General features: G+C 71.1%; 56 protein-coding genes (2 of these 56 only partly in view). 38 read left to right on the top strand and 18 right to left on the bottom strand.

Going from position 1 to position 55,338, the window contains the following annotated elements; translation table 11 throughout:
* The 5 genes from ACYQ1L_RS11390 to ACYQ1L_RS11370 all read left to right on the top strand — a co-directional run.
* Positions 1–121, top strand: partial view of a D-alanine--D-alanine ligase family protein gene (locus tag ACYQ1L_RS11390; protein WP_460004247.1) — the 3' portion only. 962 nt of this gene lie to the left of the window's left edge; the window shows 121 of its 1,083 coding nt (coding positions 963–1,083); the start codon falls outside the window, past its left edge; it ends in the stop codon at positions 119–121.
* A gap of 70 nt (positions 122–191) precedes the next feature.
* Positions 192–1,664 (top strand): helix-turn-helix transcriptional regulator, encoded by a 1,473-nt coding sequence (locus ACYQ1L_RS11385; protein ID WP_460004246.1) that lies wholly within the window; start codon positions 192–194, stop codon positions 1,662–1,664.
* 121 nt (positions 1,665–1,785) lie between these two features.
* Positions 1,786–2,394: a hypothetical protein gene (locus ACYQ1L_RS11380; protein WP_460004245.1), complete on the top strand. Its 609-nt coding sequence runs from the start codon at positions 1,786–1,788 to the stop codon at positions 2,392–2,394.
* Positions 2,291–3,733 carry a multicopper oxidase family protein gene (locus tag ACYQ1L_RS11375; RefSeq protein WP_460004244.1) on the top strand — a complete coding sequence of 481 codons (1,443 nt, stop codon included), beginning with the start codon at positions 2,291–2,293 and terminating at the stop codon, positions 3,731–3,733. The genes ACYQ1L_RS11380 and ACYQ1L_RS11375 overlap by 104 nt, the downstream gene beginning before the upstream one ends.
* A gap of 34 nt (positions 3,734–3,767) precedes the next feature.
* On the top strand, positions 3,768–4,331 hold the full coding sequence (locus ACYQ1L_RS11370) for a hypothetical protein (protein ID WP_460004243.1): 564 nt from the start codon (positions 3,768–3,770) through the stop codon (positions 4,329–4,331).
* On the opposite strand, the gene ACYQ1L_RS11365 is transcribed toward ACYQ1L_RS11370, so the two are convergent.
* Complete coding sequence (locus ACYQ1L_RS11365) at positions 4,332–4,856, bottom strand: DUF3515 family protein (RefSeq protein WP_460004242.1); 525 nt, start codon at positions 4,854–4,856, stop codon at positions 4,332–4,334. It lies immediately after the preceding gene.
* Positions 4,857–4,879: 23 nt separating this feature from the next.
* Here ACYQ1L_RS11365 and thiL point away from each other — a divergent pair, with 23 nt between their 5' ends.
* Positions 4,880–5,914, top strand: coding sequence for a thiamine-phosphate kinase (thiL, locus tag ACYQ1L_RS11360; protein ID WP_460004241.1), 1,035 nt, complete (start codon positions 4,880–4,882; stop codon positions 5,912–5,914).
* 38 nt (positions 5,915–5,952) lie between these two features.
* On the opposite strand, the gene rsmD is transcribed toward thiL, so the two are convergent.
* Entirely contained in the window at positions 5,953–6,543 is a 591-nt protein-coding gene (gene rsmD, locus ACYQ1L_RS11355; RefSeq protein ID WP_460004240.1) for a 16S rRNA (guanine(966)-N(2))-methyltransferase RsmD, read from the bottom strand.
* A 94-nt stretch (positions 6,544–6,637) separates the two neighbouring features.
* On the opposite strand from rsmD, the gene ACYQ1L_RS11350 reads away from it, so the two are divergent.
* The 8 genes from ACYQ1L_RS11350 to ACYQ1L_RS11315 all read left to right on the top strand — a co-directional run bounded on the left by ACYQ1L_RS11350 (position 6,638) and on the right by ACYQ1L_RS11315 (position 13,504).
* Entirely contained in the window at positions 6,638–7,408 is a 771-nt protein-coding gene (locus ACYQ1L_RS11350; protein WP_460005808.1) for an alpha/beta fold hydrolase, read from the top strand.
* Positions 7,409–7,472: 64 nt separating this feature from the next.
* Positions 7,473–9,650, top strand: coding sequence for an ATP-dependent DNA helicase RecG (locus ACYQ1L_RS11345; RefSeq protein WP_460004239.1), 2,178 nt, complete (start codon positions 7,473–7,475; stop codon positions 9,648–9,650).
* A gap of 75 nt (positions 9,651–9,725) precedes the next feature.
* Positions 9,726–10,223 (top strand): pantetheine-phosphate adenylyltransferase, encoded by a 498-nt coding sequence (gene coaD, locus ACYQ1L_RS11340; protein WP_460004238.1) that lies wholly within the window; start codon positions 9,726–9,728, stop codon positions 10,221–10,223.
* Between the two features lie 186 nt (positions 10,224–10,409).
* Entirely contained in the window at positions 10,410–10,877 is a 468-nt protein-coding gene (locus ACYQ1L_RS11335) for a YceD family protein (protein WP_460005807.1), read from the top strand.
* A gap of 32 nt (positions 10,878–10,909) precedes the next feature.
* On the top strand, positions 10,910–11,119 hold the full coding sequence (gene rpmF, locus ACYQ1L_RS11330) for a 50S ribosomal protein L32 (RefSeq protein ID WP_013586329.1): 210 nt from the start codon (positions 10,910–10,912) through the stop codon (positions 11,117–11,119).
* Between the two features lie 14 nt (positions 11,120–11,133).
* Positions 11,134–11,850 (top strand): ribonuclease III, encoded by a 717-nt coding sequence (gene rnc / locus ACYQ1L_RS11325; RefSeq protein ID WP_460004237.1) that lies wholly within the window; start codon positions 11,134–11,136, stop codon positions 11,848–11,850.
* Positions 11,843–12,748 (top strand): bifunctional DNA-formamidopyrimidine glycosylase/DNA-(apurinic or apyrimidinic site) lyase, encoded by a 906-nt coding sequence (gene mutM, locus ACYQ1L_RS11320; protein WP_460004236.1) that lies wholly within the window; start codon positions 11,843–11,845, stop codon positions 12,746–12,748. Before rnc ends, mutM begins: the two co-directional genes overlap by 8 nt.
* A 90-nt stretch (positions 12,749–12,838) precedes the next feature.
* Positions 12,839–13,504, top strand: a complete 666-nt coding sequence (locus ACYQ1L_RS11315) for a ScbR family autoregulator-binding transcription factor (protein WP_460004235.1) — start codon at positions 12,839–12,841, stop codon at positions 13,502–13,504.
* 62 nt (positions 13,505–13,566) lie between these two features.
* On the opposite strand, the gene ACYQ1L_RS11310 is transcribed toward ACYQ1L_RS11315, so the two are convergent.
* From ACYQ1L_RS11310 to ACYQ1L_RS11290, 5 genes are all read right to left on the bottom strand, one after another.
* A complete protein-coding gene (locus ACYQ1L_RS11310) occupies positions 13,567–14,883 on the bottom strand; it encodes a permease (protein WP_460004234.1) in 1,317 nt (438 codons plus the stop codon).
* Positions 14,880–15,575: an ABC transporter ATP-binding protein gene (locus ACYQ1L_RS11305; RefSeq protein ID WP_460004233.1), complete on the bottom strand. Its 696-nt coding sequence runs from the start codon at positions 15,573–15,575 to the stop codon at positions 14,880–14,882. Before ACYQ1L_RS11305 ends, ACYQ1L_RS11310 begins: the two co-directional genes overlap by 4 nt.
* A 107-nt stretch (positions 15,576–15,682) precedes the next feature.
* Complete coding sequence (locus ACYQ1L_RS11300) at positions 15,683–16,792, bottom strand: GNAT family N-acetyltransferase (RefSeq protein ID WP_460004232.1); 1,110 nt, start codon at positions 16,790–16,792, stop codon at positions 15,683–15,685.
* On the bottom strand, positions 16,792–17,070 hold the full coding sequence (locus ACYQ1L_RS11295; RefSeq protein WP_460004231.1) for a hypothetical protein: 279 nt from the start codon (positions 17,068–17,070) through the stop codon (positions 16,792–16,794). The genes ACYQ1L_RS11300 and ACYQ1L_RS11295 overlap by 1 nt, the downstream gene beginning before the upstream one ends.
* Positions 17,071–17,510: 440 nt before the next feature.
* Positions 17,511–17,972 (bottom strand): phage tail protein, encoded by a 462-nt coding sequence (locus ACYQ1L_RS11290; RefSeq protein WP_460004230.1) that lies wholly within the window; start codon positions 17,970–17,972, stop codon positions 17,511–17,513.
* 306 nt (positions 17,973–18,278) lie between these two features.
* Between ACYQ1L_RS11290 and smc the strand changes: the two genes are divergently transcribed.
* The 3 genes from smc to ACYQ1L_RS11275 all read left to right on the top strand — a co-directional run bounded on the left by smc (position 18,279) and on the right by ACYQ1L_RS11275 (position 23,367).
* Positions 18,279–21,863: a chromosome segregation protein SMC gene (gene smc / locus ACYQ1L_RS11285; protein WP_460005806.1), complete on the top strand. Its 3,585-nt coding sequence runs from the start codon at positions 18,279–18,281 to the stop codon at positions 21,861–21,863.
* 59 nt (positions 21,864–21,922) lie between these two features.
* Positions 21,923–22,798 carry a signal recognition particle-docking protein FtsY gene (ftsY, locus tag ACYQ1L_RS11280; protein WP_460004229.1) on the top strand — a complete coding sequence of 292 codons (876 nt, stop codon included), beginning with the start codon at positions 21,923–21,925 and terminating at the stop codon, positions 22,796–22,798.
* 68 nt (positions 22,799–22,866) lie between these two features.
* Complete coding sequence (locus ACYQ1L_RS11275) at positions 22,867–23,367, top strand: DUF2004 domain-containing protein (protein ID WP_159575977.1); 501 nt, start codon at positions 22,867–22,869, stop codon at positions 23,365–23,367.
* A gap of 75 nt (positions 23,368–23,442) precedes the next feature.
* Here the strand turns inward: ACYQ1L_RS11275 and lipA are convergent, their stop codons facing one another.
* Together lipA and lipB are read right to left on the bottom strand one after the other, a co-directional pair.
* Positions 23,443–24,432, bottom strand: coding sequence for a lipoyl synthase (gene lipA / locus ACYQ1L_RS11270; protein ID WP_460004228.1), 990 nt, complete (start codon positions 24,430–24,432; stop codon positions 23,443–23,445).
* On the bottom strand, positions 24,429–25,070 hold the full coding sequence (lipB, locus tag ACYQ1L_RS11265) for a lipoyl(octanoyl) transferase LipB (protein ID WP_460004227.1): 642 nt from the start codon (positions 25,068–25,070) through the stop codon (positions 24,429–24,431). The genes lipA and lipB overlap by 4 nt, the downstream gene beginning before the upstream one ends.
* Positions 25,071–25,155: 85 nt before the next feature.
* On the opposite strand from lipB, the gene ACYQ1L_RS11260 reads away from it, so the two are divergent.
* From ACYQ1L_RS11260 to ACYQ1L_RS11245, 4 genes are all read left to right on the top strand, one after another.
* Positions 25,156–25,743, top strand: a complete 588-nt coding sequence (locus ACYQ1L_RS11260; protein WP_460004226.1) for a TetR/AcrR family transcriptional regulator — start codon at positions 25,156–25,158, stop codon at positions 25,741–25,743.
* A 49-nt stretch (positions 25,744–25,792) separates the two neighbouring features.
* Entirely contained in the window at positions 25,793–27,340 is a 1,548-nt protein-coding gene (gene ffh / locus ACYQ1L_RS11255; RefSeq protein ID WP_460004225.1) for a signal recognition particle protein, read from the top strand.
* Between the two features lie 109 nt (positions 27,341–27,449).
* Positions 27,450–28,344 (top strand): IS5 family transposase gene (locus ACYQ1L_RS11250; protein WP_460003859.1). Its coding sequence is split into 2 segments (ribosomal slippage): positions 27,450–27,806 and positions 27,808–28,344, totalling 894 coding nucleotides; the frame shifts between segments, so codons are not numbered across the junction.
* An 85-nt stretch (positions 28,345–28,429) separates the two neighbouring features.
* Complete coding sequence (locus ACYQ1L_RS11245) at positions 28,430–30,550, top strand: endo-beta-N-acetylglucosaminidase (protein ID WP_460004224.1); 2,121 nt, start codon at positions 28,430–28,432, stop codon at positions 30,548–30,550.
* A 70-nt stretch (positions 30,551–30,620) separates the two neighbouring features.
* Here ACYQ1L_RS11245 and glpK read toward each other — a convergent pair whose 3' ends face one another.
* The 3 genes from glpK to ACYQ1L_RS11230 all read right to left on the bottom strand — a co-directional run bounded on the left by glpK (position 30,621) and on the right by ACYQ1L_RS11230 (position 34,717).
* Positions 30,621–32,135 (bottom strand): glycerol kinase GlpK, encoded by a 1,515-nt coding sequence (gene glpK / locus ACYQ1L_RS11240; RefSeq protein WP_460004223.1) that lies wholly within the window; start codon positions 32,133–32,135, stop codon positions 30,621–30,623.
* A gap of 30 nt (positions 32,136–32,165) precedes the next feature.
* Positions 32,166–32,921: an MIP/aquaporin family protein gene (locus ACYQ1L_RS11235; RefSeq protein ID WP_460004222.1), complete on the bottom strand. Its 756-nt coding sequence runs from the start codon at positions 32,919–32,921 to the stop codon at positions 32,166–32,168.
* 86 nt (positions 32,922–33,007) lie between these two features.
* Positions 33,008–34,717, bottom strand: a complete 1,710-nt coding sequence (locus ACYQ1L_RS11230) for a glycerol-3-phosphate dehydrogenase/oxidase (protein WP_460004221.1) — start codon at positions 34,715–34,717, stop codon at positions 33,008–33,010.
* 108 nt (positions 34,718–34,825) lie between these two features.
* On the opposite strand from ACYQ1L_RS11230, the gene ACYQ1L_RS11225 reads away from it, so the two are divergent.
* Positions 34,826–35,788, top strand: coding sequence for a sugar-binding transcriptional regulator (locus ACYQ1L_RS11225; protein WP_460004220.1), 963 nt, complete (start codon positions 34,826–34,828; stop codon positions 35,786–35,788).
* 40 nt (positions 35,789–35,828) lie between these two features.
* On the opposite strand, the gene ACYQ1L_RS11220 is transcribed toward ACYQ1L_RS11225, so the two are convergent.
* On the bottom strand, positions 35,829–36,968 hold the full coding sequence (locus tag ACYQ1L_RS11220) for a glutamate--cysteine ligase (protein WP_460004219.1): 1,140 nt from the start codon (positions 36,966–36,968) through the stop codon (positions 35,829–35,831).
* A 92-nt stretch (positions 36,969–37,060) separates the two neighbouring features.
* Here ACYQ1L_RS11220 and ACYQ1L_RS11215 point away from each other — a divergent pair, with 92 nt between their 5' ends.
* The 12 genes from ACYQ1L_RS11215 to ACYQ1L_RS11160 all read left to right on the top strand — a co-directional run bounded on the left by ACYQ1L_RS11215 (position 37,061) and on the right by ACYQ1L_RS11160 (position 49,172).
* Positions 37,061–37,723, top strand: a complete 663-nt coding sequence (locus tag ACYQ1L_RS11215) for a GntR family transcriptional regulator (RefSeq protein WP_460004218.1) — start codon at positions 37,061–37,063, stop codon at positions 37,721–37,723.
* A 91-nt stretch (positions 37,724–37,814) separates the two neighbouring features.
* Positions 37,815–39,005, top strand: coding sequence for a branched-chain amino acid ABC transporter substrate-binding protein (locus ACYQ1L_RS11210; protein ID WP_460004217.1), 1,191 nt, complete (start codon positions 37,815–37,817; stop codon positions 39,003–39,005).
* Positions 39,006–39,077: 72 nt separating this feature from the next.
* A complete protein-coding gene (locus ACYQ1L_RS11205) occupies positions 39,078–39,965 on the top strand; it encodes a branched-chain amino acid ABC transporter permease (protein WP_460005805.1) in 888 nt (295 codons plus the stop codon).
* Between the two features lies 1 nt (position 39,966).
* Positions 39,967–41,154, top strand: coding sequence for a branched-chain amino acid ABC transporter permease (locus ACYQ1L_RS11200; protein ID WP_460004216.1), 1,188 nt, complete (start codon positions 39,967–39,969; stop codon positions 41,152–41,154).
* A complete protein-coding gene (locus ACYQ1L_RS11195; protein WP_460004215.1) occupies positions 41,151–42,071 on the top strand; it encodes an ABC transporter ATP-binding protein in 921 nt (306 codons plus the stop codon). The genes ACYQ1L_RS11200 and ACYQ1L_RS11195 overlap by 4 nt, the downstream gene beginning before the upstream one ends.
* Positions 42,068–42,778, top strand: coding sequence for an ABC transporter ATP-binding protein (locus ACYQ1L_RS11190; RefSeq protein WP_460004214.1), 711 nt, complete (start codon positions 42,068–42,070; stop codon positions 42,776–42,778). Before ACYQ1L_RS11195 ends, ACYQ1L_RS11190 begins: the two co-directional genes overlap by 4 nt.
* 2 nt (positions 42,779–42,780) lie before the next feature.
* On the top strand, positions 42,781–43,986 hold the full coding sequence (locus tag ACYQ1L_RS11185; RefSeq protein WP_460004213.1) for an NAD(P)/FAD-dependent oxidoreductase: 1,206 nt from the start codon (positions 42,781–42,783) through the stop codon (positions 43,984–43,986).
* Entirely contained in the window at positions 43,983–44,228 is a 246-nt protein-coding gene (locus ACYQ1L_RS11180) for a (2Fe-2S)-binding protein (RefSeq protein ID WP_460004212.1), read from the top strand. The genes ACYQ1L_RS11185 and ACYQ1L_RS11180 overlap by 4 nt, the downstream gene beginning before the upstream one ends.
* A complete protein-coding gene (locus ACYQ1L_RS11175; RefSeq protein ID WP_460004211.1) occupies positions 44,225–45,583 on the top strand; it encodes an FAD-dependent oxidoreductase in 1,359 nt (452 codons plus the stop codon). The genes ACYQ1L_RS11180 and ACYQ1L_RS11175 overlap by 4 nt, the downstream gene beginning before the upstream one ends.
* Positions 45,584–45,751: 168 nt before the next feature.
* Positions 45,752–46,684 carry a dihydrodipicolinate synthase family protein gene (locus ACYQ1L_RS11170; RefSeq protein WP_460004210.1) on the top strand — a complete coding sequence of 311 codons (933 nt, stop codon included), beginning with the start codon at positions 45,752–45,754 and terminating at the stop codon, positions 46,682–46,684.
* Positions 46,684–47,685: a proline racemase family protein gene (locus ACYQ1L_RS11165; RefSeq protein WP_460004209.1), complete on the top strand. Its 1,002-nt coding sequence runs from the start codon at positions 46,684–46,686 to the stop codon at positions 47,683–47,685. The genes ACYQ1L_RS11170 and ACYQ1L_RS11165 overlap by 1 nt, the downstream gene beginning before the upstream one ends.
* An 8-nt stretch (positions 47,686–47,693) precedes the next feature.
* The gene (locus ACYQ1L_RS11160; RefSeq protein WP_460004208.1) at positions 47,694–49,172 is read left to right on the top strand and encodes an aldehyde dehydrogenase (NADP(+)); all 1,479 of its coding nucleotides are present in this window, start codon (positions 47,694–47,696) and stop codon (positions 49,170–49,172) included.
* A gap of 71 nt (positions 49,173–49,243) precedes the next feature.
* Here ACYQ1L_RS11160 and ACYQ1L_RS11155 read toward each other — a convergent pair whose 3' ends face one another.
* From ACYQ1L_RS11155 to ACYQ1L_RS11145, 3 genes are read right to left on the bottom strand one after another with little or no spacing between them, the layout of a single operon-like run.
* The gene (locus ACYQ1L_RS11155; RefSeq protein ID WP_460004207.1) at positions 49,244–50,428 is read right to left on the bottom strand and encodes a metal-dependent hydrolase family protein; all 1,185 of its coding nucleotides are present in this window, start codon (positions 50,426–50,428) and stop codon (positions 49,244–49,246) included.
* 39 nt (positions 50,429–50,467) lie between these two features.
* Positions 50,468–51,451 carry a proline racemase family protein gene (locus ACYQ1L_RS11150; RefSeq protein ID WP_460004206.1) on the bottom strand — a complete coding sequence of 328 codons (984 nt, stop codon included), beginning with the start codon at positions 51,449–51,451 and terminating at the stop codon, positions 50,468–50,470.
* 29 nt (positions 51,452–51,480) lie between these two features.
* Positions 51,481–52,410 (bottom strand): ornithine cyclodeaminase family protein, encoded by a 930-nt coding sequence (locus tag ACYQ1L_RS11145; RefSeq protein WP_460004205.1) that lies wholly within the window; start codon positions 52,408–52,410, stop codon positions 51,481–51,483.
* 243 nt (positions 52,411–52,653) lie between these two features.
* Here ACYQ1L_RS11145 and rpsP point away from each other — a divergent pair, with 243 nt between their 5' ends.
* The 4 genes from rpsP to trmD are packed head-to-tail and all read left to right on the top strand — an operon-like array spanning position 52,654 to position 54,621.
* Entirely contained in the window at positions 52,654–53,088 is a 435-nt protein-coding gene (gene rpsP, locus ACYQ1L_RS11140) for a 30S ribosomal protein S16 (RefSeq protein WP_460004204.1), read from the top strand.
* A 6-nt stretch (positions 53,089–53,094) separates the two neighbouring features.
* Positions 53,095–53,325, top strand: a complete 231-nt coding sequence (locus ACYQ1L_RS11135) for an RNA-binding protein (protein ID WP_460004203.1) — start codon at positions 53,095–53,097, stop codon at positions 53,323–53,325.
* Between the two features lie 2 nt (positions 53,326–53,327).
* Positions 53,328–53,933 carry a ribosome maturation factor RimM gene (rimM, locus tag ACYQ1L_RS11130; RefSeq protein ID WP_460004202.1) on the top strand — a complete coding sequence of 202 codons (606 nt, stop codon included), beginning with the start codon at positions 53,328–53,330 and terminating at the stop codon, positions 53,931–53,933.
* Positions 53,923–54,621 carry a tRNA (guanosine(37)-N1)-methyltransferase TrmD gene (gene trmD, locus ACYQ1L_RS11125; RefSeq protein ID WP_460004201.1) on the top strand — a complete coding sequence of 233 codons (699 nt, stop codon included), beginning with the start codon at positions 53,923–53,925 and terminating at the stop codon, positions 54,619–54,621. Before rimM ends, trmD begins: the two co-directional genes overlap by 11 nt.
* A 69-nt stretch (positions 54,622–54,690) precedes the next feature.
* Here trmD and ACYQ1L_RS11120 read toward each other — a convergent pair whose 3' ends face one another.
* Both ACYQ1L_RS11120 and map read right to left on the bottom strand, forming a co-directional pair.
* Positions 54,691–55,218 carry a DUF4190 domain-containing protein gene (locus ACYQ1L_RS11120; protein WP_460004200.1) on the bottom strand — a complete coding sequence of 176 codons (528 nt, stop codon included), beginning with the start codon at positions 55,216–55,218 and terminating at the stop codon, positions 54,691–54,693.
* Between the two features lie 82 nt (positions 55,219–55,300).
* Positions 55,301–55,338, bottom strand: partial view of a type I methionyl aminopeptidase gene (gene map, locus ACYQ1L_RS11115; protein WP_460004199.1) — the final stretch only. Its footprint extends 745 nt past the window's final position; the window shows 38 of its 783 coding nt (coding positions 746–783); its start codon lies beyond the right edge, outside the window; it ends in the stop codon at positions 55,301–55,303.

Raw genomic sequence — 55,338 nt, 5'->3', positions numbered from 1 at the left:
CGAGCTCAACACGATGCCCGGTTTCACCCCGATCTCGATGTTCCCGAAGTGCTGGATCGCCTCGGGACTGAGCTATCGCGACCTCATCACCGAGCTCGTCGAAGCCGGTCTGCGCCGCTGACGCTAGGCTATGGCTCAGGTCCGGTGTGCGTGTTTCCACGCAGGCCGGGGACCCCGACCGGGAGCAGACCGTGGGAGTCGCAGCAGCGGAAGACGGATCCACCGTCCGCGTGCTCGCGGAGGCGGCACGCGATGCCCTGCAGCGCGCCCGGTCCGAGGAGCAGAACGGATCCCTCGAGCGTGCGGCCGTGGCGCGCCGGGAGGCCGCTGCGCGAGCACGGGAGCTGGGGGACGCGGAGCTGCTCGCCGCCGCCGCCACGGCACTCGTGGACCCGTCGATCTGGGCCCACCCGGGCGAGGAGCAGTCGCTGTGCCTCGAATCCCTGAGCATGCTCGGGCCGGATCCTGTCCCGGGTGAGCCCCCCGAGCGCGCCGAGTGGCGGACGGCCGTGCGCACGCGGCTGGACGGTCTCTCCACGGGCTGGCATGTCCGGCCGCGCGCGGTCGCCGCGATCGACGAGGACGAGGCACGGCGCCGCTTCTCCGCATTGCAGACGCGGTACCGGCAGAACGTCGGCGCCGACGGCCTCGGCGTCCGTCTCGTGCTGGCCGAGGACTGCATCGACCTCGGCCACGCCTCCGGCCTGGACTGGATCCTCGCCTGGGGCTGGCACTGGCGCCTGGACGATCTGCTGCATCTCGGGCTGCGGGTGGAGGTGAACCAGGCGGTCACCGAGCTCACGGCCATCATCGGGCGGCTGCGTTCGCCCCTCTGGGACTGGCGGCTGCTGCTCATCCAGACGTGCATGGCGCTGCTCGAGGACCGGATCGCGGACGCCCGTGCGCTGCGGGAGCGGGCTGCTGAAGCGGCTGAGCGCGCCGCCACCGGCGACGGCCCTTCGGCCGACCTCGTGCTCCGCTACCACCTGGCGGCCCGGACCGGCGAGGGCATCGAGGAGATCGAGCGCGAGGTGCGGGAGTGGATCGCCGGCGCGCCGTACTTCGCCCACGCCTGGTGGGCGAAGGTGCTCCTCGAGGCCGGTCGCACGGACGAGGCGGTGTCGGTGTGGCGGTCGCTGCGCGGCCATCTCGCCGACCAGCCGCGCGACGTGGGCGAGTGGCTGCTCGCGCCGGTGGGTCTCGTCGAGGTGGTGGTCGCCGCCCAGGACGCCGAGGGGGCGCGCACACTCCGGGACGGTCTGCTCCCCGCTGCGCACCTGCACGTGGCCGGCCCCGCCACGACGCCCTATGGGGGACCCGTCGCGCTGGCCCTGGCCCGGCTCGAGGCCTTCCTCGGCGACGCCGCCGAGAGCCGCGATCACGCGCAGGACGCGCTGGTGCGCGCCGAGTCCATGGGAGCGCCGTGGTACGCGGCGGCGGCGCGTACCCTGCTGGCGCCGTTCGCAGCGGCACTGGCGCCGCTGTCGCCGCGGGAGACGGAGATCGCCCGCTTCATCGCGGACGCCCGGACCAACCGCGAGATCGCGACGACCCTGTTCCTCTCCGAGCGCACCGTGGAGCAGCACGTCCGCAGCATCCTGCACAAGCTCGGGGCGCCGAACCGGGCCGCGATCGTCGGCTGGGTGCTGCGCGCGGGACGCTGATCCCACGGGCGCGTACGTCTGCTCGGCATTGCGTGTTTTCCCCGATGCCGTCGGGGTCGTGCGAGGCGCACTCTGATCTCAGTGCGGCGCACCCGCGCCGCCGGGGGAAAGGAGCGCAGCCATGCGCATGGTGTATCGGGTCCTCGCGTGGCTGGTCGCCGCGGGCGTCGTCGTGCAGGCCGCCGCGATCGCTTTCGCGAAGGTCGGCGAGGACCATATGGTCGACACCGGGGGAGTGATCGACAAGGCCTTCGTGGAGAGCTCCATGAACGGGACGACGACGTACGTCGGTCTCGCGGGCGAGGCGGTGCATGCGATGAACGGCATGATGGTGCTGCCGGCGCTCGCGCTGCTGCTGCTCATCGCGTCGCTCTTCGTGCGAGGCGGAGGGCCGAAGCTGTGGGCGCTGCTGGTGGTGGGGCTCGTGGCGCTGCAGATCGTGCTCGCGTTCACCATGTTCGACATGCCCTACCTGGGGATCCTGCACGGCATGAATGCGCTGGCCATCCTGCTCGTCGCGATCGCGGCGGCGCTGCGGGCGCGGCGGCGCCCACCGCGGCAGGCGACCGCGCCGGACGCGGCGCAGGCCGCGACGGCGGGGGCGCCGGCGGGAAACGAGCATCAGGATGCCGTCCAGGCGCAGCGTGCTGCGCGGCATGGTCGTCGGGGCCGCATCGGCTGCGGTCACCGGGACGGGTGCGCTGCTGTGGAGCCGCACCCTGCTCGGTGAGCACTCGGTCCGCGCGGCGGGCGCCCATGCCATGCCCGGCATGGGCGACGACGGGGTGAGCGTCGTGAAGCTCACCGCAGATCCGCGGCGCGCGGCGGACGTGCGCGTGCGGCTCGTCGCCCGCCGAGGGCGGATCCCCATCCCGGGCGGGCGCGCGGTGGACGGCTACACGCTGAACGGCACGTCGCCGGGCCCGGTACTGGCGGTGCGGCAGGGCCAGCTCGTCGAGGTCGAGCTCGTGAACGACGACGTCGCGGACGGCGCCACGCTGCACTGGCACGGGATGGAGGTGCCCTGCGCGGCGGACGGCGTCGCCGGGATCACCCAGAACGCCGTGCGGCCGGGCGAGCGCTGCACGTACCGCTTCGTCGCAGACCACGCCGGCACGTACTGGTACCACTCGCACCAGGTCTCGCACGAGCAGGTCGTCGGCGGCCTGCTCGGCGCGGTCGTGATCGCACCGGGAGCGGCTCCGCAGCCGGCGACAGGCACGGTCGCGCTGCTGCACCTGTACGACGGACAGCACACCCTGAACGGCAGGGCCGAGGATCTCCGGGTGCGAGCGTCGACCGGTGACGCCGTGCGGGTGCGCGTCATCAACACCGACAATGGATCCGCGTCGGTGTGGTCGGCCGCGCCGTTCCGGGTGGTCGCGGTCGATGGTCGGGATGTCCACGAGCCCGGCGAGGTGACGGGGCGCATGCTCGTGGTGCCGGCAGGAGGGCGCGCGGATCTGGAACTGACGGTGCCGGGCACCGGCGCGGTGCGCCTGCACACCGGGGGCGCCCGAAGCATCGTCCTGGGGGATCCGGCGTCCGCCCCCGCCCCCGCGCCACAACCCGCCGAAACCCTGGACCTGCTCGGGTACGGCCGACCGGCGCCGCTCGGGTTCGATCCGCAGAGCGCCAACCGGACGTGCGACTACGTCATCGGCCGCAGCGTGGGCTTCATCGACGGGCGGCCCGGGTGGTTCTGGACGATCAACGGACGGATGTACCCGGACGTGCCGGTGTTCGACGTGATGGAGGGAGACGTCGTGCGGATGCGGATCCGCAACGACAGCTCGGAGGTGCATCCCATGCACCTGCACGGGCACCATGTCGTGGTGCTGTCCCGGAACGGACGCGCGGCGACCGGGGCGCCGTGGTGGGCGGACTCGATCGGCGTCCAGCCGGGTGAGTCGTACGAGATCGCCTTCCTCGCGGACAACCCCGGGATCTGGGCGGATCATTGCCACAACCTGCCGCACGCGGTCGACGGGCTGATCGCCCATGTCGCCTACGCCGGCGTCACGACACCGTTCCGGATGGACGGCTCGTCGGGGAACCGACCCGACTGACCGCAGGGTTCAGCGAAACGGAGAGGACGGGGACATGAACAGGACACCTCACGCGACGGCGGCCATCGCGGCCGGCGCCGTCGCAGGCCTCGCCTGGGCGACGTCGATGCGCGGGATGATGGCGCAGTTCGCCGGCGACACCTCCACCTTCCACTGGTTCGCCACCTTCGGCTTCATCCTGGTCCCGGGAACCGTGATGGGTGCGCTGTTCGGCTGGGCGTTCGCTCGCCGCGCGGCGGGCGAGCGCCGCGGAGCGGCGCTGCTCGCACTGACACCGTTCGTGATGGCGGCGGACCCGTCGACGATCCCGCTGCTGGGCGCGTTCGTCGGGGCAGGGTTCCTCTTCTCGGCCCGCAGCCGAGGTTGGGTGCGGCTCCTGGCGGGCATCCCCTCGCTGATCTTCCTGATCGCGGTGCCGATCGGTGCGGCGTTCTTCACGGACATCACCGATCCCCACGGCGCGTGGCTGGTGCTCCAGCTCGGCTCGCTGATCCTGGTGCCCGCGATCGCCGAGATCGCGTTGCAGCGGCCGCGGCATGAGGCCCCGGGCGAACCCGAGCGGGCGTCCGCGTATCGCCCGACGGCGACCGGCGCCTGATCAGCCGGCCGGACTCGGCGGGGGAGTCGGATCCGCGCCGGGGCGTTCGGTGCACGCGTGCGTCGCGGGGATCGTGGCGATCGCCGCGGCCAGGCTCTTGTTGCCGATGACGTCGTTGGCGCTCACGCCCTTGTCCGGCTCATCTGGCTTGCTGTTGATGAACAGCTGGACGGCGGGCTTGCGCCCGTACGTGGTGAGCGTCAGGTACGGGCTCTTCGAGTCGTCGACGAGCCAGTCGATGCCCTGCAGCGAGATGCACTGCAGCCGGCTGGTCGGCTCCGCCTCGGGCAGACCGCAGGTGAGCAGCACCACCGACGGATCTCCCCAGGCGGCGGTCGCCTGGGCGTCGGTCCAGCGGCGGTCGTGCCCGTCGATCGACGGCACGTTCTTCAGGCGCACGGTGACGTCGGCGCACTTCGGGTCGTTCGCGTCGTCGGCGGGATCGAGATGCACCGTGGAGCTGCAGCCCGCCAGCAGTCCCGCCGCGAGCACGAGGGCGGAGACGACGGCGAGACGACGGGGCATCCCTCCAGGCTACCGTTGAGACCATGGTGGACCTTTCAGCTCCGGGATCCGAGCCGACCGCGCAGGGACTCGGATCCGACGATCCGATGATCGGCGAGGTGAGCGAGGGCCGGGTGCTGCGGACGATCCTCGCGCGCACCCCCGCGGGCCGGGACGCGTTGCTGGGCCCCGGCGATGACGCGGCGGTGGTCGCGGCCCCGTCGGGATCGGTCGTCGCCACCACCGACACGCTGGTCGAGGGACCGGACTTCCGCGCGGCGTGGTCGAACGGCTACGACCTGGGCTGGAAGGCCGCGGCGGTCAACCTCGCCGACATCGCGGCGATGGGCGCCCGTCCCACGGCGCTGCTCGTCGCTCTCGCCGTGCCGAAGGACCGCCGGTTGTCGTTCGTCGCTTCGCTGGCCGACGGATTCCGCGACGCGTGCGCGGCCCTGGCACCCGGCTGTGCGGTCGTCGGCGGCGACCTGACCGTTTCGGCGACGCTCATGATCGCGGTCACCGCCCTCGGCGACCTGGAGGGCCGTGCCGCCGTGACACGCGGCGGAGCGCGGATCGGCGACGACGTCGCGATCGCCGGCGAGATGGGGCACGCCGCGCACGGGCTGTCCGTCCTGTTCGGCCGCTTCCATCCCGAAGGCACGGCCGTCCCCGTCGACCCGGCGGCGCTCGGCGAGGGGGAGGCCGACGCGATCGCCGCCCAGCTGCGCCCCGTGCCGCCGATCGGACTGGGGCCGGTCGCGGCCGTCGCCGGCGCCACCGCGATGATGGACGTGTCCGACGGCCTCGCCCTGGACGCCGGACGCATGGCGGAGGCCTCACACGTCACGATCGCGCTCGAGCAGACCGCCCTCGGCGAGCACCCTCGCAGGGCCCTGGCAGGTGGAGAGGACCACGCCCTCCTGGCGACGTTCCCCGCCGGCGTGCTGCCGCCGGGCTTCCGCCTCATCGGATCCGTCGTGCCTGCCGTGGACGGCGCTCCGGTCCTGTACGACGGCGAGCCGGTCGGTCCGCTCGGCTGGGACCCCTACCGCGACGCGGGGGCGGACGCCGCCGGCTGAGGGGCGCAGGCCACCGCGGCGCCGGGCTGCGTTCGTGCTCAGCGCGGGGCCGGCTCCGCCCACCACAGCGCCGTGTCGCCGTAGGCCCGGTCGCGGATCAGCGCGAGCCCGGCCGCGTCGAGGTCCGGCGCGCTCGCGCGGCGCGCGCGCTCGATGACCACGACGGCATCCGAGGACAGCAGCGGCGCCAGCGCCACAAGATCGGCGGTCATCTCCGCATCCGAGAGGTCGTACGGCGGGTCGGTGAACACGAGGTCGAAGGGGCCGGACGCCCGGCCGAGGTAGGTCAGCACGGCGCTCTCGACGACGATCGCCTCGCGGTCGGGCGCGTCCGGGACGGGCGCCGCGCGCAGCGCCTTCCGCACCGCGGCGGCGTTGCGGCGGATGACCGCGGCGGCCGGGCGTCCGCGCTCGACGAGCACGGCGCTCCGCGCGCCCCGGCTCAGCGCCTCGAGCCCGAGCGCTCCGGACCCCGCGTACAGGTCGAGCACGCGCGAGCCCTCGACCGCGTCCATCGACTCGAGCGCGCCGAACAACGACTCGCGCACCCGGTCGCTCGTGGGACGCGTGCCCTGACCGGGGACATCCAGGCGGGTGCCGCCGGCCGAGCCTGCGATGATTCTCGTCACCCGTTCACCCTATGCGCCGCGACTCATTCGCCGTGCGCGCGCGAAAGAGGAGCAGGATGGAACCGTGCCCGAGAGTCTCGCCGATCTGACCCGTATGCCGCAGCCGCAGTTCATCGATGCGGGGGAGGGCGTCGCCCTCGCCACCTACGTGTGGGGGCACCTCGACGGCCCCGTCGTGCTGCTCGTGCACGGCTTCGCCTCCAGCACGCGCGACAACTGGGTGCTCACCGGATGGATCCGGATGCTGCAGCAGGCCGGCTACGGCGTGCTCGGCGTCGACCAGCGCGGGCACGGGGCGAGCGAGAAGCCGCACGAGGCGAGCGGCTACAACGTGCGCACCCTGGCCACCGACGTCGAGCAGGTGCTCGACACCTACCTCGTCGACGACGCCTTCTACGTGGGCTACTCGCTCGGTGCGCGGGTGGGCTGGCAGGTGCTCCAGGACCTGGGCGACCGGATCCCGCGGGCGGTGCTCGGTGGGGTCCCGGACGGGATCCCGCTCGGCCGGCTCGACCTGGACCAGGTGCGCCGCTTCGTCGATGACGGCACGCCCGTCACAGACGCTGTCACCCAGAACTACATCGCCCTCACCGAGCGGGTGCCCGGCAACGACCCGCGGGCGCTGATCGCGCTCGCGCAGGGCATGCGGGAGTCCGGGTCGATGGATCCGGATCCCGCGAGCGCCCCGTCGCAGCCGGTGCTGTTCGCGACCGGGTCCGAGGACGCCGTGATCGCCGGCTCCGTGCGCCTCGCAGAGGCCACGCCGCAGGGACGGTTCTTCGAGATCCCCGGCCGGCACCATTTCAACGCCCCGGGGGCGAAGGCGTTCCGCGAGGCGGCGCTGGCGTTCCTCCAGGAGGCCTGACTCGCCCTCTGCACAGGCGTGCCGGCCGCGGAACGGTGTCCTCGCCCCGCCTTAGACTCTCAGCATGCCGCTCCGCCTCGACTCGCCGCTCGCCGTGGCGGTCGGCGACGGCAATGCGAAGACGCTGCAGAAGGCGTTCGGAATGACCACGGTCGCCGATCTGCTCACGCACTACCCGCGCCGGTACGCCAACCGCGGCGAGCTCACCCCGATCCTCGACCTCCCGAAGGGGGAGACGGTCACGATCGTCGCCGAGGTGATGAAGGTCGACGTGCGCGACATGAAGAACCGCCGCGGCGCGATGATGACCGTCGACATCGGCGACGGCGTCGGCCGGATGGTGCTGACGTTCTTCGCCAAGTACCGCGGCCAGCTGGAGTGGCGGGAGAAGGAGCTGCGGGTCGGACGGCGCGGCGTCTTCACCGGCAAAGTGGGCGACTACCGCGGCGTCACCCAGTTCGCGCACCCCCAGTACGAGATGTTCGACGACGAGCTGCGCGCGCGCACCCAGGCCGACGTCCTCGTCTCCACGCCGCTGCCGATCTACCCGGCCACCGCGGCGCTCACGACCTGGCAGATCGAGAAGATGGTCGGCACGGTGCTCGACGGCCTCGGACCCGTCCCGGACCCCGTGCCGGAGGACGTCCGCCGCAGCGAGGGGCTGCTCGACGCCCGCACGGCCCTGGAGCGGATCCACCGGCCCAGCAACAAGGACGAGATCCCGCCCGCCATCCGCACCCTGCGTATGCACGAGGCGCTGACCCTGCAGACCGCGCTCATGCAGCAGCGCTACCTCGTGCGCATGCTCGACGCGACGGCGCGCCCGGCGAAGCCCGGCGGCCTGCTCGAGCGCTTCGACGCGGCGCTGCCGTTCGAGCTCACCCCCGATCAGCGCACCGTGGGGGAGACGATCGCGGCGGATCTCGTCGGCGGTGCGCCCATGAACCGGCTGGTGCAGGGCGAGGTCGGATCCGGCAAGACGCTCGTGGCGCTGCGTGCGATGCTGCAGGTCGCGGAGTCGGGCGGGCAGGCGGCGCTCATCGCGCCGACCGAGGTGCTCGCCGCTCAGCACCTGCGATCCATCACGAAGATGCTCGGCCCGCAGCTCGCCCCGCTGGTGATGCCGACTCTCCTCACCGGCCAGATGTCGGCGCCGGAGCGGCGCAAGGCCGCTCTTCGCGTCGCCGCAGGACAGGCGCTCATCGTGGTGGGCACGCACGCGCTGCTCAGCGACAAGACGACCTTCGCCGACCTCGGGCTCGTCGTCGTCGACGAGCAGCACCGTTTCGGCGTGGAGCAGCGCGAGGCGCTGCGGGCCAAAGGCACCAGCCCGCACGCGCTCGTGCTCACCGCGACGCCGATCCCGCGCACCGTGGCGATGACCGTGTTCGGCGACCTGGACACCTCGGTGATCCGCACGATGCCGAGCGGACGCGCCGGCATCGAGACGTACGTCGCCCCGCTCTCCGATCACCCCGGCTGGTTCGCGCGGGTCTGGGAGCGCGCCGCAGAGGAGATCGAGAAGGGGCGCCAGGTGTTCGCCGTGTGCGCGGCGATCGACACCGAGAGCGGTGCGGAGGAGGCGGATCAGGAGCACTTCGCCGACGAGGAGGAGGAGAGCCGGGGCCCGCGCTGGGGCGTGGTGCAGCTGCTCGCCGCCCTCGCCACGCACCCGAAACTCGGCACGATGCGCGTCGCGGGACTGCACGGGCGCATGGCCGCGGACGAGAAGGACGCCATCATGCAATCCTTCGCGCGCGGTGAGATCGACCTGCTCGTCGCGACGACGGTGATCGAGGTCGGCGTCGACGTGCCGAACGCGTCCACCATGATCGTGCTCGAGGCCGACCGCTTCGGCGTGTCCCAGCTGCACCAGCTGCGCGGCCGCATCGGCCGCGGCGGCGTGCCCGGGCTGTGCCTGCTGGTCACCGAGGCCGAGCAGGGCACGCCCGCGCGGGACCGGGTCGACGCCGTCGCCGCGACCCTCGACGGCTTCGTGCTGGCCGAGGTCGACCTCGACCTGCGCGGCGAGGGCGACGTGCTGGGCGCCCGGCAGTCGGGCGCGAAGTCGTCCCTGAAGCTGCTGCGCGTCATCAAGGACGCGGATCTCATCGCGCAGGCCCGGTCGATCGCCGAGGAGATCATCGAGGCCGACCCGGCGCTGGAGCGGCACGAGGGCCTCCGCGAGGCCATGGCGCAGCGGCTGAGCATCGAGGACCGCGCGGCGCTGGCAAAGAACTGAGCGCTGCCGGCCCCGGAGCCCGTCGCAGGGACGCACTCGGCTCGCACAGGGATCGGCGCCGTTAGGCTTGGGGGTATGAGCGCTCGGATCGCCGTCGTCCCCGGTTCCTTCGACCCGCCGACCCTCGGCCACCTCGACGTCATCCGCCGCGCCGCGGCGCTGTACGACGAGCTGCACGTGCTCGTGGTGCACAACCCTGACAAGCAGGCCATGCTGCCGGTGGCTCAGCGTCTCGCGCTGCTCGAGGAGTCGATCGCCGAGGCGGGCGTGGCAGGATCCGTCATCGTCGGATCCTGGAGCATGGGCCTCCTCGTCGACTATGCCCGCGACGTGAACGCCGGCGTGCTGGTCAAGGGCATCCGCTCGCAGGTGGACGTGGCGTACGAGTCGCCGATGGCCATCGTGAACCGGCACCTGGCGGACATCGAGACCGTGTTCCTGCTGCCGGATCCGGCGCACGCGCTCGTCTCCAGCTCCCTCGTCCGTCAGGTCGCGGCGCTCGGCGGCGATGTGTCGCCGTTCGTCCCGCCCGCCGTGGCCCGTTTCCTGGACACCGGCGCTCGCGGGATCTGACTCCGGTCCCTGAGCCCGTCGAAGGGCCCGAGCCCGGTTCCCGAGCATCTCGAAGGGGCCGGCCCCGCTGACGGATGCCCCGCCCGGCCCTCTACGGCGTCCTCCCGGTAGACTGGATCCGTGAAGACTCGACGCAATGGACCGTTCGTGCTGCCCGTGCGCGACATCGTTCGGCGACCCGGCGAGATGCGCGAGCACCATCTCACGATCCCGCTGACCGAGCGCTGGGGCGAGGGCCTCGTCGCGGTCGAGGAGGGCGAGGAGCTCGACATCGACGTGCGCCTGGAGTCCGTGCACGAGGGCATCCTCGTCACCGGCGAGGTGGATTCCACGTACCGCGGAGAGTGCGGACGATGCCTGAATCCGATCGACGCGCCTGTCGAAGTCGAGTTTCAGGAGCTTTTCGCGTACCCTGGAGAGGAAGCGAACGACTTCGAGGTTCAAGACGACCACGTGGATCTTGAAACTCTGGTCAGGGACGCGGTCGTACTGTCGCTCCCGTTTCAGCCGGTGTGTCAGCCGGATTGCCCTGGTCTCGACCCCGAGACCGGCGAGCGGCTGACCGGAAGCGCCGGGAAAGAGCAGGTCGCGCCCGTCGATTCTCGATGGGCTGCGCTGCAGCAGATCCAAGACCACGGAAACGCAGCGGAATAGCTGCGCGCCCAGAACACAGAAGGTAAGCAACCATGGCCGGTAACCCCCCGAAGCGCAAGGTCTCCCGTTCCAACACCCGCTCGCGTCGCGCGCAGTGGAAGGCCGAGGCCCCCGCCCTCGTCAAGACCATCGAGAACGGCAAGGTCGTGTACAGCCGTCCGCACCAGGCGAAGGTCGTCACCGACTCGCAGGGCACCGAGCTGTTCCTCGAGTACAAGGGCCGCAAGGTCGCCGACGTCTGATCGATCCGTCGATCATGGCAGAAGTCCCCACGCCGGCCGCTGGCGGGTTCAGGGAACGGACGCACCCACTTTCTGAGCAGCTCGGAGTCGACATCGACCCCGAGCTGCTTCAGCGTGCGCTCACACATCGCTCGTACGCGTACGAGAACGGCGGCATCCCGCACAACGAGCGCCTCGAGTTCCTCGGCGACTCCGTGCTCGGTCAGGCCGTGACCGTCATGCTGTACACGACGCACCCGGATCTCGACGAGGGGTCGCTGGCGAAGCGCCGTGCGAGCGTGGTGTCCACCGTGGCCCTCGCCGAGGTCGCCCGCGGCATCGGCCTGGGCGCGCACATCCTCCTCGGCAACGGCGAGGAGCGCACGGGCGGACGCGACAAGGACTCGATCCTCGCCGACACCATGGAGGCCGTCTTCGGCGCCACCTATCTGTCGGCGGGTCCCGAGGCGGCCACGTCGCTCGTGCTGCGTCTCATCGAGCCGCTCCTCGCCGACCCCGAGCGGTACGGCGCCGCCATGGATCCCAAGACGGCCCTGCAGGAGCTCTCCGCCCGCCACGGGCTCAGCGCGCCGGTCTACCTGGTCGCGTCGACCGGTCCCGACCACGACCGGCGCTTCACCGCGACGGTGACCGTGGGCGAGGTCGCCACGACCGGCACCGGCACGAGCAAGAAGACCGCCGAGATGGCCGCCGCGCTGGCGGCCTGGCACGCACTCAGCGACCGTGCCTGAGCTTCCCGAGGTCGAGGTCGTCCGCGCCGGCCTCGCTCCGGCGATGACCGGGGCGCGCATCGTTGCGGTCGACGTGCACGACGAGCGCGCCCTCACCCGGCACGCCGCGGGCGCCGCCGACTTCGTGGCGCGCCTCCAAGGATCCGCGGTGACGACGGTGGCGCGCCGAGGGAAGTTCCTGTGGATGCCGCTCGCCGCGGCCGGGGGCGATGCGCAGACCGCGATCGTCGGGCACCTCGGCATGTCCGGTCAGCTGCTGCTGCGCCGGCCGGACGCCGAGCCGGAGCGGCACGAGCGGATCCGGATCTTCATCGAGCATCCCGACCACGGCGAGCTGGCCGTGGTGTTCGCGGACCAGCGCACCTTCGGTTCGCTCGCCGTGGACGGGCTGGTGCCGACGGCCGACGGACGGGCGGCGGGCTGGGGGAGCAGCCAGCCCTTCCTCCCGTCGCAGGTCGCGCACATCGCGCGGGACCCCATGGATGACGCCTTCCAGGGCGGGCGCTTCCGCGACGCGCTGCGCACCCGGTCGAGCGCGATCAAGCGGGTGCTGCTGGATCAGACGCTCATCAGCGGCGTCGGCAACATCTATGCCGACGAGTCGCTGTGGGCCGCCCGGATCCACCCCGAGACGCCCGCGTCGGCGCTGTCGACCGTGGCGGTGAACCGCCTCCTCGCGGAGGTGCGCGCCGTGCTGGCGAAGGCCCTCGCAGAAGGCGGCACCAGCTTCGACGCGCAGTACGTCAACGTGAACGGCGAGGCCGGGTACTTCGCGCACTCGCTGAACGCGTACGGCCGCACCGGGCTGCCGTGCCCGCGCTGCGGGGGACCCATCGTGCGGGTCTCGTTCATGAACCGGTCCAGCCACTACTGTCCGAGGTGCCAGCGCAGGCGCTGAGGCGTGCGCCCGTGGTTCCAAGGCAGGCGACCCCGTCCGTCAACGTAGGCTGGGGGAAGCACGGGCAGACGAGCCGCGAAGGAGAGCGCCATGGTCGCACAGGTGCCGTTGGCTGCGGAGCACGGTCGTCCCGTGGTGCAGGCGCGGGCCATCGCCAAGCGCGAGCAGCTCCTCCGCGGAGCCGCTGCGCTGTTCGACGAGGTCGGCTATGCCGCCGCGAGCCTCTCGACCATCGAGCGCCGCTCCGGGGTGTCCCGAGGTGCGATGTACTTCCAGTTCGCGACGAAGCGGGAGATCGCCGACGCGGTCATCGCCGAGCAGCACCGCGCCTCGAGCGGCCTCGTGGAGGCGGCGCTCGGCACCGGGGCCGGGCCGCTCGAGCGCCTCGTCATGATGTGCCACGGTCTCGCCGGTCAGCTCGTGGACGACCCGCTCGTGCGCGGCGGGATCCGGCTCACGATGGAGCTCGCCTTCGAGGACGGTCCGACCGACCCCTACGCAGGGTGGATCGCGGTCATGACCGCCCTCATCACCCGGGCTCAGCAGGCGGGCGCTGTCCTGCCGGACGTTGCTGCGGAGGATGCCGCGCGCGTCCTGGTCGCGTCGTTCACCGGCACCCAGCTGGTCTCGCACGTCCTCGCGAAGCGCGCGGATCTGTCGCACCGCGTCGACGATCTGCTGCGGATCTTCCTGCGCGGGATCATGACGCCGGCGGGGCGCGACGACCTGGAGCGCACGCTCGCCGCGCGCATCTGAGCCGTCACGCGAACTCGCGCCGCCGCCGGAGGCGTCGACCCGCGGCCTCACTCCGCGACCGCTCAGCCGGCGAACGCTCGCAGCAGCAGCGGACGCGTCAGGCGCGTCGCGAGCCAGACGAGGGCGATGCCGGCTCCCAGCACGGCGGCGATCGTCACGAGCGACAGCGGTGCGGTGAGCAGGGTGATGCCGAGCAGCGGCAGGATGAGCACCGCGGCGCAGAGCGCGGAACCGAGCGACACGATCAGCAGAGGCGACATGACGGCGAGGCGGCGGGCGGAATCCACGGTGCCGGCCGGCACCCCGAGCCAGTGCAGACTCCGGTGCAGCGGCCGCTGGTCGAGGATCTCGGATGCCTGCGTGACGGCGACCGAGCACGCCACCATGAGGAACGAGCCCACCAGGGTGATGAGGAGCCCTGTGCGCCTGTCGGTCAGCAGCGCCAGGTCCTGCGCACCTGGGTCGCTCGCCGACAGCACATCCATCAGGGCGACGCCGGTGCCCGCGAACACCGCCATGAAGCTCGACATCGCCACACCGCTCACCTGGCGCCATGCGCCCTTCGGGTCGTCCTGCACGATGCGCGCCGCGAGCAGTCGGCTGGGGGTCTTCGCACGGCGCAGCTGCAGACCCGCGCCGAGCCTCAGAACCCACGGCCCCACAAGGTTCAGCACCAGCAGGCCTGCGCCGAAGATCGCGACGAGGCCCGTCGTCAGCGCGATCGCCCCGCCGATGCCCGGCACGACCCGCCCCGCGACGAAGCCCAGTGCGATGGTCGCGACCGCGATGACCGCGCGCAGCCAGTGCGGCGCCGGCGGGGTCGTCCGGGTGCGCACCCCGAGCGGCGAGATCACCACACGTCGCAGCCCCACCACGGCGCTGACCGCGGCGAGCAGCACCGTCGCCACGGCGATCCCTGCGATCGCGGCGGGCGGGAGCAGCACAGTGGACCCGAGCGGCGCGCCACGGAACGGGATGAGCCCGATGAGCGGGGCGACGCCGAGGTGGATCACGACGCCGCCGGCGACCCCTGCCGCGGCGATCAGCGTGGACTCGACGACCGCGACCGTTCCCACCCCGGACGCGGTGACGCCCAGCAGCCGCAGCGTGGAGAGCCGTTCGTCCCGCCGGCGCGCGGAGAGCCGCGCTGCGGCGCCGCCGAGCGCGGCCAGCGGCAGCACGAGCAGGACGAGGGCGACGGCGGCGAGGACCTGGTAGATCCCGGCGTACTCGTCGGTCCAGCGCCAGAACGCCTGCGCACCGCCGACCACCGTCAGCACGAGTGCCGAGACGACGGCGAACGCGATGGCCGGTATCACCACGACGCCGGCGGAGGCGCGGGTCGGACGCAGCAGCAGCCGCAGGGTGGCGGCGTTCACGCGGCCACCCCCGCGCCCTGCACCCGACCGTCGCGCACGGCGATCGTCCGGGAGCAGCGGGCGGCCACCTGCGGGTCGTGCGTCACGACGACGAGCGTGCGCCCCTGCCCGGTGGTCGACCAGAGCAGCGCATCCATGACCTCGGAAGACGTGGTGGAATCGAGTGCGCCGGTGGGCTCGTCCGCGAAGACGACGCCGGCACCGGTGATCTGGGCGCGGGCGATCGCCACGCGCTGCGCCTGTCCGCCGGAGAGCTCTCCGATGCGGCGGTCCTCCATGCCCTGCAGGCCGAGAGCGGCCAGCCATCCGGCGGCGCGCTGGGTCGCCTCCGCACGGGAGACGCCCGTGATCATCGCCGCGAGGGCCACGTTCTCGATCGCGGTGAGCTCGGGGATCAGCAGCCCCTGCTGGAACACGAACCCGAACGACTCCCGGCGCAACCGCGAGCGCGCGCCCTCGCCCAGCACGCTCACCTCGACGGGCGTGCCGACGGCCGGTGTGAAGATCACCCGGCCCGCATCGGGTCGGGTGATCCCCGCCAGCACATGCAGCAGCGTCGTCTTCCCGGATCCGGACGCGCCCATGATCGCGACCGACTCGCCGGGGGCGACCTCCAGGTCGATGCCGGCGAGGGCGCGGGTGGATCCGAACGACTTGACGAGACCGTGAGCGTGCAGGACGGGTGAGTTCATGCCTCCAGCCTGCGCGCCTCGAGACCCGGCATCATCGGCCGCGGGAGTGAGGATCCGGACGCGCCGTCATCCTCCGGGATGATTCGCAGAGCCAGGGGCACGACGACTCAGGAGCTCAGCACCTTCTTCCACGCCCCGCCATAGGCGATCGGTGCGAAGCCGATCTCCTCGTTGATCGACAGCATCGGACGGTTCTCCTCGGCGTTGTAGGTCACGACGCGGGCCGATCGCGGGAACCGCTCGTGCCAGGCGAGCAGGCCCGCCGTCTTCACGAGCAGCCCGAGCCGGTGACCGCGGTGCGCGGCGAGCACGAAGGTGTCGTTCTGATGCGTGACGCTGTCGAGCGAGCCCTTGAGCGAGAGCTCGTTGTAGGCGCACAGCTCACCGGTCGCGATGTGCTCGGCCGCGGTCACCTGGACCGTGCTGCCCATGGCGAGCCAGCGGGTGTCGTGCTCGCGCACCCGGTCGGCGTCCCAGGTCTCCTCGGGGGAGCCCATGCCCGCATCGGGCACATCGGTGGACATGCGCGCCTTCATCCAGGCGTAGCCTTCGAGCCGTTCGTCCGGCGTCGGCAGCAGCCACTGCACCACGCGGTACCCGGATGCGGCCGCTGCGGCCTGTGCACGCAGTTCCTGCAGGCGCGCCTCGTCGCCCCAGCGGTACTCGCTGACCCGGTCGACCTGCTCCAGCGTCCACCCCTGCGCGAGCAGGAAGCGTGCGGTGTGGTCGTGAGGAACCGTCCCGAAGCCGGTGGGCGGGCTCAGTCTCGCGTCGTCGGAGGGCAGGTGCTCCGTCCACACCTGCAGGGTGCGCACGCCCTCGGAGCGCGCCAGGTTCTCGAGATGAGCGGCGACCGCGGTCGCCAGCCCTCTGCCCTGCCAGGCCCGCACGACGCTGATCGCGCTGACGGCGGTGGTCCCGCCGCTGTCGTGCAGCACGTTCAGCAGCGCCACGCCGACCGTCTCGTCTGCCGCGGTGATCCGCCATTGGCGGCGATGGGTGTGCTCATCGGACGTGAGGAGCGGCAGCAGCTCGTCCGGCGTGAAGTCGTCGTCGGCGCGGCCGGACGCCTCGGCCAGGCAGCGGTTGCGGGTCTCGGCGTAGTCGCGGAACGCCCCCGGCGCCCCCGCGTCCGCCCGTGCGGGGAGCACGAGCGGACGCAGGGCGGCGCCGGAGGGCAGGGGGATGACCCGGTCCTGGGCGGGTGCCTGGATCATCAGAGCACCTGCCGCATCGCGGTCTGGGCGAGGCGGTTCGCCTCGTACTCCTCGAGCACGCGGAGGCGGTCGGCGTCGTGCCGAGCCTGCTGGGCCGGGGTGCGCGTGAGCGGGCGCGTCCGCACGATCAGGTGCAGGGCGACGCGCAGCGCCACGCGCTGGGCCAGCGACAGGTTGCGGAGCTCCTCCTCGCGGGGGAGCTGGATGGACAGGTCGCGCTCGGAGGGAACGCGGTGCGTCGACTCGGTGGGAGGCGAAGCGTGCAATGCGGTGTTCACGGTGATTCGCTTTCGTTGGTCGTGCCGGAAAGGCGGTTTCGCTCCACGACGCGGTCGCCCGGTAGGGCGCCGTGGCATGTCACGGGTGGGGGAGACGGATCCGGGACGGGATGTCCGGGACCGGGCAGGCGATCGACGATCGTCGCGGGAGCGCGGATCGGATCGCGGACGCCGAAGCGTCAGGCCGGCCTCAGGCCGGGGCGAGGGAGAGTGCGCCCGCTATGCGGCGAGACGCGCGCAGACGCCGACGGAAGTCGCCGGAGACGCATCGATCCCACGGAATGGGGTGAATGCAATGCGGTTGGTCATCATCTCGGCAACCTCCTTTCTCGGCTCGGAGTTGTCACGCTAGCCCAGGCTCATAGGAAGCGTCAAGCCGACACTCAGAAATCCCTGGACCCCGGGCGTTTCGCGGACACCGCGCGCGGCGGTGCGAGCTCTCAGTACTCGCTCTTGATCACGAAGTAGGACCCGCGGATCTCGCCGGCGAGCTTCGAGCGCTGCCGTGCGAACTTGAACGCCGACAATTCCTCGGGGACATCCATGCCCTGGGAGAGCTTGAAGCCGACGGCGCGCTTGCCGCCCTCTGCCAGCGTGTACATGACGTTGATCGAGAGACCCGACTCGTAGAACACGTAGGTCATGCGGATCCCGTCGACCTCGAAGTCGCTGAGCTCGAGGGGCCTGCCGGAGATCGTGATCCCGCGCTCCTCGCGGAGGATCCGGGTCACCCGCTCCAGGGCCGACGGGTTCTCCTGGGCCGTGTCGACGGTGAACACGTGGTCGTACTTGTTCCGGAAGTAGCGCGCCTCGTTCGCCCGCAGGCCTGCGAGGGCATCGGCGACGGGGGAGGACTCGAGGCCGGTGGTCTCAACGTTCACGAAGTCGACGACGTACGACATGTTGTCCTCCTCTGGTGGATGCGGAGCATCTCAGAGCGTAATGGCGGGCCCTCGCCTCGAGGGTGCGGATTCAAACCAAGCCGTATAGCTTGGTCATGCACGACGGAGGGCGACCACCCTGCGTTCCGCGGACCCGCGACGGCGTCCGGAGCGCAGGGTGGCACCGTCGGCGCACCGCTCGGATCTCGGCGCGTCGCGGACGTCGTTCCCAGGAAAACCCAGGGCTTCGCGCGTTTCCGGACGTCCTGCGGGCGGGAGGGACGATAGCGTAGATGCCGTGATCCTCGTCGACCCTCGCGCGTGCCCATGCACCTGAAGAGCCTGACCCTCAAGGGGTTCAAGTCCTTCGCGCAGCCGACGACGTTCGCCTTCGAGCCCGGAGTCACCTGCATCGTCGGCCCGAACGGATCCGGAAAGTCCAATGTCGTCGACGCGCTCGCCTGGGTCATGGGCGAGCAGGGCGCGAAGACCCTTCGCGGCGGGAAGATGGAGGACGTCATCTTCGCGGGCACCTCGACGCGCGGACCGCTCGGGCGCGCGGAGGTGCAGCTCACGATCGACAACAGCGACGGCGCGCTGCCCATCGAGTACGCCGAGGTCACGATCAGCCGCACGCTGTTCCGCAACGGCTCGAGCGAATACGCGATCAATGGCGAGAGCTGCCGCCTGCTCGACGTCCAGGAGCTGCTGAGCGACTCCGGACTCGGGCGGGAGATGCACGTCATCGTGGGGCAGGGGCGCCTGGACACGGTGCTGCAGGCCTCTCCCGAGGACCGGCGCGGGTTCATCGAGGAGGCCGCGGGCATCCTCAAGCATCGGCGGCGCAAGGAGAAGACCCTGCGCAAGCTCGACGCGATGGAGACGAACCTCACCCGCCTCAGCGATCTGGCGGGGGAGATCAGGCGTCAGCTGAAGCCGCTGGGCCGGCAGGCGGAGATCGCGCGCGAGGCGCAGACGATCGCCGCCGTGGTGCGCGACGCGAAGGCCCGGATCTTCGCGGACGACGTGGTCACGCTGCGCGCGGCGCTGGCGGATCACACCCGCAACGAGCATGAACGGCACGCCGAGCGCGTGGTGCTGAGCGAGCAGGGCGACCGCATCCGCGCCGAGATCACGCGCCTCGAGGCGCTGCAGAACTCGGCGGCCGTCGATGAGGCGCGCCGCGTCGCGTTCGGGCTCGAGCAGGTGCAGGAGCGGATGCGCGGCCTGTTCACGCTCGCCAACCAGCGGCTCGCCCTCCTCGGATCCGAGGACGAGGACGCCGCGGTCACCGCGGTCACCGTCACGCAGGCGACCATCGACGAGGCCAAGGCCGAGGTGGAGGAGATCTCCTCGGGCATCGGGCGGGCCCAGGATGCCGCGCACGAGGCGACGCGCGAGGTCGCGAACGCCCGGGCCGAGCTCGACGCCCTCGACGTCGACATCGCGGAGCAGAGCGCCCTGGTCTCCGCCCACGACATGCGGCTGACCACCCTGCGCGGGCAGTCCGAGGCCGCTGCGTCCGCCCTGGCCGCGGTGCGCGGCGCCGTGCTGCGCCAGGAGAACGCCCTCGAGGCCGCGCACCAGCGCCGCCGCGAGGCTGCCGAGGCACGTGAGCGCATCGAGGAGGGCGAGGCGCCCGAGGGCACCGCGGCGGAGCACGCCGAGGCGTACGAGCGGGCGCAGGCCCGCGCCGTCGCGGCGGAAACGGCCCTCGGTGAGCTGCGCGAGCGACTGCACGCTGCGGAGCGCGAGGCGGAGGCGCTGACCGCCCGCGCCGCGGCGCTCGGCAGCGCCATCGCCGTGACCGGCGGGGCGGCGGAGATCGTCGCGGCGGGTCGGCCCGGGGTGCTCGGGCTCGTGGGCGACGCGGTGCAGGTCACCCCGGGCTACGAGGCGGCGATCGCCGCCGTGCTCGGCCCCCTCGCCGAAGGCGTCCTCGTCGAGGACGCGGCGGCCGCCTTCGCCCTCGCGGCCGACGACGCCACCGCCGGCGCGTACGACATCGTGATCGCGGAGGGCGCCGCATCGGCCGTGGCCGACGCACGCATCCCTGGCGCGACGCCGGCGACCGACGTGGTGACGGCACCCCCGGGGATCCTCGGCGTCCTGTCCCACGTGGTGATCGTGGAGGACCTGACCGCGGCCCGCTCCGCGCACGCCGCCGCCGTCGCCGCGGCCGGGGTGCCGCTCACCGTCGTCACGCGCGCGGGCGAGGTGCTCACGGCCCACACCCTGCACACCGGCTCGGGCGGGGAGCGTTCGAGGCTGGAACTCATCGCCGAGCGCGACGCCGCCGTCGACCGGCTCAGCGAGGTGCGCGTGGTCGTCGACTCTCTGCGCGAGGCCCGAGAGGACGCGACGGAGGCCTTGGAGACCGTGCGCAGGGCGTCCCGGGACGCCCTGCGCACGCTGCGCGAGCACGACGCCGCGCTGGCCGCGCACACCGAGCAGGTCAACCGCGTCACCGTGCAGCACGAGTCGGCGGTGGCCGAATGCGAGCGCCTGGAGTCGGGGCTCGCCCAGGCGCAGTCCGCCGTCGCGGACGCCGAGACCAACGCGGACGCCGCCAAGCAGGCCCTGGCCGAGGCGGAGGCCGCCCCGCGCCCCGTGCTCGACGCGTCTGCGCGCGATGGTCTGCTCGAGGCCCTGGAGGCGGCGCGCGAGGCCGAGGTCGAGGCGCGCCTGGGCGTGGAGACCATGCGCGAGCGCGTGCGCGCGGCTCAGGCGCGGGTCGCCTCGCTGGAGCGCCAGCGCGAGCGCGAGAAGGAGGCCGCGGCGGAGGCGGCCCGGCGTGCCGTCATCCGGCGGGCGCAGCGCGAGACGGCGTCCGGCGTCGCTGCGGAGCTGCCGCGCATCCTGGATTCGCTCGACCGCTCGGTCGCGGAGGCGCGTCTGGCGCTGGCCGCGGCGGAGTCGGCGCGGTCCGCGCAGAACGAGGAGCTGAGCGCGCTGCGCCGTCAGGACGCGTCGATCCGCGAGCGCCTCGCCGGACTCACCGAGAGCGTGCACGGTCTCGAGCTGCAGATCCACGAGAAGAAGCTCCACCTGACGAGCCTGCTCGAGCGCGTGCAGTCCGAACTCGCGCTCGACGAGGACATCCTCATCGCCGAGTACGGACCCGACCAGCTGGTGCCGCGCGATGTCGTGTCGCTGACGGCCGAGCCGGCGAACCTCGTGGAGGCCGCCGATGAGGCCGGATCCGATGAGGATCCGACGCCGACGGGGATCCCCTACGATCGCCGGATCCAGCAGCGCCGGCTGCAGGAGGCCGAACGCAAGCTGGCTCAGCTGGGCCGGGTGAACCCGCTCGCGCTCGAGGAGTTCGCAGCGCTGGAGCAGCGGCATGCGTTCCTCACCGAGCAGCTCGCCGACCTCACCAAGACGCGGCAGGATCTGCTGACGATCATCGCCGAGCTGGATGAGCGGATGCAGACGATCTTCGCGTCGGCGTTCGAGGACACCCGGCAGGCCTTCGGAGAGGTGTTCCCGCTGCTGTTCCCGGGAGGTGCGGGCAGCATCTCGCTCACGAACCCGGACGACCTGCTGAACACCGGCATCGAGGTCGCGGTGCGCCCGGTCGGCAAGAAGATCGAGCGGCTCTCCCTGCTCTCGGGCGGCGAGCGCTCGCTCGCGGCCGTCGCGTTGCTCGTGGCGATCTTCAAGGCGCGCCCCAGCCCGTTCTACATCCTGGACGAGGTCGAGGCGGCCCTCGACGACGCGAACCTGGGACGCCTGCTCACGGTGTTCGAGCAGCTCAGCGCGAGCTCGCAGCTGCTCGTGATCACGCACCAGAAGCGCACCATGGAGATCGCCGACGCGCTCTACGGCGTCTCGATGCGCCAGGACGGCGTCTCCGCGGTCGTCGGCCAGCGTGTCGGCGACCGCGCCGCCGCCGCAGCTGCGGTCTGAGCCTGCCGCCCTCGGCGAACACGCCGGAAGCGCACGGCGTGGCCACGTAGGCTGGTGCCATGGCGGATAAGTCCTGGTCCCTCGGCCGCGCGCTGCGCGGCATGTTCGTCAAGCCCACCATCGACGAGGACACCTGGGAAGACCTCGAGACCGCCCTGATCACCGCCGACTTCGGCCCGGACATCACCGAGCGCCTGATCGACGAGCTGCGCGCGAAGGTGGAGCGGTACCGCACGACGGATCCGAAGGACCTGCAGCGCATGCTCCGCGAGACGCTCGAGGAGCACTTCGCGAAGTTCGACACCACCCTCAAGCTCACCGAGCGCCCTGCGGTGGTGCTCGTCGTCGGAGTGAACGGCGTCGGGAAGACGACGACGATCGGCAAGTTCACCAAGTTCCTCCGCGGCTACGAGCGGTCGGTCGTGGTCGGCGCGGCCGACACGTTCCGCGCCGCCGCGGTCGAGCAGCTGGGCACCTGGGCGCAGCGCGCCGGCGCCGCGATCGTCCGCCCGGAGCAGCAGGGCCAGGACCCGGCGTCCGTCGCGTTCCAGACCGTCGAGTACGCGAAGAACAACGGCACCGAGATCGTCATCATCGACACGGCCGGCCGCCTGCACACCAAGGGCGGGCTCATGGACGAGCTCTCCAAGATCCGCCGCGTCGTCGAGAAGCAGGCGCCGATCAGCGAGGTGCTGCTCGTGCTCGACGCGACGACGGGGCAGAACGGGGTGCTGCAGGCCGAGGCGTTCCTCGAGCACGCGGGCGTCACGGGCCTCGTGCTCACCAAGCTCGACGGCTCCGCGAAGGGCGGATTCGTGCTCGCCGTGCAGGAGCGCACCGGCATTCCGGTGAAGCTCCTGGGCCAGGGTGAGGGCATCGACGACCTCACCGGCTTCACTCCGCACGTGTTCGTGCAGGCTCTCGTCGGCTCCTGATCCGCGCTGTTTCCCGGCGCGCGAGGCGCGGACTACCGCGCCGCGCGCAAGGCTGGTTTTATAGCCGTATGGCGATCGAACACGACTTCTTCGGACTGCTGTCCTCGGGACCGGACGGATCGATCTTCTGGTCCGAGACAGTGGAGTTCGGCGACCATGCCCTCACCGTCGACCTGACCGCGCCCGACCAGGAGGACGTCTCCCGGGAGTCTCTCGACATCGCCGCCGCCTTCGTCTCCGGGCTCGAGGCGATCGACGCCAAGGCCCGCCGCGGCATGCTCTCCGAGGTCGATGATCGCACCAGCGAGGTCACCGAGTACATCCTGCAGCAGCAGGAGGAGTACGGCGACGAGCTGACCGACTACCTCGTCGACGTGAGTGGCGATGCCGCGGTCGACATCATCCGATCGCTCCGCCTGATGAGCATGACGCTGCTCGTGGACGAGCACGGCGGCAGCGAGCCGTTCGCCGTGCTCGAGTATGCGCTCGACGCGGACGGCGACGACGACGTGCTGCTGGTGAACTTCGGATCCGACGGCTCCGTGCTGTCGGTCATGAGCGCCGACTGACCACGGATCGGACGCCAGAAGGACGAACCGCCGGACGGGAGTGGCCCCCCTGCTTCCCGCCCGGCGATCCGGGTCTCAGACCGCCTGTGCGAAGCCGAGGTCGGCGCCCTCGGCGATGTGCGCCAGATGCGGCGGGATCTCCCGGCCCTTGGAGATCATCGACTGCGCCCACAGCCGGCCGGCGCGATAGGACGAGCGCACCAGCGGGCCGGCGAGCACGCCGAGGAAGCCGATCCGCTCGGCCTCCTGCTTGAACGCGACGAACTCGTCGGGCTTGACCCAGCGCGAGACGGGGAGGTGCCGCGGTGTGGGCCGCAGGTATTGCGTGATCGTGATGATGTCGCAGCCGGCGTCGTGCAGGTCCTGCAGGGCCTGGATCACCTCTTCGGGCTCCTCGCCCATGCCGAGGATGAGGTTCGACTTGGTGATCAGGCCCGCCTCGTGCCCCTGGGTGATGACGTTGAGCGAGCGCTCGTAGCGGAATGCGGGTCGGATGCGCTTGAAGATGCGCGGGACCGTCTCGACGTTGTGCGCGAACACCTCGGGGCGCGCGTCGAAGATCTGGCCGAGGAACGCCGGATCGGCGTTGTGCTCGTTCGCGAGCAGTTCGACGCCCGTGTTGGGGTTGAGCTCGTGGATCTTGCGCACGGTCTCGGCGTTGAGCCACGCGCCCGTGTCGGGGAGGTCGTCGCGGGCGACGCTCGTCACGGTCGCGTAGCGCAGTCCCATCTGCTGCACGCTCTCGGCGACGCGGCGCGGCTCATCGGTGTCGTAGGCGTCAGGCTTGCCGGTGTCGATCTGGCAGAAGTCGCAGCGCCGGGTGCACTGGGAGCCGCCGATGAGGAACGTCGCCTCCTTGTCCTCCCAGCACTCGAAGATGTTCGGGCAGCCGGCCTCCTGGCACACGGTGTGCAGGCCCTCGTCCTTGACGAGCGAGTGCAGCGCCTTGTACTCCGGGCCCATCTTGGCCTTGGTCTTGATCCACTCGGGCTTGCGCTCGATCGGCGTCTCCGCGTTGCGGACCTCAAGACGCAGGAGCTTGCGTCCCTCGGGGGCGGCGCTCATGCGGCCACCTCCGCCGCGTACTCGGCCGTGAAGGCGGCGCTCACCGCGTCGACGAGGTCGGCGGGGGAGAGCTCGCGGCCGACGACCTCGCTCACGGTGGTGACGCCGGCGTCGGTGATCCCGCACGGGATGATGCCGCGGAAGCCCGCGAGGGTGTTGTCGCAGTTGATCGCGAAGCCGTGCATGGTGACGCCCTGCTGCACGCGCACGCCGATGGCGGCGACCTTGTCCTCGCTGAGCGGCCGGCGCACCCAGACCCCGCTGCGTCCGTCCACCTGATAGCCGTCGACCCCGAGAGGCCGCAGCACGTCGATCAGCAGGCGCTCCAGGCGCCGCACGTGCGCCACGACGTCCATGGGCTCGGGCAGGCGCACGATCGGGTAGCCGACGAGCTGACCCGGTCCGTGCCAGGTGATCTTGCCGCCGCGGTCGACGTCGACCACAGGGGTGCCGTCCTGCGGACGCTCGTGGGGTTCGGTGCGCTTCCCCGCCGTGTACACGGCCTCGTGCTCGAGCAGCAGAAGCGTGTCGGGGCGGGCGCCCGCGACGACATCGGCGTGGATCCGCCGCTGCAGGTCCCACCCTTCGAGGTACGGGACGAAGTCGGGGGCGAGCCCCACCGTCTGGATGTCGAGCATGACCGATCCTTCTGATCGAGTTGTTGTATGCGGTTCAATAATAGGGGTGGGAAGCGAGGGGCGCACCGCGCGATACGGTGGCGTGGTGAGCACCTCCGCCCGCGGCGTCGGCCGCCCCCGCGTCTCCTCGCGCGAGACGATCGCCGAGGCCGCCTGCGAGCTGTTCCTCGAGCAGGGCTACGAGCGCACCTCGATCGCCGGCATCGCCCAGCGGGCGGGCGTGAGCCGCTCGAGCTTCTTCAACTACTTCTCCTCCAAGAGCGACGTGCTCTGGTCGGGCTTCGATGAGCGCCTCGACCGCGCCGTCGAGACGCTCTCCCAGCCGGGCGCGGGTGCCGATCCTGATCGGGTGGAGGCTGTGCTGTCGGCGATCCTGGACGGCCTCGAGCCGGATCCGCTGGCGCTGGCGTTCGGCAACACCCGGGCGATGGGTCTCGAGGAGGAGCTGCAGCGCGAGTCCGCGCTGCGACAGGGACGACTCGCCGCGGCGCTGTCCGAGGCTGCCCGGAACGCCGGTGTCGAGCGCATCCGTGCCGACGTGCTCGGCGCCGCGTACGCCGTCGTCGTGCTGTCGTCGCTCCGGGTGTGGGCCGAGGGAGGCGCCGGCCACGGCTCGCCGCTCGCCCAGCTGCAGCACGCTCTGCCGCGCATCGCCGATCTGCACTGGGGCTGACCGCGCCCTACGACGTGCTCGTGGCGGGCTCGCGTAGAATTGCAGCACCATGGCTACTTTTGGCACGCTCTCCGATCGGCTCACCGAGACCTTCCGCAATCTGCGCACGAAGGGCAAGCTGTCCGCATCCGATGTCGACGGCACCGTCCGCGAGATCCGGCGGGCGCTGCTGGACGCCGACGTGGCGCTGCCCGTGGTCAAGGACTTCACGGCGAAGGTGCGCGAGCGCGCCCTGGGCGACGAGGTCAACAAGGCGCTGAACCCGGCGCAGCAGGTCGTGCAGATCGTCAACGAGGAGCTCATCGCGATCCTCGGCGGCGAGCAGCGCCGTCTCGAGTTCGCGAAGAACCCGCCGACGGTGATCATGCTCGCGGGCCTTCAGGGATCCGGCAAGACGACCTTCGCTGGAAAGCTGGCCAAGCAGCTCCAGGGCGAGGGGCACACTCCGCTCCTCGTCGCCGCCGACCTGCAGCGCCCCAACGCCGTGACGCAGCTGACGGTCGTCGCCGAGCAGGCCGGCGCGACGATCTTCGCCCCGGAGCCGGGCAACGGCGTCGGCGATCCCGTGCGCGTCGCCCGCGACGGCGTCGAGCACGCGCGCCGCCAGCAGCACGACATCGTCATCATCGACACCGCCGGCCGGCTCGGCGTCGACGCCGAGCTCATGAAGCAGGCCGCGGACATCCGCGCGGCGGTCGACCCGGACGAGGTGCTGTTCGTCATCGACGCGATGATCGGTCAGGACGCGGTCAACACCGCTATAGCGTTCCAGGAGGGCGTGGACTTCACCGGCGTGGTGCTCTCCAAGCTCGACGGCGACGCACGCGGCGGCGCGGCGCTGTCCGTCGCCTCGGTGACCGGGCGTCCGATCATGTTCGCCTCGACCGGTGAGCGCCTCGAGGACCTCGAGCCGTTCCACCCCGACCGCATGGCGAGCCGGATCCTCGACCTCGGCGACATCCTCACCCTCATCGAGCAGGCGCAGCAGGCCTTCGACGAGGCCGAGGCGCTGAAGGTCGCCGAGAAGCTGGCCACCGAGACCTTCACGCTCGAGGACTTCCTCGAGCAGATGCAGCAGCTCAAGAAGATGGGCTCGATGAAGAAGATGCTCGGGATGCTCCCGGGCATGGGCCAGATGAAGCAGCAGCTCGAGCAGTTCGACGAGCGCGAGCTCGACCGCACCGAGGCGATCATCCGCTCGATGACACCGGGGGAGCGGCGCAACCCAAAGGTGCTGAACGGCTCGCGCCGCCTGCGGATCGCGCGCGGCTCCGGCATGACCGTGACCGACGTGAACCAGCTCGTGCAGCGCTTCGAGCAGGCCGCGAAGATGATGAAGACGGTCGCCCGCGGCGGCACTCCGAACATCCCCGGCATGGGTCCGGTGCCCGGCATGGGGCGCCCCGGAGCCTCGTCCAAGCGGGGCAAGAAGGGCAAGGGCGGCGGCTCCCGCTCCGGGAATCCGGCCAAGCGCGCAGCCGAGAACGCCGGCCTCGCCACGAGCCAGCCCACGGGCACGGGATTCGGGCTCGGCGGCCAGAAGGCGCCGACCGAGGCCGATCTGGCCGAGATCCAGAAGCTCTTCGGCAAGAACTGACCTCGCCTGGGCGCTGATCGGCGGGCTCCCGGGTTCGCCGTGGCGGGTTGTCCTGTGAACTAGGGCGTGTCTGACAAATTGATCGGTGTGGGCCTGGGAGTCTTGAAGCGTGTCGCGTTTCCAGTTGCTCTCGGATGCTCAGTGGTCGTTGATCGAGGGCATGCTGCCGCGTCCGACGGGCCGGAAGGGCCGGCCGTTCTCGGATGCGCGGACCATGCTCGAGGGGATCATCTACCGGTACCGGTGCGGGATCGCGTGGCGTGATCTGCCCGAGGTGTTCGGGCCGTGGCAGACGGTCTGGACGTGGCATCACCGGCTCGCGACGGAAGGTGTGTGGGACACGATCGTGGCGACGCTGATCGCGCAGGCCGACGCGCAGGGCCTGGTCGACTGGTCCGTGTCGGTGGACTCGACGATCGCGCGTGCGCATCAGCACGCGACGAACACGACGCGTGACACAGGGGGATGGGTCGAATTACACGAATCTGGCCGTCGAGCCGCGTGATCACGGGATCGGGCGCTCGCGCGGCGGGTTGTCGACGAAGATCCACCAGCTGGTCGACGGGAACGGACTGCCGCTGGTCACCGTGATCACGCCCGGGCAGGCCGGGGATTCGCCGATGCTGATCCCACTTCTCGGGCAGCTGCGCGTGGCCCGTCCGATCGGTCGGCCTCGTACTCGGCCGGACGCGGTCCGCGGCGACAAGGCATACTCGTCCCGCGCGATCCGCTCGCACCTGCGCGGTCGCGGCATCAAGGCCGTGATCCCCGAACCCCGCGACCAGCAGGGCCACCGGAAACGTCGCGGCCCACGCGGCGGCAGGCCCGTCGGGCTCGATGCCGACGACTACAAGAACCGCAACGTCATCGAACGCCGCTTCTGCCACACCAAGCAGTGGCGCGGCCTCGCGACTCGCTACGACAAACACGCGATCGTCTACCGCGCCGCCGTCCTCATCCACGCGATGATCGCCTGGACCCAGCAATTATCAGACATGCCCTAAAACGCTATAGCCTCTCCGCGGGCCCATATATCGCCGACCGGCGAGGGCCCTGATCGCAACGACGCGCAACCTGGAGGGTGCATTCATGGCCGAACTCAGCCGCAGAACATTCCTGACCGTGGGAGGTGTCGGACTGGGAGTGCTCCTGGTCGGGGCCTCCGCCTCGACCGCGTCCGCAGCGAGCCGCACGGCGGGCTGGCGTCCGATGGCCGACGCCCCCGCGGCTCCGGTACCGGCGTCCGGGGGCACACCGCCCGGACCGTACACGTTCGGCTGGGCGGCCGACGACCTGCTCGCCTTCGACCCGGCGACGACGCCGTGGGGACCGCACATGCGGTGCCTCATCCCGCGGGCGGCGCGCATCGCCCCGTTCGCGGCGACGCAGGCGCACCCCGATCTCGACCCCGCCATGCAGCTGTCGACCCTGACGATCGACGACGCGGGCAGCATCTACGAGGGGCACAACCAGCCGATCGGCCTGGAGCCGCAGGTCTACACGCAGCGGTACTGGCCCTACATCGACATCTGGGGCACGTGGCACGGGCAGGTCAAGGGCTCCGCGCCGATCGAGATGATCGACGGGCAGCGCGCCCCGGGGCGTCCCTACGGCGTCATCGACATCCCGAACCCGGGATGGACCGAGGCCGCGCACAAGAACGGCGCCCGTTCGATCGGCGGCTGGTTCTGGCCGCGCCCGGTCGACTTCGACGCCTTCCTGGTGCAGAACCCGGACGGCTCCTTCCCGGTGGGCGACAAGATGATCGAGATCCGGAAGTACTTCGGCTTCGACGGGCTGTTCATCAACCAGGAGGGCACCGTCACCGCGGCGCAGATCGCGAAGTTCCAGGACCTGCTGCGGTACATCAAGCGCACGGATCCGGACTTCTACCTGCAGGGGTACGACTCGGCCGATTTCGACACCGGTGTCGTCACCTATGAGAACCGGCTCAGCGAGAACAACCTGCGCTGGCTCGGCACCGCGGATGAGCCGATCTACGACTCGATCTTCATCAACTACTGGTGGCAGGCCACGACCGGAGGAGCTGACCGCGACCTCATCAAGAGCGCCGCGTCGGCCGTTGCCGCGGGCCGCGACCCGCGCGTGGTGGGCTTCGCCGGTGTCGAGCACCAGAAGGGCGGGTTCCGCCCGGAGGAGGACTTCGGCAGCGTGGCGGGTCCCGGCAGGTCCGCGCCAACCTCGGTCGCCCTGTTCGTGGAATCGCAGATCTGGTTGAACGGCTCGTGGGACGGCACGACGTCCACCGTCGACGGGCGCCGCACGTACCGCGACTACGAGCAGCGGTTCTGGTCCGGTCCGACCGGCAACCCGCAGACCTCGGGGCGGCTCGAACCGCGGACACCCCCGTATCGCACGGACACCCTGAACTACCGCCAGTGGGACGGCATCGCGCACTGGATCACCGAGCGGTCCCCGTACGGCGAGCTACCGATCGCCACCGACTTCAACGTCGGCGTCGGTGCGGGATTCTGGGTCGACGGCGCGCAGGTGCGCAGCACCGGTTGGGACAACATGGGCTGCGCCGACCGCGCGCTCACGTGGCAGTACTGGACCGAGGACGGCCTGACCGTCGCGCTCGATGAGACCGTCTCGTTCGGCAGCGGACACAGCCTGGCGCTGACCGGATCTGGAATCGTCCACCTCTTCAAGACCGACCTCAGCGCGCCGAAGGCGATGGCCGTCGATGTCCGTGCGCAGGCCGTCCAGGCGATCGAGCTCGGGGTGACCTGGAAGGACGCGCCCGAGCAGATCGACTGGCATCCGCTGGACGCCGCGGCGGACGCGTCGGGATGGACGCAGTGGAGCGGCGAGGTGGACGTGCAGGGCCGCCGGATCGCCCGGTTCTCGCTGCGCACCAGCCGCGACGGTCGGCTGGGCCGGGTCGTGCTGCGGGCGGCGGGAGCGCCCGCGAAGCCCGGGAAGCCGTCCGCTTTCGCCGTCGCCGACGCGGGCGACGCCGGCTCCGGACGTCGCCACCTCACCTTCTCGTGGGCGCTGCAGAGTGACGCGACGGCGTACGACGTGTTCCAGCTGGCCGGTTCCGGGCGGATCTGGCTGGGACGCGTGCACCGCGACGTGTTCTTCGCCGAGGCCGTCGACGTGAGCGCCGGAGCGCAGTTCCAGCTGGTGGCGCTCGGACCCGACGGCTCGCGCAGCGCGCCGGTGAAGGCCGCGCTCGGCGGCTGATCCCGTCCGGATACGAGGAGACCCCAGGCCCCGCCGTGGCGGGACCTGGGGTCTTTCCTTGTGGAGGGTCCTACTTGACGTCCTCGTCGACCCAGTCCATCGACTTGGTGACGGCCTTGCGCCACAGCCGGAGCTGGCGGTCCCGCTCGGCGGCGTCCATGGTGGGCTCCCAGCGGCGGTCCTCCTGCCAGTTGGCGGAGAGGTCGTCCAGGCCGCTCCAGAACCCGACCGCGAGGCCGGCCGCATAGGCGGCGCCGAGAGCGGTCGTCTCTGCGACGACCGGACGCACCACCGGCACTCCGAGCACGTCCGCCTGGAACTGCATGAGCGCGTCGTTCGCGACCATGCCGCCGTCGACCTTGAGCTCGGTGAGGTCCACGCCGGCGTCGGCGTTGACCGCGTCGAGCACGTCGCGGGTCTGGAACGCGACCGCCTCGAGCGCTGCGCGGGCGATGTGGTTCTTGTTCGCGTAGCGGGTGAGACCGACGATCACACCGCGGGCGTCGGGACGCCAGTACGGTGCGAACAGACCGGAGAACGCCGGCACGATGTACACGCCGCCGTTGTCCTCGACCTGCTTGGCCAGCTCCTCGACCTGCGGCGCCGAGTCGATGATCCCAAGCTGGTCGCGGAGCCACTGGATGAGGGATCCGGTGACCGCGATCGAGCCCTCGAGCGCGTAGTGCGTCGGGCCGTCGCCGAGCTTGTAGCCGACGGTGGTGAGCAGGCCGTTCTTCGAGTGGACGATCTCCTCGCCCGTGTTGAAGATGAGGAAGCAGCCCGTGCCGTAGGTGTTCTTGCTCTCGCCGGCGTTGAACGCCGCCTGGCCGAACGTCGCCGCCTGCTGGTCGCCGAGGATGCCCGCGATCGGGGTCTCGCGCAGCAGCGACGAGCTCTCCGCCGCACCGTAGACCTCGGAGGAGGAGCGGATCGACGGCATCATCGACTTCGGCACGCCGAAGGCCTCGAGGATGTCGTCACGCCACTGCAGCGTCTCGAGGTCCATGAACATGGTCCGCGAGGCGTTGGTCACGTCGGTCGCGTGCACGCCGCCGTTCACGCCGCCGGTGAGGTTCCAGAGCACCCAGCTGTCCGTGGTGCCGAACAGAAGGTCCCCGGCCTCCGCCTTCTCCCGGGCGCCCTCGACGTTCTCCAGGATCCACGCGATCTTGGTGCCCGAGAAGTAGGTCGCCAGCGGCAGGCCGACGATCTGCTTGAACCGGTCGACGCCGCCGTCCGCAGCGAGACGGTCGACGATGGGCTGCGTCCGGGTGTCCTGCCAGACGATCGCGTTGTAGACCGGCTTGCCCGTGGTCTTGTCCCACACCACCGCGGTCTCGCGCTGGTTGGTGATGCCGACCGCGGCGATGTCGTGGCGGGTGATGCCGGCGCGGCTCAGCGCGAGGCCGATGACCTCCTGGACGTTCGCCCAGATCTCGGACGCGTCGTGCTCGACCCAGCCGGCCTGCGGCAGGATCTGCTCGTGCTCCTTCTGACCGGTGGCGATGATGCTGCCCTTGCGGTCGAAGACGATGGCCCGGCTCGAGGTCGTGCCCTGGTCGATGGCGATGACGTACTCAGCCATGTGCAGTTCTCCTTTGAATAGCGGTTCGGGTTACTTGGCGAGGTGCAGCAGGACCGGGGCGAGCACCGCGGCGAGCGCGCCACCGATGAGCGGGCCGACCACGGGCACCCAGGAGTAGGCCCAGTCGCTCGAGCCCTTGCCCTTGATCGGGAGGATCGCGTGGGCGATGCGCGGGCCCAGGTCACGGGCGGGGTTGATCGCGTAGCCGGTCGGGCCACCGAGGGAGGCGCCGATGCCGACCACGAGGAGGGCGACGGGAAGCGCCGTCAGCGGGCCGAGGCCTCCGGGCGTGCCGACCTTGACGTCGCCGTAGTCGGCGAACGCGAAGATCACGAACACCAGGACGAACGTGCCGATGATCTCGGTGATGAGGTTCCACGCGTAGGAGCGGATCGCCGGTCCGGTCGAGAAGACGCCGAGCTTGTTCGCCGGGTCGGGCTCCTCGTCGAAGTGCTGCTTGTACGCGAGCCAGCACAGGACGGCGCCGATGATCGCGCCGAGCAGCTCACCGCCGGCGGCGACCGCGAACTGGGCGAACGAGATCTTGTTCGCGATCAGCAGGCCGATGCCGACGGCGGGGTTCAGGATCGCCCCGGAGTAGGCGGAGACGAGCACGCCGGCGAAGACCGCCAGGCCCCATCCCCAGTTGACCATCAGGAAGCCGCCGCCGTTGCCCTTGTTCTTCGCCAGGGCGACGTTCGCGACGACACCGCATCCGAGGAGGATCAGCATCGCCGTGCCGACGAGCTCGGACAGGAAATACAGCCCCATGTTCACTTCAGGCATGTCTCCATTGACCTTTCGCAGAGCATCGGCCCCTCTGCCGATGCGGTGTTCGAGTAGACGCCGAGAAGGGCGGCGATGGAACCTCGTTACCCGCGGGTGCGGGCGACGAGGGACAATCCGTGCTGGGTGTTGAGCAGGTCCCGGGTGTGCTCGATCTCACCGGCGACGCGGGCGCGATCCCAGCCCTTCAGCGGTGCGAGAGCCTCGGCGACCTCCTCGAGGATCTCCTCGGTGACGTCGCCGGTGAAGGCGAGGCTGGTGCGGCGCAGGATCACGTCCTCCAGACGGACGATCAGCTCGTTCTGCACCATCCACTCGAGCTCGCGGGTGGAGAGCTGGCCGGCGGCGAGCGGTGCGTCCGCACCGTCCTGCACGTACCGCCACACCTCGGCGGCGCGGGTGCCGTAGCGCTTCAGCAGCAGCTCGGCCCGCTCGCCGGCGCCGGGAAGGTTCTGCGAGATCCAGGCGGCGCGCGCTGCGTCGCCCTGCGGGTAGTCCTTGCCGCCGCCGATCACGCGACCGAGGGTCGAGACGACGCGCGGACGGCCCAGGATCCCGAGGATCTTGTCGGAGAGGGACTCGCCGAGCGCGCGGAACGTCGTCCACTTGCCTCCGACGAGGCTGAGGTGCGGCACGGCGCGGGTGTTGTCGACCTCGACGCGGTAATCGCGCGAGACGAAGCCGGGAGCGGTGTCCTCGTGGCGGGGGAGCGGGCGGATGCCGCTGAACCGGTAGACGATCTGGCTGCGGTTCACGTCGATCGACGGGAAGACGTGGTGCACGAGGTCGAAGAAGTAGTCGACCTCCTCCTCGGTGCACAGCGGGACCTCGCGAGGGTCGGCGTCGATGTCGGTGGTGCCGACCATGACCTTGCCCTTGAGGGGATAGATGAGGACGATCCGGCCGTCGGAGTGCTCGAAGAAGATCTCGCGGCCCTTGGTCGCGGCGAGCAGCTCCGGATTGTCCAGCACGATGTGCGAGCCCTTGGTGCCGCCCATGAACCGGGTCAGCTCGCCGAGCGCCTCGTTCGTCAGGTCGGTCCACGGCCCCGAGGTGTTCACGACGACGTCGGCGGCGATCGGGAATTCGGTGCCGGTCTCGCGGTCGCGGACGAGGACGGCGTCGCCGTCGTGGCCGATCGCCTCGACGTAGTTGAGCGCATGGGCGCCGGGGTGGGCCGCGCGCCCGTCCTGCATCACATCCAGCGCGAGGCGCTCGGGGTCGTGCATCGAGGCGTCGTAGTACGTCGCGGTGTACTTGATCTTCGGATCCATCGCGGGCAGCTCGGCGAGCGACTTCTTGCGGCCGAGGAACTTGTGCCGCGGCACCGTGCCGCCGTCGCGGGAGAACGTGTCGTAGATGGTGAGGCCCATCTTGATGAGGAACGCGCCGCGCTCCTGCGGCTTGCCGGACTTGTGCGTCAGGAAGCGCAGGGGCGCCGACAGGATCCCCGAGAAGGTGGAGTAGATCGGGATGGTCGTCTCGAGCGGCTTGACGTAGTGCGGAGCGATCTTGATGAGGCCGTTGCGCTCGGTGACCGACTCCTTGACGAGACGGAACTCGCCGTTCTCGAGGTAGCGGATGCCGCCGTGGATCATGTGACTGGAGGCCGACGACGCGCCGGAGGCGAAGTCGCCGCGCTCGACGAGCACCACGTCGATGCCCTGCAGAGCGAGATCGCGGAAGGTGGAGATCCCGTTGATTCCCCCGCCGATCACCAGCACCGTGGTGCGTCCTGCCTCGCGGACCTCGGTCACCTCGGGGCGTTCCGCGGCGTTGTGGATGTGGTCGGTCATCATCGTCTCCTTCCCGATTTCTCACAGCATTCCCCCAGGCGGCCGTATGCGCAAGGAACCTGCACGAATGTGCAAGAATCGGGCGAATCGGTTTCCAGGAGGCCGCGAATGGATGAACGGAAGCGCCAGGCGAAGGTCGTCGCGGCCCTCACGGCGGCCCGGCTGTACTACCTCCAGGACAAGACGATGGACGTGATCGCCGAGGAGCTCGGCACGTCGCGATCCTCGGTGTCGCGGCTGCTGACGTACGCCCGCGAGGTGGGGCTCGTCGACATCCGCATCAACTCGCCGCTGGAACACGCCGGCGAGCTCGAGCAGCAGCTGCACGACCGGCTGCATGTGGCCGCGCACGTCGTGCCGATGCCGGAGAGCGTCACGGAGGTCGAGCGGCTGGAGCGGGTGGCGCTGACCGCGGGGCGCCTGCTCACGCAGATCATCGACTCGAACATGGTGGTGGGGCTCGCCTGGGGGTCGACCATCAGCGCCGTCAGCCGCGAGCTGGGGCAGAAGGAGACCCGCGGCACCACGATCGTGCAGCTGAACGGGGCCGGGAACACGCTGACCAGCGGCGTGGAGTACTCGAGCGAGATCCTGCAGCGCTTCGGATCCGCGTTCGGCGCGCAGGTGCAGCAGTTCCCGGTGCCGGCGTTCTTCGACGACCCGCGCACCCGCGAGGCGATGTGGCGCGAGCGCAGCACGCTGCGTGTGCTGGACCTGCAGGCGAAGATGGATCTGGCCGTGTTCAGCGTCGGGTCACCCAGCGCGGAGGTGCCCAGCCGCGTGTACGTGGGCGGCTACCTCAGCCGCGACGACTACCGGAGCCTGCGCGAGGACCGGGCGATCGGCGACGTGGCGACGGTGTTCTTCCGCGCCGACGGCACGTGGCGGGACATCGCGGTGAACGCGCGTGCCACCGGTCCCGGGCTGGACCGGCTGCGCCGGGTCGCGCGCCGGTTCTGCATCGTCGCGGGCGCGCAGAAGCTGCCGTCGCTGCGCGCGGCGATCGGCGCGCGCCTGGTGACCGACGTGGTGCTGGACGAGGGGCTCGCGCGGCAGCTCGTGGAGGGGTGATCCGTCGCCCGCGGCCAGGACCGCGTCGTGCGCGGCCCGGTCAGAGCGTCGCCGGACCGGAGCGGAACTCCCGGATCAGGTGATCCACGACGGCGTGCAGGTCGCCGCCGGACGCATCTGCGACGGCGACCTGGCGCGCGTAGCTGGCGCCGCGGTCGAGGATGTCCGCCACCCCGGCGAACTGATCGGAGCACTGCAGGTCGGCGGCGATCGGGGCCAGGCGCTCGAGCTCCTCCGCGAGATGCGCGCGCACCGATCGCTGCGTGCCGTCGGGGCTCACGATCACCTCGGCATCCAGGCCGTATCGCGCCGCGCGCCACTTGTTCTCTCGGTGGAACCACGGGGCGAGCACGGGGAGGGGACGCCCCTCGTCGAGGTCGCGGGAGAACTCCTCCACCAGCACCTGGGTGAGGGCCGCCACGGCCGCGAGCTCGTGCAGTGTGGACATGCCGTCGCAGGCGCGCACCTCGATGGTGCCCCAGCGGGGTGCTGGGCGGATGTCCCAGCGCACCTCGGTGGCGTCGAGCATCACGCCGGTGCGCACCATGTCGTCGAGGTACCCCTCGTAGGCAGCCCAGTCGGCGAGCGGCCACGGCAGTCCCGCGGTCGGCAGCTGCTGGAACACGAGCGCGCGGTTCGAGGCATATCCCGTCCGCTCGCCCGCCCAGAACGGACTCGACGCGGCGAGCGCCTGGAGATGGGGGAGATAGGACGTGAGGGCGCCGATGATCGGCAGCACCTTGTCGCGGTCCTCGACCCCGATGTGCACGTGGATGCCCCAGATCATCATGTTGCGCCCCCACCACTGGGTCTTCTCGATGAGCGAGTGATAGCGCGTCTTGTCGGTGACCTGCTGGTCGTACCACTGCGCGAACGGATGGCTCCCGGCCGACAGCAGCTCGATGCCCGCCGGATCCGTCGCCGCGCGCACCGCGGCGATGGCCGCGCCGATGTCGGTCACAGCGTCGGCGACGGTGGATCCGATCCCGCTCGTGACCTCGATCGTGTTCGTCAGCAGCTCGCCCGTGACGGTGTGGCGCTCATCGGCGCTCGCGCTCTCCAGGTCGCGCAGCAGCTCGGGCGCGCGTCCGACGAGATCGCCGGATGCGGGATCCGCGAGCATCAGCTCCCACTCCAGTCCCACGGTGGAGCGCCGCGAGGAGGTGAACTCGATCGGCATGGGACCTCGATTCGGGACGAGAGATCGACGGCCAATGATCGCACGCCCAGCGCTAGCATGTGCCGTATGACGTTTTACGACGGGAGGGGCGCATGAGCGTCGGCTCCATTCTCGTGCCTGCGGAGAGTCTGCGCGAGCAGGTCGAACGCATGATCGCGGCGCGGATCGTGTCGGGCGAAACGCCGCCGGGGGAGGTGCTCACGGTGCCGACCCTCGCAGGCGACTTCGGCGTGAGCGCGACGCCGGTGCGGGAGGCGATGCTGAACCTCGCGCGCCGTGGTTTCCTGCGTCCCATCCGCAACCGCGGCTTCCAGGTCACCGAGGTCTCGCCCGAGGAGCTGCACCAGCTCACCGATGTGCGGCTGCTGCTGGAGGCGCCGCCGATGCGCCGCATCGCCGGCAGGATCGATGCCACGCTGGAGAAGGAGCTCCGCGCCCTCGCCGAGCGGATCGTCGCCGCGGGACGGGACGGGCAGTTCGACGAGTATCTCGAGGCCGACACCACCTTCCACCTGCGCATCCTCGCCGTGACCGGCAACGCCAAGCTCGTCGAGACCGTGCGCGAGCTGCGGCAGCAGACCCGTCTGGTCGGGCTCGTCCGTCTCGCGGATTCCGACACGCTCCTGCCCACGGCGCTAGAGCACGCCGAGCTCGTCGACCTCCTCGTCGCCGGGGACGGGGAAGGGGCGGAGGAGCTCATGCGCCGGCACATCGGACACGTCGGCGGCGTTTGGAGCGGGCGCGAAGAGCACTGACGCGATCGGTGGTTCCGCTGGCCGTCCCGAATGAGTAATGTGTCACATGGTATTCACCACGTATGCAACGACGCATCAGGAGGCCCCTCACATGCACACCCGAACCACACGCGCCCTGCGCGCCTTGTCCGCCGTCGCCGTCGCCGGCGCCCTCATCCTCACCGCCGGCTGCTCCGGCGGCCTCGCCAGCGGTGGCGCGACCGACGGATCCGGAGGCGGATCCGGACCGATCAAGCTCGGCATGCTCGCGCCGTTCTCCGGCAGCGAATCGGCCTTCGGCAACTACATGAAGAACGGCGCGCAGCTCGCGATCAATGAGATCAACGCCGCAGGCGGCATCGACGGACGCAAGCTCGAGCTCGAAGTGCAGGATGACGCGTGCGACGCGACCACGGCGGTCGCCGCCGCCAACAAGCTGGTCACCGATGGCGTCGTCGCGTCCGTCGGCGGCTACTGCTCGGGCGCCACCCTGCCCACGCTGCCGATCTTCAACGAGGCGAAGATCCCGATGGTCATCCCCGCGGCGAACTCGAACGAACTGGTCAAGCAGAAGCTCCCCGGCGTCTTCCTGATCAACGGCACCGGCACGCAGCAGGCCGCCGCTGCGGTGAAGTACGCGCAGAAGTCGGGCGCGAAGACGGTCGCGGCGATCAACGACGCGACGGCGTACTCCAAGGACCTCGCCGGCTCGTTCGCGCAGCAGGCGAAGGATGCCGGGCTCACCGTCGACTTCAACGCGGTGATCACTCCGGGCGAGAACGACTACTCCGCCGCCGCGACCCAGCTCGCCGGCGCCAAGCCCGACCTCGTCTACTGGACCGGCTACTACCAGGAGGGCGGCCTGATCGCTCGGCAGTCCAAGGACGCGGGCTTCTCCGGCACGTTCCTCGTCGGCGACGGATCCGTGGATGCGAAGTTCGCCGAGATCGCGGGCAAGGGGTACACCGAGAACGTGCTCGGCACGTTCACGCAGACACCCGACATGCTCAAGGGCGCGGACAAGTGGATCGCCGACTACAAGAAGCTGGCGGGCGCCGACCCGGGGCCGTACTCGACCCAGTCGTACGACGCGGTCAAGGTCGTCGCCGAGGCGATGAAGACCGCCAAGGGCACCGACTTCGACAAGGTCGTCAAGGCGCTCGAGGGGCTCAAGGACTTCAAGACCCTCGCCGGTCCGCTCACGTTCATGCCCGACCACACGCGTTCGGGCGGCGGCTTCGTGATCGTCTCGATCGACCCGTCCTCCGGCAAGTTCGTCCTCAAGGACGACCTGCAGGGCTGAGCCGCATCCGGGGCGGCCGGCGACGGCCGCCCCGGCACCGCCTCCGCCGACCCCGGAAAGGACATCTCCGTGATGCAACTCATCTGGAACGGCCTCATCGTGGGCTCGTTCTACGCCCTCGTCGCGCTCGGGTACAGCATGGTCTACGGGATCATCAAGCTGCTCAACTTCGCGCACGGCGACATCTACATGCTCGGCGCGTTCGCCGGCTTCGCCACGCTCTCGGCCTTCGGCATCTCGAATGAGACGTCGATCCCGCTGCTGCTCGTGATCCTTCTCCTGTCGATGGTCATCACCGGCCTGATCGGGGTCGGGATCGAGCGGATCGCTTACCGCCCGCTGCGCAAGAGCCCGCGGCTGGCTGTGCTGATCACCGCCATCGGCGTCTCGTTCACCCTCGAGTACGCCGTACGGCAGGTCTTCGGGCCGAACCCGGAGGCGTTCCCGGTCCGGCTCCAGTCGGCCGGCTTCGACGTCCTCGGCATGCGGATCACCCCGGCGCAGATCGTCCTGGTCATCATCGCCGCGGGTCTCATGCTCGTGCTCGCGCACATCGTCGAGCGCACCCGGCAGGGACGGGCGATGCGCGCCATCGCCCTGGACCCACAGGGCGCGCAGCTGATGGGCATCAACGTCAACCGCGTGATCGCGACCGTGTTCTTCATCGGATCCGCGCTCGCCGGCGCCGCCGGCGTCATGGCCGGGGCCTACTACGGGTCGATCGACTTCCTGATGGGCTTCATCATCGGCCTGAAGGCGTTCACCGCCGCAGTGATCGGCGGCATCGGCAACCTCTACGGAGCCATGCTCGGCGGACTTCTGCTGGGCCTGCTCGAGTCGTTCGGATCCGCGTGGTTCGGCGGCGAATGGCGCGACGTGTTCTCGTTCGCCTTCCTCATCCTGTTCCTCACCTTCAAACCGACGGGGCTCCTCGGCGCCCGCGTCGTCGAGAGGATGTGACATGTCCGGCACCGTGACCCCCGGCTCCGTGACAGCGGCGCTGCGCGATGCGAAGCTGCGCGCGCCCTCCCCGCTTTTCGATCGTCCTGCCGCGCCTCGGGGCGTGTTCTCCTCGCAGCAGGGCTTCCTGCGCGCGCTCGGCGGCCTCTGCGTGGTGCTGCTCGCCGTGCTCCCGTTCATCGACGCCTCCCGCTACACGATGTCGATCGCCACGAGCGCGCTCATCTACGTGATGCTGTGCATGGGCCTGAACGTGGTGGTCGGCTATGCGGGCCTGCTCGACCTCGGCTACATCGCCTTCTTCGCCGTCGGCGCCTATGTGTCCGGCATCCTCACGACGGTCGTGGGGCTGCCCATGTGGGCGGCGCTGCCGGCGACGATCCTGTGCTGCATCGTGGCGGGCATCATCATCGGCGCTCCGACGCTGCGCCTGCGCAGCGACTACCTCGCGATCGTCACCCTCGGATTCGGCGAGATCATCCGGATCACCGCGAACAATCTGAAGATCACCGGCGGTCCGTCCGGCATCCACGGCATCCCGACGTGGAGCTTCGGTGGCTGGAGCTTCGCGGACGGCGTGGTGATCGGCGGCATCGAGTTCCCGCAGCGCGTGCTGTTCTACTACTTCGTGGCGGCGATCGTGGTGCTCGTGGGCGTCATCGGCGCGGGCAGGCTCGCGAAGGGCAAGATGGGCCGCGCCTGGAAGGCGGTCCGCGACGATGAGGATGCCGCCGAGGCGATGGGCATCAACACCTACCTCGCGAAGATCTCGGCGTACATCATCGGCGCCGTGTGGGCCGGCGTGGCCGGGCAGCTCATGGCGACGCATCTGAGCGCGATCAGCCCGAACAGCTTCCAGTTCCTCTACTCGGCGCTGATCCTCATGGCGGTCGTGCTGGGCGGCATGGGATCCACCCCGGGTGTCATCATCGGCGCGCTGTTCGTCTCGCTCGCCCCCGAGCTGCTGCGCGACTTCTCCGAGTGGCGGTTCCTCATCTTCGGCATCCTGCTCGTGGTCGTCATGCTGTTCCGCCCTGCGGGCCTGTGGCCGTCGACCGCGATCCTGCCGTGGCTCAAGAAGCGCCGGCCGGTGCCGCCGCCGACGCAGGGGTTCCTGTCGCCGGTGCCGGTCGAGGAGGAGGAGCCGACGGCTGAAGAGATCGTCGCGGACGAGGAGGAGGGACGATGAGCGCTCTGCTGGAGGTCAGCGACCTGCGCCTGCAGTTCGGCGGTGTGAAGGCCGTGGACGGGCTGAGCTTCTCCGTTCAGGAGGGCGAGATCCTCGCCGTCATCGGCCCGAACGGCGCCGGCAAGACCAGCGCCTTCAACTGCATCTCGGGGTTCTACCTGCCGACGTCCGGATCCGTCGTGTTCGACGGCAACGACATCGTGCGCGAGGCACCCGGCTTCTGGCGCAAGCTCCGCCTGGTGGACCTGCTGCAGAGCTTCGGGTTCTACCGGGTGCTGCCGTCGCGCGTGACCAAGTGGGGGATGGCGCGCACGTTCCAGAATCTGCGGCTGTTCCGCGAGCTCAGCGTGCTCGACAACGTCAAGACCGCCATGCACGCGAACCTGCGTGAGGGGTTCTGGGCGACGTTCCTGCACACCCCGGGATATCGGCGGGCCGAGATCGCCTGCGCCCACGAGGCGCGCGGCTGGCTGGACTTCGTCGGCTTCACCGGGGATGAGAACCTCTACGTGACGCAGCTGCCGTACGGCGAGCAGCGCCGCGTGGAGATCGCGCGGGCGCTCGCGACCAGTCCGAAGCTGCTGCTGCTCGATGAGCCCGCCGCAGGATTGAACTTCAACGAGAAGCAGGCACTGATCCAGCTGATCCGCCGCATCCGCGACCTCGGGGTCGCGGTGGTGCTGATCGAGCACGACATGGGCCTGATCATGGAGCTCGCCGAGCGCATCGTCGTGCTGAACTATGGCAAGGAGATCGCCGTCGGCACGCCGGAGCAGATCAAACACGACCCGGTCGTGATCGAGGCGTACCTCGGGGTCGAGGACGAGCCGCTGGACGCCACCAAGCTGCAGACCGGCACGGTGGATCTGTCGCTGCTGAAGGGCGACGACGCCGACAAGAAGGGGAAGCGCTCATGAGCTCACTCACGGTCCAGGCGGCGGAGGTCTACTACGGCCGGGTGCACGCCCTGCGCGAGCTCAGCTTCGACGTGCACGAGGGCGAGATCGTCTGCCTGCTCGGCAACAACGGCGCCGGCAAGTCCACGACGATGAACATGCTCTCCGGGCTCGTACGGCCGCACAGCGGCACCGTCACGTGGGGCGATCTCGACCTCACGCGGGCGAAGCCGTGGGATATCGTCGCCGCCGGTCTCATCCATGTGCCCGAAGGGCGGCGGATCTTCTCCACCATGACGGTGCATGAGAACCTGCTGCTGGGTGGGTACACCGTGCCGGACCAGAAGCTGATCGCGCAGCGCGTCGATCAGGTGTATGCGCTCATGCCCCGGCTCGCGGAGCGGCGCAAGCAGCAGGGCGGCACCCTCTCCGGCGGCGAGCAGCAGATGGTGGCGATCGGCCGCGCGATCATCGGCGGGCCGAAGCTGCTGCTGCTCGACGAGCCGTCGATGGGCCTCGCGCCGCTCGTGGTGAAGCAGGTCATGGAGACGATCCAGGCGGTGAACGCCCAGGGCACCACGGTTCTGCTCGTCGAGCAGAACGCGCGGGCGGCGCTGCGGATCGCCGACCGCGCTTACGTCGTGGAGACCGGCCGCGCCACGCTGTCGGGCACCGCCGCCGAGCTCGCCGCGGACGCGCGGGTCGTCGACGCGTACCTGGGCGGCTGAGGATGAAGGTCGTCGTCATCGGCGCCGGCGCGATCGGCGCGGCGTGCGCGTTCGCGCTCACCGAAGCAGGCGCGGACGTGGTCGTGGTGGACCGCGTTGGCGTGGCGGGGGAGACCTCGAGCCGGTGCGAGGGGAACATCCTCGTCTCCGACAAGGAGCCGGGCCCCGAAGCGGAGCTGGCGATCGAGGCGAACCGCGCGTGGCGCGACCTCGCGGCACGCCTCGACGGTGAGCGCGTCCCCGGGCAGCCCGCGACCGAGTTCGAGGCGAAGGGCGGCATCGTCGTCGCCTTCGACGGCGGCGCGGAGGCGCTGCACGCGTTCGCGCTCTCGCAGCAGGCGATCGGGATCCGCTCGTCCGCCCTGGACGAGGCGGCGCTCCGGGCCGCGGAACCGCACCTCAGCCCGGAGGTCGCGCTCGGCGTGCACTACCCGGACGACGCGCAGGTGCAGCCGAGTCTCGCCACGCAGGCGATGCTCGCGCGCGCCATGCATCTCGGCGCGCGGCTGATGGTGGAGGAGGTCGTGGCCGGAGTCGTCGTCGGCGGCCGCGCGGCCGGCGTGCGCACGCGCAGCGGCATCGTCGAGGCGGACGCTGTGGTCAACTGCGCGGGCCCGTGGTCGGGCGACGCCGCGTCGCTGTTCGGCAGCGCGCTCGACATCCGGCCGCGCCGCGGCACGATCCTGGTCACGGCGGCGATGCCGCAGCGCGTGTTCCACAAGGTGTACGACGCGGACTACGTCGGCGCGGTCGGGTCGGGCGACGCCGCGCTGCAGACCTCGACAGTCGTCGAGTCCACGCCCGCCGGCACGGTGCTGATCGGATCCAGTCGCGAGCGGGTCGGGTTCTCGGATGCCGGGCTGTTGGCGCCGCTGTCGGAGATCGCGGCCAAGGCGTCGCGGCTGTTCCCGTTCCTGCGCGACACGATGCTGCTGCGCACCTATCACGGCTTCCGCCCGTACGCGCCCGACCACCTGCCGGCGATCGGCCCGGACGCCACGGTCGCCGGGCTGTTCCACGCCGCGGGGCACGAAGGCGCGGGCATCGGCCTGGCGCCGACCACCGGTGCCCTCATCGCCCACGCCGTGCTGGGCACTCCGGCGCCGCTGGACCCGACGCCGTTCCTGCCCGCGCGCGAGAGCCTGCAGGGCGCCGATGGCCGCGGTGCCGAGGGCCGCGGCACGCACGAGAAGGAGGCCGCGGCATGAGCGTGCGGATCAGCATCGACGGAGAGACGCTGGAGGGGCGGGACGGCCAGACCATCGCCGGTGTGCTGCTCGCCGCGGGTCGGCGCACCTGGCGCACCACGGCGGGCGCCGAACGCGGGATCTTCTGCGGCATGGGCATCTGCCAGGACTGCGTGGTCACGGTCAACGGCGTCGAGGGCGTGCGCGCCTGCCAGCGCGCCGCGTGCGACGGCGACCTCGTCCACCGGGAGGTGCGGGCATGAGCGCGCGTCGCGTCGTCGTGATCGGCGCGGGGCCCGCCGGGCTCGCCGCCGCGGCCGCGGCCGTGTCCGCCGGGGCGGACGTCACGGTGCTGGACGAGGGCGAGCGCATCGGTGGCCAGTTCTGGCGGCACCACCCCGAGTTCACGGATCCGCACCTGCAGCACCAGATCGTGCGGTTCCGCCGTCTCCAGGAGCAGCTCGCGGACACGCGGGTCGTGTCCTCCGCGTCGGTCTGGCGTATCGAGCCCGGGGCGCCCCTGCGGGTGCACGCGCTGGTCGGGCCGGCCGATGCCGCCGAGCGCCGGGGTGAGACGATCCCCGCCGACGCCCTGGTGATCGCGACCGGTGCGCACGACCGCGTGCTGCCGGTGCCCGGCTGGACGCTTCCCGGGGTGACGTCCGCGGGCGCCGCGCAGGCGCTCGCGAAGCGCGACGGCGTCCCCCTCGGCATTCGTACCGTGGTGGCGGGCGCCGGTCCCTTCCTGCTGCCGGTCGCGCAGAGCGTCGGCCTGGTCGGCGGCGAGGTCGCCGAGGTCGTGGAGGCCGCGAGCGCCGGCGCCGTTCTGCGCGGCTGGGGACGGCGTCCCTGGAAGCTCGCCGCGGCGACGGCCAAGGCGGGGGAGCTCGGTTCGTATCTCGGCTCCCTTGTCGCGCGCCGCACGCCTTATCGCTTCGGCGCGGCGGTCACCCGAATCCACGGGGACTCCGAGGTGGAGGCGGTGACCGTGCAGCGCATCGACGCCGACTGGCGTCCGATCGACGGCACCCAGCGCACCGTGGAGTGCGATTCCGTCGCTCTCGGGCACGGCTTCACGCCGCGGCTCGAGGCCGCCATCCAGGCCGGGTGCGAGATCGGCGCCGACCGGTTCGTGAGGGTCGGCTCGCAGCAGGAGACGAGCGTCGCGGGCGTGTACGCCGCGGGCGAGATCACCGGGATCGGCGGCGCGGACGCGGCGCTCGCGGAGGGGGCGGTCGCCGGGCTCGCTGCGGCCGGCGTCGCTCCGGCCGACCTGCGCTACCGGGCGCCGCTCGCCGAGCGCCGGCGGATGCGCGCCTTCGCCGCTCGGCTGGGGACCCACCGGATCGGATCCGGATGGACGGGCTGGCTGGATGAGGACACCATCGTGTGCCGCTGCGAGTCGGTGCGCAAGCACGCGCTCGAAGAATACGGCCACGCCTCATCGCGTGCCATGCGACTCGCCACGAGGGCGGGCCTCGGCGCGTGCCAGGGGCGAACCTGCGGCCGCAGCGTGGAGGACATCGTCGGCGAGCGGATCGGCTTCGACCGTCGGCCGGTGCTCGGATCGGTGCGGATCGGGGAGCTCGCCGCGATCGAGCAGGCGCCCGGGATGTGAGCGCTCGCCGCGTCCTTGCCGATGAAGAGTAGTGGGTGATATGTTACGTATTACCGGCGACGAAGCGGTCGCCGACACTTGCCGGATGTGCGGCGGTCCTCACGGACGTCGCCCGGATCCCGCACGAACCGGCCGCAGTGGCCGCAGAGCAGAGAGAATGGATCCCACATGACCACTCAGACCATGGACCTCGGCGGCGTCGTCGTCGCGACCACGCTGGCCTTCCGGGAGGATGCGTCCGCGCCCGCCGGCCTCGCCGTCGACTACGACAAGTTCGGCGAGCACGTGGACTTCCTGATGTCGAACGGCTGCCGCGGCGTCGGCCCCAACGGATCCCTGGGCGAGTACTCATCCCTCACGGACGAGGAGCGCCGCAGGGTGATCCAGGTGGCGGTGGAGGCTGTCGACGGCCGCGGCATCGTCATCGCCGGCGTGCACGGCGTGGGCAGCCACCAGGCGCGGAAATGGGCGGACCTCGCCCGCGAGGACGGCGCCGACGGCGTGCTGCTGCTCCCGCCGACGATCTACCGCGCCAACGAGGGCGAGGTCATCGCGCATTACGAGGAGGTCGCGAAGGCGGGGCTCCCGATCATGGCGTACAACAACCCGTTCGACACCAAGGTTGACCTGGTCCCGTCGCTGGTCGCGAAGCTCGCGCAGATCCCCGAGGTTGTCGCGATCAAGGAGTTCTCCGGCGACGTGCGCCGCGTGTACGAGATCAAAGAGCTCTGCGACATCGACATCATCGCCGGTGCCGATGACGTGCTCTTCGAGCTCATGGTCAACGGCGCTGTCGGCTGGTTCGCCGGGTACCCGAACGCCTTCCCGCGCGAGGCCGTCGAGCTGTACAACCTCTGCGCCGACGGGAAGTGGCACGAGGCGAAGGCGCTGTACGAGCAGCTGGTGGCCGTGTTCCGCTGGGACTCGCGCACCGAGTTCGTACAGGCGATCAAGCTCTCCATGGACATCTGCGGCAACTCCTACGGCGGCCCGACCCGCCCGCCGCGCGGCCCGCTCTCGGCCGAGCAGCGCGTGCAGGTGACCGCCGACACCGAGCGCGCCCTCGCCGCCCTCGCCGCGCGCGCCGCAGTGGTCGCCTGATGCAAGCCCGCAGGACGATCCAGGCGGTCGACTCCCACACCGAGGGGATGCCGACCCGCGTCGTCACGGGCGGAGTGGGCCGGATCCCGGGCGCGACCATGAACGACCGTCGCCTGTACGCGATGGAGCACCTGGACGGCCTGCGGGGCTTCCTCATGAACGAGCCGCGGGGGCACGCCTCGATGTCCGGCGCGCTGCTGCAGCCGCCGGCTCGGGACGACGCCGACTGGGGCGTGGTCTTCATCGAGGCCTCCGGCTTCCTGCCCATGTGCGGCCACGGCACGATCGGCGTGGCCACGGTGCTCGTCGAGACCGGCATGGTCGAGGTCACCGAACCCGTGACCGAGATCCGGCTCGATGTCCCCGCCGGGCTCGTGATCGCGCGGGTCGCGGTCGAGGACGGTCGCGCGGTGAACGTGACGATCGAGAACGTGCCGAGCTTCGTGGACCGGCTCGACGAGCGGATCCAGGTCCCCGGCATCGGCGAGATCACCTACTCGGTCGCGTTCGGCGGGAACTACTACGCGCTCGTCGACCTCGACGAGGTCGGCCTGCCGTTCGACCGCGACCGCAAGGACGACATCATCCGCGCGGGCCTCACCATCATGGACGCGATCAACACGCAGGCACCGCCTGTGCATCCCGTGCTGGAGGGCGCGAACCACGTGCACCACGTGGAGTTCATCGCGCCGGGGTCGGACGCCGTGCGCTCCCGGCACGCGATGGCCATCCACCCCGGATGGTTCGACCGCTCTCCGTGCGGCACGGGCACGAGCGCCCGGATGGCTGAGCTGCACGCCCGCGGCGAGCTCGCCCTGGACACGCCGTTCGTGAACGAGTCGTTCATCGGCACCGAGTTCATCGGTCGCCTCGTCGGCGAGACCACCGTGGGGGATCGACCCGCGGTGGTCCCCACGATCACCGGACGCGCCTGGATCACGGGCTTCGGCCAGTACATCCTCGACGGGGACGACCCGTTCCCCACCGGTTTCGTCTTCTAGGAGGAGAGATGATCGACACCGAGACCATCGTGTCCGAGACCGCTGCCCGGGCGGCCGGGGCTGCGCGGGACTTCGCCGCGACGTCCCCGCGGGAGCGCGGGAAGGCGCTCGTGGCGGCCGCCGATGCGCTCGACGCGCACGCCGCGGAGCTCGTCGCGATCGCGATGCGCGAGACCGGCCTCACCGAGGCGCGTCTGAACGGAGAGCTCAAGCGCACCTCGTGGCAGCTGCGGCTGTTCGCGGACACCATCGTCGACGGCGCCTACCTCGACGCCCGGATCGACGCCCCCGACCCCGACTACGTGATCGGACCCCGCCCCGATGTGCGGCGGGTGCTGGAACCCGTCGGCCCGGTGCTGAACTTCGCCGCCTCGAACTTCCCGTTCGCGTTCTCCGTCGCCGGCGGCGACTCGGCCGCGGCGCTGGCAGCCGGCTGCCCGGTGATCGTCAAGGCGCATTCCGGGCACCCGGAGCTGTCGCGCCGCACCGCGGCGATTGTCGCCGAGGCTCTCGAAAGCGCCGGCATGCCCTCCGGCGTGTTCCAGCTCATCGAAGGACAGCAGAACGGCGTCGAGCTGCTGAAGGACGAGCGGATCCGCGCCGGAGCGTTCACGGGCTCGACGCACGTCGGACGGATGCTGGCGGACATCGCCGCGGCGCGCCCGCGTCCGATCCCCTTCTTCGGCGAACTGGGCAGCGTCAACCCGGTGTACGCGACGTACGCCGACGAGCCGCTGCTGCAGGGCTTCGTGGCCTCGGTCGCGGGCTCGGCGGGACAGCTCTGCACGAAGCCCGGGTTCCTGTTCGTGCCCGCGGACGCCGATCTCTCCACCGTCGCCGTGGCCGCGGGTGCGGTCGCCGAGCACCGGCTGCTGAACCCCGGCATCGGCCGCGCGTTCGAGGGCCGGCGCGCAGCCGTGCTCGGAGCCGACGGTGCCTCGGTGCTGGCCGAGGGAGAGGTCCGCGAGGACGAGGACGGGCAGCGCCACGCCACGCCGACGGTGGTCGCGGTGGATCTGGACACGCTGCGTGCGCACCGAGAGGAGCTGCTCGAGGAGTCGTTCGGCCCGCTGTCGGTGATCGTCCGCTACGCCGATGCCGCGGAGCTCCCCGCCGTGCATACGGAGCTCTTCCCCGGGAACCTCACCTCGACGGTGCACGCGCGCCCGGCCGAGCTCGCGGGCGGATCCCTGGACGACCTCGTCGACGCCCTCGCCGCAACGAGCGGACGCGTCCTGTTCGGCGGCTGGCCCACCGGGGTCTCGGTCACCCCTGCGATGCAGCACGGCGGCCCGTACCCGGCGACGACGACGGATGCGACGAGCGTGGGCACCGCCGGCATCACCCGGTTCCTCCGCGGCGTCGCCTACCAGAACGCCCCCCAGGAACTCCTCCCCGCCCCGCTGCGCGACGACAACCCCTGGGGCGTGCCGCAGACCCGTAGCGCAGCCGGCGAATCCCAGAACTGGGGCGCAACCGCACGCTGACGGCGCAGATGCCGAGAGGCGGCCGGTTCCCCCGGGGGATCCGGCCGCGTCTTCGTGTTGCGGCGGCGAGGTCAGCGGATCACGAGACCGCCGCGCACCACCTCCTGGCGCGCGTCCTGCTCCCACAGCGCCGCGGGCTCGGCGAGCGGGTCGGCGGAGAGCAGCACCGCGTCGCCGTAGGCGCCGACGCCCAGGTGACCGGCGCGGGAATCCTGGATGAGCGCCGCGTTGACGACCGTCATCGACCGCAGCGTCGCCGCGGCGCCGACGGCCTCGACCTGCAGGCGCACGCCGCAGAGCTGGTCGTCCTCGAGCTCGCCCATGAGGTCCGTGCCGAAGCCCACCTGCACGCCGGCCGCGAGCGCGAGGCGGACGGCCTCCTGCCCCTGGGAGAGCATCTCGGCGTTCTTCGCGAGGGAGATCGCGTTGAGCCCGATCCCCGCACCGCGCCGGTCCATCGCGTCGTAGGCCGCGAGGGTGGGCACGAGGAACGCCCCGGCCTCGGCCATGCGCCGGGCGGTGTCCGCGTCGATCAGGTTGCCGTGCTCGATCGACCGCACCCCGTTGTCGATCGAGTGCTGCACGGCCTCGGAGGAGTACGCGTGCGCAGCCACGTACGACCCGCGCCGCGTCGCCTCGGAGACGACGGTCTGCAGCTCCTCGTCCGAGTACTGGGGCACGCGGATCGGATCCGTCAGCGAGAACACCCCGCCCGAGGTCATCACCTTGATCGCGTGCGCGCCCGTGCGCAGCCGCTCGCGCACCGCCAGCCGCAGCGGCTCGACGCCGTCGACGATCTCGCACATGTGCCCGTGCGTGAAGCAGATGTCCACGTGCGCGGAGCGCGGATCCCCGTGTCCGCCGGTCTGGCTGAGTGCGGGACCGGTGAACAGGTACCGCGGTGAGTCGAACAGGTCGGCGTCGATCGCCCTGGCCAGGCCGATGTCCCCGCCGGCGACGTCGCGGACGGTGGTGAACCCGCGTCGCAGCGCGGCGCGCAGCCGGCGGGTGCCGTTGATCGCCGCGAAGCTCAGCGGACCGCGCTCGTCCTCGAGGCCGTCCATGCTCGTCGCGTAGGCGTGGAAGTGCGCATCGATGAGGCCGGGGATCAGCCAGCGGCCGCGGCCGTCGAGCGTCGGCGCGTCGGCGGCGGGTCGGTCGGCGACCGTGCCGTCGACGACGTGCAGGTCGCGCTGTTCGAAGCGATCGCCGTTCCAGACGGCGGCGCCGAGGACGCTGAGGGTTCCGGTGCGCACGGGTGCTCCTTGACGGGGATTGTGGATGGGTGGGGGAGCTCAGCGCAGGCTGAAGCCGTCGGGGACCGGGTCGCCCTCATCGAGCTCGAAGGTGCACGACCCGACGCGGTGCGCGAGCCCGCGCACCTCCGGGATCACGCCGTCCGCCGTCCGCTCGGCCACGGTGGCCAGGAAGCGTGTGCCGATGATCGAGTCGTGGGTGAGCTCCTCGCCGTCGCCGAGCTCGCCCGTCGACGCGAGAAGTGCCACGCGGGCCGCGGTGCCGGATCCGCACGGGCTGCGGTCGACCTCGCCGTCGGCGAAGACCGTGACGTTGCGCTGCCACGGGCCGGTCTCGGTGCGGCCGAGGTCATCGAAGAGGATGGTGCCGTACACGCCGCTGAGACGGGCATCGGCGAGCTGCGCGGCAGGGTGCTCGTTCAGCGCCCACTTGATCTCGCGGCCGATCCGGATGAGGTCGGCGGTGTTCTCCGGAACGACGGAGCGCCCGACGGCCTCGGCGGGCAGGGTCGCGTAGACCGCGCCGCCGAAGATGAGGTCGACCGTGACCGGCCCGCGGGACGTCTCCAGCGCGATCCCGCGCGCGAGCACCCGGGATTCCACGTTGCGGAACACCACCTCGGTGATCCGGCCCCGCTCCTGGCGCACCCGCGCCTGCACGCGTCCGCTCGGGACGTCGATCGTGACCGTGGTCTCGCCGTCCGGATCCGACGCGACCCGTCCGGTGCGGACCGCCCACGCGCCGAGCGCGATGGTGCCGTGGCCGCACGCGGTGGAGAAGCCGTCCTTGTGCCAGAACAGCACGCCGAAGTCGGCGCCCTCGTCGTCCCCGGGCGTCAGGAATCCGCCGTACATGTCGTCGTGGCCGCGGGGCTCCAGGCACAGGAAGCGCCGCACCGCGTCCGCCTCGCCCGTCATCGCCTCGACGCGGCGTTCGGCCACCGTCGCGCCGTGCGTGGGTACGCCCTCGACGATGCGGAACGGCTCGCCGGCGGTGTGCCAGTCCTCGGTGGTCCAGATCACGGGGGCTCCTGTCGAACGGCGGGTACGGGTCAGACGGCGCGGGCGGCGACGGCGAGGTCCTGCCAGCCCATGCCGCAGGTCTTCACGACGTGGGGGCGATCGGTCACGGGGGAGACCAGCCCGGTGAACAGCTCGTGCATCGTCACCAGGGCCGCGGGATCCACCGCGCCGGCATCGACGGCGCGGATCACGTCGCCGGCCTCGGCGAGGGCGACGCGGCGGCTCTCCACGATCACCTGGGACCGGCGGAGCAGATCGGCCGGCAGCTCGGCCTTGTGCGCCTCGTGCGAGCCGATCGCGACGATCGCCGCCCCGTCGCGGATCTCGGCGGCGGAGAACAGCGGCTCCGACGCCGTGGTCGCGCACACGACGAGGTCGGCGCCGGCGAGGTCGGCCGGGGATCCGGCGGCGATGTCCGCGCCCGGGGCGAAGGCGCGGGCCGTCTGGGCCGCGGCGGCGGCGCGGTCCCGATCGCGGCTGATGAACCGCACGCTGCGCAGCGGGCGGATCGCGGCGAACGCCTCGACGTGCCGCACGGCCTGCGGGCCGGATCCGAAGACGACGAGATCCCCGGCATCGGGGGAGGCCACCGTGTCGATCGCGGCGGCGGAGACCGCGGGTGTGCGCAGCGACGTGAGCGCCGTGCCGTCCAGCAGCGCGGTCGGAGCGAGCGACTCGCCGTCCAGGAGCACGTACACGGCCTGGATACGCTCGAGACCGCGCGCCGGGTTCTCCGGGGCGACCGTGGCGAGCTTCTGGCCGACGAGACCGTCGATCGCCGCCGGCATGAGCAGCAGCTGACCGTTCGGCACGTCGAGGATGCTGCGGGGCAGGTCATCCTCCGGGTCGAAGCCGCCGCGCAGCACGTCGCCGATCGCGCGGATCGCGGCGGCCATGCTCACCCGGGAGGCGAGTGCGGCCGCATCGATGAGGGCGAGGCCCCCGATGACATCTGACATGCTTAGATCCTAGCCAGTAATATGTCATGCGGTACAGCCCGAGAGCGCGCCGACGAGACACAGGGTGGGGACGTTTCGCGGGTTCGCCGCGGATCTGGCAGAATGGATAGCTGGATCGCCGCTCGACCCTCTATCCGGCCGCGATCCACCCTCAGAGCTTCCACCGGGTGTGCACCCCACGCTTCTGGTGATCAGTTCGCCACTCTTTCGCTAGCAATAGCTTCCACACCATTCAGGAGAATCGTGGCTGTCAAGATCCGTCTCAAGCGCCTGGGCAAGATCCGTGCGCCCTACTACCGCATCGTCGTCGCCGACTCGCGCACCAAGCGCGACGGTCGCGTGATCGAGGAGATCGGCAAGTACCACCCCACCGAGGAGCCCTCGTTCATCGAGGTCGACTCCGAGCGGGCGCAGTACTGGCTGTCCGTCGGCGCTCAGCCGACCGAGCAGGTCACCGCCATCCTCAAGATCACGGGCGACTGGGGCACTTTCAAGGGCGACAAGGACGCGAAGTCCACCCTCAAGGTCGCCGAGGCCAAGGCCGAGTTCCAGGCGGACGCCGCCAAGAAGTCGGTCATCAAGCCCAAGGCCGAGAAGAAGGCGGAGGCTCCCGCTGAGGAGGCCGTCGTCGAGGCCGCCGCCGAGGACGCAGCCGAGGCTGCGACCGACGCGGAGTAATCCGTCGTGCTGGCCGCCGCGCTCGAGCACATCGTCTCGGGGATCGTCGATCACCCGGAGGATGTCACCATCACCACCTCCTCATCGCCGCGTGGCGAGGTCCTCGAGGTGCACGTGCACCCCGACGACCGGGGGCGCGTGATCGGGCGCGGCGGCCGCACCGCCAAGGCCCTGCGCACGCTGATCGCCGCGCTCGCGGACGGACGTCGCGTGCGCGTCGACGTCGCGGACGACTGAGCGTGGCCGGCACCGAACGTCCCACCGGCCGCAACCAGCTGCGCGTGGGGCGCCTCGTCAAGGCGCACGGCCTCAAGGGCGCGCTCAAGCTGGAGCTGTACACCGACGACCCCGCCGGACGCTTCACGCCGGGCGCCGAGTTCACGTTGCAGGTGCCCGAGGCATCTCCGTGGCACGGCAAGACCATCACCGTCCGCGAGTACCGGGTGATGAACGGCAGCTCGGTCGTCTTCTTCGACGGCGTCGAGGATCGCACCGCGGCGGAGAGCCTCGTCAAGGCGATCCTGTGGATCGACCAGGACGACGCCGAGGAGCCCGAGGACGACGCCTGGTACGACCACCAGCTCACCGGTCTCGACGTGGTGCGCGATGACGTCGTCATCGGCCGCGTCATCCGCGTCGACCACCTGCCGGCTCAGGACCTTCTCATCGTGCGGCCGTCGAGCGGCGCCGCCGAGGTCATGGTGCCGTTCGTCTCCGCGATCGTGCCCACGGTGGACATCGCCGCGGGGCGGATCGTCGTGACGCCTCCCGCCGGACTCTTCGAGGAGCTCGAGGAGGACGCGCCGAGCGGACCGGCGGAGCAGGACGCCCCCGGTGCGGATTGACGTCGTCTCGATCTTCCCGTCGTACTTCGACGGACTGACGCTCTCCCTGCTCGGCAAGGCGCAGAGCACCGGGATCCTCGACCTGCAGATCCACGATCTGCGCGACTGGACCCACGACCGTCACCGCACGGTCGACGACACGCCCTACGGCGGCGGCGCGGGCATGGTCATGAAGCCGGAGCCCTGGGGTCTCGCGCTCGACGAGCTCGCGCCTGTCGGCAGCGACTCGCCGCCGACGATCATCTTCCCCTCACCGGCGGGCGAGGTGTTCCACCAGTCGACGGCGCGCGAGCTCGCACAGCGCGAGCATCTCGTCTTCGGCTGCGGCCGCTACGAGGGCATCGACGAGCGGGTCTTCGAGGAGGCCGCGACGCGCGGCGAGGTGCGCCTGATCAGCCTCGGCGACTACGTGCTGAACGGGGGAGAGGTCGCCGTGATGGCGATGATCGAGGCGATCGGGCGTCTCATCCCCGGCGTCGTCGGCAACCCCGAGAGCCTCGTCGAGGAGTCGCACGAGGACGGACTGCTGGAGTACCCGTCGTACACCAAGCCCTCGGTATGGCGCGAGCGCGAGGTGCCGCCGATCCTGCTGAGCGGCAACCACGGCGCGATCGCGGCCTGGCGCCGCGAGCAGCAGCTCGAGCGCACGCGCCGACGCCGGCCGGATCTGCTCGCCGACGAGGCCTGAGTCCGGATCGCCGTCGAGAGCCGACGCCGGCCTGCGCGATGTGCGCTGACGCCGCCTGCGCGGTGCGGGTCAGCGGCAGGTGTACGTCGCGCCGCCGACCTGCCACGTGCCCGGGCCGAGCTCTGCGCACATCGACAGGACGTTCGCGATCGCGATGCCGCCCACCACCATGCCGATGATTCCCAGCACGGTGAACACGAGGCCGATGATGATGCCCGCGACGGCGAGCCCCGTGGGCGCATTCGCGTTCTTGAGCTTGGCCCGTGCGACGAGGCTGAGGATGAGGCCGACCAGCGGAACCACGAAGGCGAGGATGAGACCGGCGATGGCGAGACCCTTGCCCGGGACCGGCGCCGCGTAGGGGCCCTGGCCGGCCGGATAGGCAGGCATGGGGGCGGAGCCGTAGGGAGCCGCCTGCGGCGCACCGTACCCGGGCTGCGGCGCGCCCGGCGCACCGGAGGACGGTGCCGGCGGGGCCGGGACGGGCGGTGCGCCGTATGCGGGTGCCGGGCCGACGGGCGTCGCGGGCGTCGCCGGGTACTGCGGCGGCTGCCCGTTCTGCGGAGCGTACGGGCCGGGCTGTTCGGGGTAGGTCATGCGCTCCTCCTGGGACCGTCGCGCGGCGGACAGCACCGAGTCTAGGGGCGCTCGCGTGCGACGGGCGAGGGTCGCCGTCGGGTCAGTCGACCCCGAGGAAGGATCGGTCCGTCAGGATGA

The sequence above is a fragment of the Microbacterium xylanilyticum genome, assembly GCF_054654695.1.
The sequence above is the reverse complement of the archived record's forward strand: the minus strand, read 5'-3'. Positions and strand labels throughout refer to the sequence as shown.

What these genes read in the sequence shown, in the direction of transcription:
- ACYQ1L_RS11380 (WP_460004245.1), top strand. Translation starts at nt 1,786, where the DNA reads ATGCGCATGGTGTATCGGGTCCTCGCGTGGCTGGTCGCCGCGGGCGTC.
- ACYQ1L_RS11375 (WP_460004244.1), top strand. Translation starts at nt 2,291, where the DNA reads ATGCCGTCCAGGCGCAGCGTGCTGCGCGGCATGGTCGTCGGGGCCGCA.
- ACYQ1L_RS11370 (WP_460004243.1), top strand. Translation starts at nt 3,768, where the DNA reads ATGAACAGGACACCTCACGCGACGGCGGCCATCGCGGCCGGCGCCGTC.
- ACYQ1L_RS11365 (WP_460004242.1), bottom strand. Translation starts at nt 4,856, where the DNA reads ATGCCCCGTCGTCTCGCCGTCGTCTCCGCCCTCGTGCTCGCGGCGGGA.
- thiL (WP_460004241.1), top strand. Translation starts at nt 4,880, where the DNA reads ATGGTGGACCTTTCAGCTCCGGGATCCGAGCCGACCGCGCAGGGACTC.
- ACYQ1L_RS11350 (WP_460005808.1), top strand. Translation starts at nt 6,638, where the DNA reads ATGCCGCAGCCGCAGTTCATCGATGCGGGGGAGGGCGTCGCCCTCGCC.
- ACYQ1L_RS11345 (WP_460004239.1), top strand. Translation starts at nt 7,473, where the DNA reads ATGCCGCTCCGCCTCGACTCGCCGCTCGCCGTGGCGGTCGGCGACGGC.
- coaD (WP_460004238.1), top strand. Translation starts at nt 9,726, where the DNA reads ATGAGCGCTCGGATCGCCGTCGTCCCCGGTTCCTTCGACCCGCCGACC.
- ACYQ1L_RS11335 (WP_460005807.1), top strand. Translation starts at nt 10,410, where the DNA reads ATGCGCGAGCACCATCTCACGATCCCGCTGACCGAGCGCTGGGGCGAG.
- rpmF (WP_013586329.1), top strand. Translation starts at nt 10,910, where the DNA reads ATGGCCGGTAACCCCCCGAAGCGCAAGGTCTCCCGTTCCAACACCCGC.
- rnc (WP_460004237.1), top strand. Translation starts at nt 11,134, where the DNA reads ATGGCAGAAGTCCCCACGCCGGCCGCTGGCGGGTTCAGGGAACGGACG.
- ACYQ1L_RS11315 (WP_460004235.1), top strand. Translation starts at nt 12,839, where the DNA reads ATGGTCGCACAGGTGCCGTTGGCTGCGGAGCACGGTCGTCCCGTGGTG.
- ACYQ1L_RS11305 (WP_460004233.1), bottom strand. Translation starts at nt 15,575, where the DNA reads ATGAACTCACCCGTCCTGCACGCTCACGGTCTCGTCAAGTCGTTCGGA.
- ACYQ1L_RS11300 (WP_460004232.1), bottom strand. Translation starts at nt 16,792, where the DNA reads ATGATCCAGGCACCCGCCCAGGACCGGGTCATCCCCCTGCCCTCCGGC.
- ACYQ1L_RS11290 (WP_460004230.1), bottom strand. Translation starts at nt 17,972, where the DNA reads ATGTCGTACGTCGTCGACTTCGTGAACGTTGAGACCACCGGCCTCGAG.
- smc (WP_460005806.1), top strand. Translation starts at nt 18,279, where the DNA reads ATGCACCTGAAGAGCCTGACCCTCAAGGGGTTCAAGTCCTTCGCGCAG.
- ftsY (WP_460004229.1), top strand. Translation starts at nt 21,923, where the DNA reads ATGGCGGATAAGTCCTGGTCCCTCGGCCGCGCGCTGCGCGGCATGTTC.
- ACYQ1L_RS11275 (WP_159575977.1), top strand. Translation starts at nt 22,867, where the DNA reads ATGGCGATCGAACACGACTTCTTCGGACTGCTGTCCTCGGGACCGGAC.
- lipA (WP_460004228.1), bottom strand. Translation starts at nt 24,432, where the DNA reads ATGAGCGCCGCCCCCGAGGGACGCAAGCTCCTGCGTCTTGAGGTCCGC.
- lipB (WP_460004227.1), bottom strand. Translation starts at nt 25,070, where the DNA reads ATGCTCGACATCCAGACGGTGGGGCTCGCCCCCGACTTCGTCCCGTAC.
- ffh (WP_460004225.1), top strand. Translation starts at nt 25,793, where the DNA reads ATGGCTACTTTTGGCACGCTCTCCGATCGGCTCACCGAGACCTTCCGC.
- ACYQ1L_RS11245 (WP_460004224.1), top strand. Translation starts at nt 28,430, where the DNA reads ATGGCCGAACTCAGCCGCAGAACATTCCTGACCGTGGGAGGTGTCGGA.
- glpK (WP_460004223.1), bottom strand. Translation starts at nt 32,135, where the DNA reads ATGGCTGAGTACGTCATCGCCATCGACCAGGGCACGACCTCGAGCCGG.
- ACYQ1L_RS11235 (WP_460004222.1), bottom strand. Translation starts at nt 32,921, where the DNA reads ATGCCTGAAGTGAACATGGGGCTGTATTTCCTGTCCGAGCTCGTCGGC.
- ACYQ1L_RS11230 (WP_460004221.1), bottom strand. Translation starts at nt 34,717, where the DNA reads ATGACCGACCACATCCACAACGCCGCGGAACGCCCCGAGGTGACCGAG.
- ACYQ1L_RS11225 (WP_460004220.1), top strand. Translation starts at nt 34,826, where the DNA reads ATGGATGAACGGAAGCGCCAGGCGAAGGTCGTCGCGGCCCTCACGGCG.
- ACYQ1L_RS11220 (WP_460004219.1), bottom strand. Translation starts at nt 36,968, where the DNA reads ATGCCGATCGAGTTCACCTCCTCGCGGCGCTCCACCGTGGGACTGGAG.
- ACYQ1L_RS11215 (WP_460004218.1), top strand. Translation starts at nt 37,061, where the DNA reads ATGAGCGTCGGCTCCATTCTCGTGCCTGCGGAGAGTCTGCGCGAGCAG.
- ACYQ1L_RS11210 (WP_460004217.1), top strand. Translation starts at nt 37,815, where the DNA reads ATGCACACCCGAACCACACGCGCCCTGCGCGCCTTGTCCGCCGTCGCC.
- ACYQ1L_RS11205 (WP_460005805.1), top strand. Translation starts at nt 39,078, where the DNA reads ATGCAACTCATCTGGAACGGCCTCATCGTGGGCTCGTTCTACGCCCTC.
- ACYQ1L_RS11200 (WP_460004216.1), top strand. Translation starts at nt 39,967, where the DNA reads ATGTCCGGCACCGTGACCCCCGGCTCCGTGACAGCGGCGCTGCGCGAT.
- ACYQ1L_RS11195 (WP_460004215.1), top strand. Translation starts at nt 41,151, where the DNA reads ATGAGCGCTCTGCTGGAGGTCAGCGACCTGCGCCTGCAGTTCGGCGGT.
- ACYQ1L_RS11190 (WP_460004214.1), top strand. Translation starts at nt 42,068, where the DNA reads ATGAGCTCACTCACGGTCCAGGCGGCGGAGGTCTACTACGGCCGGGTG.
- ACYQ1L_RS11185 (WP_460004213.1), top strand. Translation starts at nt 42,781, where the DNA reads ATGAAGGTCGTCGTCATCGGCGCCGGCGCGATCGGCGCGGCGTGCGCG.
- ACYQ1L_RS11180 (WP_460004212.1), top strand. Translation starts at nt 43,983, where the DNA reads ATGAGCGTGCGGATCAGCATCGACGGAGAGACGCTGGAGGGGCGGGAC.
- ACYQ1L_RS11175 (WP_460004211.1), top strand. Translation starts at nt 44,225, where the DNA reads ATGAGCGCGCGTCGCGTCGTCGTGATCGGCGCGGGGCCCGCCGGGCTC.
- ACYQ1L_RS11170 (WP_460004210.1), top strand. Translation starts at nt 45,752, where the DNA reads ATGACCACTCAGACCATGGACCTCGGCGGCGTCGTCGTCGCGACCACG.
- ACYQ1L_RS11165 (WP_460004209.1), top strand. Translation starts at nt 46,684, where the DNA reads ATGCAAGCCCGCAGGACGATCCAGGCGGTCGACTCCCACACCGAGGGG.
- ACYQ1L_RS11160 (WP_460004208.1), top strand. Translation starts at nt 47,694, where the DNA reads ATGATCGACACCGAGACCATCGTGTCCGAGACCGCTGCCCGGGCGGCC.
- ACYQ1L_RS11145 (WP_460004205.1), bottom strand. Translation starts at nt 52,410, where the DNA reads ATGTCAGATGTCATCGGGGGCCTCGCCCTCATCGATGCGGCCGCACTC.
- ACYQ1L_RS11120 (WP_460004200.1), bottom strand. Translation starts at nt 55,218, where the DNA reads ATGACCTACCCCGAACAGCCCGGCCCGTACGCTCCGCAGAACGGGCAG.